The organism is Mesorhizobium sp. P2_A12, assembly GCF_056405075.1.
The window spans coordinates 281,068-337,360 of record NZ_JBFUCU010000005.1 but is presented as its reverse complement, the minus strand read 5'-3'; the positions used below and the strand labels follow the sequence as shown (position 1 = coordinate 337,360).

57 protein-coding genes and 1 pseudogene (2 of these 58 running past the window's edge) are annotated in these 56,293 nt (G+C 64.1%); 44 read left to right on the top strand and 14 right to left on the bottom strand.

The genetic code is table 11. The annotated features are described in order from the left end of the window. The 22 genes and pseudogenes from AC1DZU_RS15500 to AC1DZU_RS15395 all read left to right on the top strand — a co-directional run. Positions 1–1,126: the 3' portion of a flagellar basal body P-ring protein FlgI gene (locus AC1DZU_RS15500; RefSeq protein WP_477285995.1), read on the top strand. The gene continues 116 nt to the left of window position 1, outside the view; 1,126 of the gene's 1,242 nt are visible here — the last part of the coding sequence; the start codon falls outside the window, past its left edge; the stop codon is at positions 1,124–1,126. Between the two features lie 3 nt (positions 1,127–1,129). Next, entirely contained in the window at positions 1,130–1,714 is a 585-nt protein-coding gene (locus AC1DZU_RS15495) for a MotE family protein (RefSeq protein ID WP_477285993.1), read from the top strand. Continuing rightward, on the top strand, positions 1,711–2,418 hold the full coding sequence (flgH, locus tag AC1DZU_RS15490) for a flagellar basal body L-ring protein FlgH (protein WP_477285991.1): 708 nt from the start codon (positions 1,711–1,713) through the stop codon (positions 2,416–2,418). Before AC1DZU_RS15495 ends, flgH begins: the two co-directional genes overlap by 4 nt. A gap of 19 nt (positions 2,419–2,437) precedes the next feature. Continuing rightward, positions 2,438–2,932 carry a flagellar basal body-associated FliL family protein gene (locus AC1DZU_RS15485; RefSeq protein WP_477285989.1) on the top strand — a complete coding sequence of 165 codons (495 nt, stop codon included), beginning with the start codon at positions 2,438–2,440 and terminating at the stop codon, positions 2,930–2,932. After that, positions 2,929–3,660, top strand: coding sequence for a flagellar type III secretion system pore protein FliP (gene fliP, locus AC1DZU_RS15480; RefSeq protein WP_095084514.1), 732 nt, complete (start codon positions 2,929–2,931; stop codon positions 3,658–3,660). The genes AC1DZU_RS15485 and fliP overlap by 4 nt, the downstream gene beginning before the upstream one ends. 233 nt (positions 3,661–3,893) lie before the next feature. After that, the gene (locus tag AC1DZU_RS15475) at positions 3,894–4,895 is read left to right on the top strand and encodes a flagellin N-terminal helical domain-containing protein (protein WP_095084515.1); all 1,002 of its coding nucleotides are present in this window, start codon (positions 3,894–3,896) and stop codon (positions 4,893–4,895) included. Between the two features lie 278 nt (positions 4,896–5,173). Beyond that, positions 5,174–6,241 (top strand): flagellin N-terminal helical domain-containing protein, encoded by a 1,068-nt coding sequence (locus AC1DZU_RS15470; protein ID WP_477285986.1) that lies wholly within the window; start codon positions 5,174–5,176, stop codon positions 6,239–6,241. A 153-nt stretch (positions 6,242–6,394) separates the two neighbouring features. Next, positions 6,395–8,041, top strand: coding sequence for a flagellar basal-body MS-ring/collar protein FliF (gene fliF, locus AC1DZU_RS15465; RefSeq protein WP_477285984.1), 1,647 nt, complete (start codon positions 6,395–6,397; stop codon positions 8,039–8,041). Between the two features lie 4 nt (positions 8,042–8,045). Then, entirely contained in the window at positions 8,046–8,672 is a 627-nt protein-coding gene (locus AC1DZU_RS15460) for a hypothetical protein (protein ID WP_477285982.1), read from the top strand. After that, on the top strand, positions 8,669–10,054 hold the full coding sequence (locus AC1DZU_RS15455) for a MotB family protein (protein WP_477285980.1): 1,386 nt from the start codon (positions 8,669–8,671) through the stop codon (positions 10,052–10,054). Before AC1DZU_RS15460 ends, AC1DZU_RS15455 begins: the two co-directional genes overlap by 4 nt. Continuing rightward, positions 10,051–11,433: a chemotaxis protein MotC gene (locus AC1DZU_RS15450; protein ID WP_477285978.1), complete on the top strand. Its 1,383-nt coding sequence runs from the start codon at positions 10,051–10,053 to the stop codon at positions 11,431–11,433. Before AC1DZU_RS15455 ends, AC1DZU_RS15450 begins: the two co-directional genes overlap by 4 nt. A 146-nt stretch (positions 11,434–11,579) precedes the next feature. Continuing rightward, positions 11,580–12,854 (top strand): flagellar hook-length control protein FliK, encoded by a 1,275-nt coding sequence (fliK, locus tag AC1DZU_RS15445; RefSeq protein ID WP_477285976.1) that lies wholly within the window; start codon positions 11,580–11,582, stop codon positions 12,852–12,854. After that, a complete protein-coding gene (locus tag AC1DZU_RS15440) occupies positions 12,784–13,371 on the top strand; it encodes a transglycosylase SLT domain-containing protein (RefSeq protein WP_210334088.1) in 588 nt (195 codons plus the stop codon). Before fliK ends, AC1DZU_RS15440 begins: the two co-directional genes overlap by 71 nt. 221 nt (positions 13,372–13,592) lie before the next feature. Then, entirely contained in the window at positions 13,593–14,261 is a 669-nt protein-coding gene (locus AC1DZU_RS15435; RefSeq protein ID WP_111547800.1) for a response regulator transcription factor, read from the top strand. A gap of 100 nt (positions 14,262–14,361) precedes the next feature. Beyond that, on the top strand, positions 14,362–15,618 hold the full coding sequence (locus AC1DZU_RS15430) for a flagellar hook protein FlgE (RefSeq protein WP_457150812.1): 1,257 nt from the start codon (positions 14,362–14,364) through the stop codon (positions 15,616–15,618). 27 nt (positions 15,619–15,645) lie between these two features. Next, positions 15,646–17,100 carry a flagellar hook-associated protein FlgK gene (gene flgK / locus AC1DZU_RS15425; RefSeq protein WP_477285973.1) on the top strand — a complete coding sequence of 485 codons (1,455 nt, stop codon included), beginning with the start codon at positions 15,646–15,648 and terminating at the stop codon, positions 17,098–17,100. A gap of 3 nt (positions 17,101–17,103) precedes the next feature. Continuing rightward, a complete protein-coding gene (locus tag AC1DZU_RS15420; RefSeq protein ID WP_477285971.1) occupies positions 17,104–18,147 on the top strand; it encodes a flagellar hook-associated family protein in 1,044 nt (347 codons plus the stop codon). A 29-nt stretch (positions 18,148–18,176) separates the two neighbouring features. Beyond that, positions 18,177–18,413: pseudogene (gene flaF, locus AC1DZU_RS15415) on the top strand (flagellar biosynthesis regulator FlaF); the annotation flags it as partial. Then, complete coding sequence (gene flbT / locus AC1DZU_RS15410) at positions 18,410–18,853, top strand: flagellar biosynthesis repressor FlbT (RefSeq protein WP_477285969.1); 444 nt, start codon at positions 18,410–18,412, stop codon at positions 18,851–18,853. The pseudogene flaF and the gene flbT, both read left to right, overlap by 4 nt. Next, positions 18,853–19,260 (top strand): flagellar hook assembly protein FlgD, encoded by a 408-nt coding sequence (gene flgD, locus AC1DZU_RS15405; RefSeq protein WP_095084528.1) that lies wholly within the window; start codon positions 18,853–18,855, stop codon positions 19,258–19,260. The genes flbT and flgD overlap by 1 nt, the downstream gene beginning before the upstream one ends. A 22-nt stretch (positions 19,261–19,282) precedes the next feature. Next, entirely contained in the window at positions 19,283–19,549 is a 267-nt protein-coding gene (gene fliQ, locus AC1DZU_RS15400) for a flagellar biosynthesis protein FliQ (RefSeq protein ID WP_095084529.1), read from the top strand. Between the two features lie 211 nt (positions 19,550–19,760). After that, positions 19,761–21,404: an MFS transporter gene (locus AC1DZU_RS15395; protein WP_477285966.1), complete on the top strand. Its 1,644-nt coding sequence runs from the start codon at positions 19,761–19,763 to the stop codon at positions 21,402–21,404. Positions 21,405–21,430: 26 nt separating this feature from the next. Here AC1DZU_RS15395 and AC1DZU_RS15390 read toward each other — a convergent pair whose 3' ends face one another. Next, the gene (locus AC1DZU_RS15390) at positions 21,431–23,212 is read right to left on the bottom strand and encodes a chloride channel protein (RefSeq protein ID WP_477285964.1); all 1,782 of its coding nucleotides are present in this window, start codon (positions 23,210–23,212) and stop codon (positions 21,431–21,433) included. 176 nt (positions 23,213–23,388) lie between these two features. Next, entirely contained in the window at positions 23,389–23,688 is a 300-nt protein-coding gene (locus AC1DZU_RS15385) for a putative quinol monooxygenase (protein ID WP_477285963.1), read from the bottom strand. A gap of 121 nt (positions 23,689–23,809) precedes the next feature. Here AC1DZU_RS15385 and flhA point away from each other — a divergent pair, with 121 nt between their 5' ends. The 8 genes from flhA to AC1DZU_RS15345 all read left to right on the top strand — a co-directional run bounded on the left by flhA (position 23,810) and on the right by AC1DZU_RS15345 (position 30,092). After that, positions 23,810–25,897 (top strand): flagellar biosynthesis protein FlhA, encoded by a 2,088-nt coding sequence (flhA, locus tag AC1DZU_RS15380; protein WP_477285962.1) that lies wholly within the window; start codon positions 23,810–23,812, stop codon positions 25,895–25,897. Beyond that, positions 25,894–26,646 (top strand): flagellar biosynthetic protein FliR, encoded by a 753-nt coding sequence (gene fliR / locus AC1DZU_RS15375; protein ID WP_477285960.1) that lies wholly within the window; start codon positions 25,894–25,896, stop codon positions 26,644–26,646. Before flhA ends, fliR begins: the two co-directional genes overlap by 4 nt. A gap of 2 nt (positions 26,647–26,648) precedes the next feature. After that, positions 26,649–27,032, top strand: a complete 384-nt coding sequence (locus tag AC1DZU_RS15370) for a hypothetical protein (protein WP_477285958.1) — start codon at positions 26,649–26,651, stop codon at positions 27,030–27,032. 210 nt (positions 27,033–27,242) lie between these two features. Further along, the gene (locus tag AC1DZU_RS15365; protein WP_477285956.1) at positions 27,243–27,683 is read left to right on the top strand and encodes a hypothetical protein; all 441 of its coding nucleotides are present in this window, start codon (positions 27,243–27,245) and stop codon (positions 27,681–27,683) included. A gap of 220 nt (positions 27,684–27,903) precedes the next feature. Further along, positions 27,904–28,512, top strand: coding sequence for a rod-binding protein (locus AC1DZU_RS15360; protein WP_477285954.1), 609 nt, complete (start codon positions 27,904–27,906; stop codon positions 28,510–28,512). Positions 28,513–28,603: 91 nt separating this feature from the next. Then, positions 28,604–29,029, top strand: coding sequence for a hypothetical protein (locus AC1DZU_RS15355; protein WP_095084539.1), 426 nt, complete (start codon positions 28,604–28,606; stop codon positions 29,027–29,029). A 67-nt stretch (positions 29,030–29,096) separates the two neighbouring features. After that, on the top strand, positions 29,097–29,612 hold the full coding sequence (locus AC1DZU_RS15350) for a hypothetical protein (RefSeq protein WP_477285952.1): 516 nt from the start codon (positions 29,097–29,099) through the stop codon (positions 29,610–29,612). 195 nt (positions 29,613–29,807) lie between these two features. Next, positions 29,808–30,092, top strand: a complete 285-nt coding sequence (locus tag AC1DZU_RS15345; protein WP_095084978.1) for an SCP2 sterol-binding domain-containing protein — start codon at positions 29,808–29,810, stop codon at positions 30,090–30,092. Between the two features lie 89 nt (positions 30,093–30,181). On the opposite strand, the gene AC1DZU_RS15340 is transcribed toward AC1DZU_RS15345, so the two are convergent. Together AC1DZU_RS15340 and odc2 are read right to left on the bottom strand one after the other, a co-directional pair. Continuing rightward, positions 30,182–30,784, bottom strand: coding sequence for a GNAT family N-acetyltransferase (locus AC1DZU_RS15340; protein WP_477285949.1), 603 nt, complete (start codon positions 30,782–30,784; stop codon positions 30,182–30,184). A gap of 97 nt (positions 30,785–30,881) precedes the next feature. After that, complete coding sequence (odc2, locus tag AC1DZU_RS15335; RefSeq protein ID WP_477285947.1) at positions 30,882–32,015, bottom strand: ornithine/lysine decarboxylase; 1,134 nt, start codon at positions 32,013–32,015, stop codon at positions 30,882–30,884. A 540-nt stretch (positions 32,016–32,555) separates the two neighbouring features. Here odc2 and AC1DZU_RS15330 point away from each other — a divergent pair. The 4 genes from AC1DZU_RS15330 to AC1DZU_RS15315 all read left to right on the top strand — a co-directional run bounded on the left by AC1DZU_RS15330 (position 32,556) and on the right by AC1DZU_RS15315 (position 36,658). Then, complete coding sequence (locus AC1DZU_RS15330; RefSeq protein ID WP_477285945.1) at positions 32,556–33,752, top strand: amidase; 1,197 nt, start codon at positions 32,556–32,558, stop codon at positions 33,750–33,752. A 2-nt stretch (positions 33,753–33,754) separates the two neighbouring features. Then, a complete protein-coding gene (locus AC1DZU_RS15325; RefSeq protein WP_477285943.1) occupies positions 33,755–34,654 on the top strand; it encodes a LysR family transcriptional regulator in 900 nt (299 codons plus the stop codon). Positions 34,655–34,766: 112 nt separating this feature from the next. After that, entirely contained in the window at positions 34,767–35,435 is a 669-nt protein-coding gene (locus AC1DZU_RS15320) for a DUF1007 family protein (protein WP_477285941.1), read from the top strand. Next, the gene (locus tag AC1DZU_RS15315) at positions 35,432–36,658 is read left to right on the top strand and encodes a nickel/cobalt transporter (protein ID WP_477285940.1); all 1,227 of its coding nucleotides are present in this window, start codon (positions 35,432–35,434) and stop codon (positions 36,656–36,658) included. Before AC1DZU_RS15320 ends, AC1DZU_RS15315 begins: the two co-directional genes overlap by 4 nt. 25 nt (positions 36,659–36,683) lie before the next feature. On the opposite strand, the gene denD is transcribed toward AC1DZU_RS15315, so the two are convergent. The 4 genes from denD to AC1DZU_RS15295 form a co-directional block, all read right to left on the bottom strand. Continuing rightward, a complete protein-coding gene (denD, locus tag AC1DZU_RS15310) occupies positions 36,684–37,661 on the bottom strand; it encodes a D-erythronate dehydrogenase (RefSeq protein WP_477285938.1) in 978 nt (325 codons plus the stop codon). 11 nt (positions 37,662–37,672) lie between these two features. Beyond that, the gene (locus AC1DZU_RS15305; RefSeq protein ID WP_477285937.1) at positions 37,673–37,885 is read right to left on the bottom strand and encodes a hypothetical protein; all 213 of its coding nucleotides are present in this window, start codon (positions 37,883–37,885) and stop codon (positions 37,673–37,675) included. A gap of 83 nt (positions 37,886–37,968) precedes the next feature. After that, positions 37,969–38,949 (bottom strand): cation diffusion facilitator family transporter, encoded by a 981-nt coding sequence (locus tag AC1DZU_RS15300; protein WP_477285935.1) that lies wholly within the window; start codon positions 38,947–38,949, stop codon positions 37,969–37,971. 29 nt (positions 38,950–38,978) lie between these two features. After that, on the bottom strand, positions 38,979–39,665 hold the full coding sequence (locus AC1DZU_RS15295; RefSeq protein ID WP_095084980.1) for a GNAT family N-acetyltransferase: 687 nt from the start codon (positions 39,663–39,665) through the stop codon (positions 38,979–38,981). Between the two features lie 83 nt (positions 39,666–39,748). Here AC1DZU_RS15295 and AC1DZU_RS15290 point away from each other — a divergent pair, with 83 nt between their 5' ends. Both AC1DZU_RS15290 and AC1DZU_RS15285 read left to right on the top strand, forming a co-directional pair. Beyond that, entirely contained in the window at positions 39,749–40,933 is a 1,185-nt protein-coding gene (locus AC1DZU_RS15290) for a pyridoxal phosphate-dependent aminotransferase (protein WP_477285932.1), read from the top strand. A gap of 52 nt (positions 40,934–40,985) precedes the next feature. Further along, positions 40,986–41,360 (top strand): YciI family protein, encoded by a 375-nt coding sequence (locus AC1DZU_RS15285; RefSeq protein ID WP_477285930.1) that lies wholly within the window; start codon positions 40,986–40,988, stop codon positions 41,358–41,360. Positions 41,361–41,393: 33 nt separating this feature from the next. On the opposite strand, the gene AC1DZU_RS15280 is transcribed toward AC1DZU_RS15285, so the two are convergent. From AC1DZU_RS15280 to trhO, 3 genes are all read right to left on the bottom strand, one after another. Then, on the bottom strand, positions 41,394–42,149 hold the full coding sequence (locus tag AC1DZU_RS15280; RefSeq protein ID WP_095084551.1) for an SDR family oxidoreductase: 756 nt from the start codon (positions 42,147–42,149) through the stop codon (positions 41,394–41,396). Between the two features lie 316 nt (positions 42,150–42,465). Beyond that, positions 42,466–43,203 carry a tellurite resistance TerB family protein gene (locus AC1DZU_RS15275; protein WP_477285928.1) on the bottom strand — a complete coding sequence of 246 codons (738 nt, stop codon included), beginning with the start codon at positions 43,201–43,203 and terminating at the stop codon, positions 42,466–42,468. 129 nt (positions 43,204–43,332) lie between these two features. Beyond that, positions 43,333–44,262, bottom strand: a complete 930-nt coding sequence (gene trhO / locus AC1DZU_RS15270; protein WP_477285926.1) for an oxygen-dependent tRNA uridine(34) hydroxylase TrhO — start codon at positions 44,260–44,262, stop codon at positions 43,333–43,335. A 189-nt stretch (positions 44,263–44,451) separates the two neighbouring features. Here trhO and AC1DZU_RS15265 point away from each other — a divergent pair, with 189 nt between their 5' ends. Beyond that, on the top strand, positions 44,452–45,090 hold the full coding sequence (locus AC1DZU_RS15265; protein ID WP_477285924.1) for a 2-dehydro-3-deoxy-phosphogluconate aldolase: 639 nt from the start codon (positions 44,452–44,454) through the stop codon (positions 45,088–45,090). A gap of 72 nt (positions 45,091–45,162) precedes the next feature. Here the strand turns inward: AC1DZU_RS15265 and AC1DZU_RS15260 are convergent, their stop codons facing one another. The 3 genes from AC1DZU_RS15260 to AC1DZU_RS15250 form a co-directional block, all read right to left on the bottom strand. Beyond that, on the bottom strand, positions 45,163–45,357 hold the full coding sequence (locus tag AC1DZU_RS15260) for a hypothetical protein (protein WP_477285922.1): 195 nt from the start codon (positions 45,355–45,357) through the stop codon (positions 45,163–45,165). 179 nt (positions 45,358–45,536) lie between these two features. Next, positions 45,537–47,414 (bottom strand): peptidoglycan L,D-endopeptidase MepK, encoded by a 1,878-nt coding sequence (locus tag AC1DZU_RS15255; RefSeq protein WP_477285920.1) that lies wholly within the window; start codon positions 47,412–47,414, stop codon positions 45,537–45,539. A 493-nt stretch (positions 47,415–47,907) separates the two neighbouring features. Further along, positions 47,908–49,449, bottom strand: a complete 1,542-nt coding sequence (locus AC1DZU_RS15250) for a sigma-54-dependent transcriptional regulator (RefSeq protein WP_477285918.1) — start codon at positions 49,447–49,449, stop codon at positions 47,908–47,910. 178 nt (positions 49,450–49,627) lie between these two features. On the opposite strand from AC1DZU_RS15250, the gene AC1DZU_RS15245 reads away from it, so the two are divergent. From AC1DZU_RS15245 to AC1DZU_RS15215, 7 genes are all read left to right on the top strand, one after another. Next, positions 49,628–51,460, top strand: a complete 1,833-nt coding sequence (locus tag AC1DZU_RS15245; RefSeq protein ID WP_477286085.1) for a M3 family oligoendopeptidase — start codon at positions 49,628–49,630, stop codon at positions 51,458–51,460. A 375-nt stretch (positions 51,461–51,835) separates the two neighbouring features. Then, positions 51,836–52,594: a proton-conducting membrane transporter gene (locus AC1DZU_RS15240; protein WP_477285916.1), complete on the top strand. Its 759-nt coding sequence runs from the start codon at positions 51,836–51,838 to the stop codon at positions 52,592–52,594. A gap of 203 nt (positions 52,595–52,797) precedes the next feature. Next, complete coding sequence (locus AC1DZU_RS15235; RefSeq protein WP_477285914.1) at positions 52,798–53,943, top strand: aminodeoxychorismate synthase component I; 1,146 nt, start codon at positions 52,798–52,800, stop codon at positions 53,941–53,943. Further along, positions 53,892–54,554, top strand: coding sequence for an aminotransferase class IV family protein (locus AC1DZU_RS15230; RefSeq protein ID WP_477285912.1), 663 nt, complete (start codon positions 53,892–53,894; stop codon positions 54,552–54,554). The genes AC1DZU_RS15235 and AC1DZU_RS15230 overlap by 52 nt, the downstream gene beginning before the upstream one ends. A 13-nt stretch (positions 54,555–54,567) precedes the next feature. After that, the gene (locus AC1DZU_RS15225) at positions 54,568–54,855 is read left to right on the top strand and encodes a YciI family protein (protein WP_477285910.1); all 288 of its coding nucleotides are present in this window, start codon (positions 54,568–54,570) and stop codon (positions 54,853–54,855) included. Continuing rightward, entirely contained in the window at positions 54,852–55,790 is a 939-nt protein-coding gene (locus AC1DZU_RS15220; RefSeq protein ID WP_477285908.1) for a heme-dependent oxidative N-demethylase family protein, read from the top strand. Before AC1DZU_RS15225 ends, AC1DZU_RS15220 begins: the two co-directional genes overlap by 4 nt. A gap of 126 nt (positions 55,791–55,916) precedes the next feature. After that, on the top strand, positions 55,917–56,293 hold the 5' end (the start) of the coding sequence (locus AC1DZU_RS15215; protein WP_477285906.1) for a homospermidine synthase. 1,069 nt of this gene lie beyond the right edge of the window; the window shows 377 of its 1,446 coding nt (coding positions 1–377); its start codon is at positions 55,917–55,919; its stop codon lies off the right edge, out of view.

Genomic DNA, 56,293 nt, shown 5'->3' with positions numbered 1-56,293 from the left:
CGACGATCCCGAATACAATCCGGCCACCACCAGCCGCATGTTCAGGGTTTCGTCGGGGCCGAGTTCGCTGCCGCCGGGCCAGGTCGCCTCGCGCATCAAGGACATCGCCCAGCTGCAGAGTTCGCGCGACAACCAGCTGGTCGGCTACGGCCTGGTCATCGGGCTTGCCGGGTCGGGCGACAGCCTGCGCAACTCGCCGTTCACCGAACAATCGATCCGCGCCATGCTCGAAAATCTCGGCATCGCCACCGAAGGCGGCAGCGCACGCGCCAAGAATGTCGCCGCCGTCATCGTCACCGCCAACATGCCGCCCTACGTGCAGTCCGGCGCCCGCATCGACATCGACGTCTCTTCGATGGGCGACGCCACCTCGCTCGCCGGCGGCACGCTGATCATGACGCCTTTGAAGGCGGCGGACGGCGAGATCTATGCCGTCGGCCAGGGCTCGGTGATCGTTTCCGGCTTTACCGCCAAGGGACAGGCCGAGAAGCTGACGCAAGGCGTGCCGACGTCCGGCCGTGTGCCGAACGGGGCCATCGTCGAGCGCGCGGTCCAGGCCGAATTCGACGATCAGGCGACGCTGACCCTGCAGTTGCGCAATCCCGACTTTTCGACCGCCATTCGCATCGCCGACGCCATCAACGACTATACCAGCCAGCGCTTCGGCGCGCGGGTTGCGGCCGAGCGCGATGCCCGCACCGTGCAGATCAGACGGCCGAAGGGTGTTTCGGCGGCGCGCTTCTATGCCGAAATCGAAAACCTGGTGGTCGAATCCGACACCCCGGCCCGCGTCGTCATCGACGAGCGCACCGGTACCATCGTCATCGGCAACGACGTCAAGATCTCGCGGGTCGCCATAAGCCACGGCACGCTCACCGTGCGCATCACCGAAGCGCCGCGCATCGTCCAACCCGAGCCTTTCTCCAAGGGCGAGACGGCCGTCGAGCCTTTCACCGCCATCGAAGCCAGCCGGCCAGATGCCCGCGTCGCCGTGCTTGACGGGCCGGATCTCGAAACGCTCGTTTCCGGCCTCAACCGTCTCGGCGTCCAGCCGGACGGCATCATTGCCATTCTGCAGGGCATCAAGTCGGCCGGCGCCCTGCAGGCCGATCTGGTTCTGCAATAGGCGATGCCGATGAAGCGCTTCCTCTCACGCCATGAAAGACGCCCCGCCGCCGCAATCCTGTTCGCGGCCGCTGTTGTCGCCATGTCCTTTGTCGGCAGCACGGCGCGCGGCGAGGAAACGGTTCGCCAGGTCCTGCCGGGCGCGCCGGCCGCCGAGCCACCGCAGCAATTGACGCGGGAAAAGGCACCGGATCAAAGTGAGATCGAGCGCTTCTGCTCCAACATCGCCGACGCCGCCCGGGACCGCCGCTATGCCTTGCAGGCGGAAGAGATGAAGCAGCTGCAGGCCGGCATCGACCAGCGCATGAAGGCGCTGGAGGAGAAGCGGGCCGAATACGAGACCTGGCTGAAGCGGCGTGAGGTTTTCCTGGCCCGGGCCGAGGACGGCGTCGTCCAGATCTATGCCGGCATGAAGCCTGACGCCGCCGCCGAGCGGCTGGCCATCGTCAACGCCGACCTGGCGGCGGCCATATTGATGAAGCTCGATTCACGCAAGGCGAGCGTCATCCTCAACGAAATGGACCAGAAGGCGGCGGCAACGCTCACCGGCATCATGGCCAGCGCAGCCCGAAGGGTAGATCCGTCATGATCCGCAAGATGCTCGTCCTGTGCGCGGTCGCCGGGCTGTCCGGTTGCGGAACCAATCTGAAGGAGGTCGGTAAGGAGCCGGCTTTGTCCCCGGTCGGCTCCGGCATCGACGGCGGCAGCACCTCGTCCCTCTATCGCTATCCGCAAACGCCGCCCACGCCGGTCAAGAAATTCTCCTTGTGGGATGACCGCCAGAGCCGGCTGTTCACCGACCCGCGGGCGCTGTCGCAGGGCGACATCCTGACCGTCAAGATCAAGATCAACGACAGGGCCAACTTCAAGAACCAGAACGACAGGAGCCGCACCGCCAACCGCAAGCTCGGCTACGACCTCAGCGCGCAATGGGACAAGTGGAGCACCGCCGGCAAGGGCGCCGGCGCTCTCACCTCCACCACGGACACGACGGCCGACGGCGAGATCAAGCGCTCGGAAACGCTTGAACTCAATGTCGCGGCCATCGTCACCGATGTCCTGCCGAACGGCAATTTGATGATCACGGGGTCGCAGGAAGTGCGCGTCAACGCCGAGCTCAGGGTGTTGACCCTCGCCGGTATCGTGCGGCCGGCCGATATCGGCGCCGAGAACACCATCCCCTACGAACGCATCGCCGAAGCGCGCATCTCCTACGGCGGACGCGGCCGCATCACCGAGGTCCAGCAACCTGCCTACGGCCAGCAGATTCTCGACCAGGTCCTTCCGTTCTAGGATTGGGGAACACGGCACCGTGGCAAACGTCGAACAGGTCCAGCCGCGCAAGGGTCCCTCCTTTGCCATCCAGGCCGTCATGCTGCTGGTTGTGACCGCGGCCGCCATCGGCATGGGCTGGATGTCCGGCGGCTATCTCAAGGGCGTCGGGGCACCGTCGTCGGTGCCGGTCGCGCCTGAGAACGAAGGCAAGACCGCACAGCCCGCCGCTGCCGGTGAGCCAGGCGTGGGGCCGACGCTCGTCGTGCTCGCGCCGATCACCACCAACATCGCCTCGCCTGCCGATACCTGGATCAGAATGGAAGCGTCCGTCGTCTATGACGGGCCGCAGCCCCAGTCCATGACGGATGACATCCACCAGGACCTTCTGGCCCTGGTGCGCACCTTGAAGATGCATCAGATCGAGGGTGCCAGCGGTTACCAGCACCTGAAGGCCGATCTCGAGGAACGCGCCTCGATCCGCAGCCAGGGTCACGCCAAGCAGATTCTTATCAGGACATTGCTGCTCGAATGAGAAAGTTCCTTCTCGCCACGGCGATGATCGCCGCCGCCACCTCCGTCGCGGCGGCGCAGCAACTCGATCTCGGCGGCATCGGCAAGGCCGATGGCACCACCGTCGGCTACATCATCCAGATGTTCGGCCTGCTGACGGTGCTGTCGGTGGCGCCGGGCTTGCTGATCATGGTGACGAGCTTCACCCGTTTCGTCATCGCCTTCTCGATCCTGCGCGCCGGCATCGGCCTGCAGTCGACGCCCGCCAACCTCATTCTCATTTCACTGTCGCTGTTCATGACCTTCTATGTCATGGCGCCGACGTTCGATCAGGCCTGGAACACCGGCGTCAAGCCGCTGATGGACAACCAGATCACCCAGACCGTAGCCTTCGACAAGATTTCGGATCCATTCCGCACCTTCATGCTGCGAAATGTGCGCGACAAGGATTTCGACCTCTTCGCCGATCTCGCCCGCGAGCGTGGCCAGACCGTTTCGCGCGACACCGTCGACCTGCGCATCCTGGTGCCCGCCTTCATGATCTCGGAAATCCGGCGCGGCTTCGAGATCGGCTTTCTGATCGTGCTGCCATTCCTGGTCATCGACCTGATCGTCGCCACCATCACCATGGCGATGGGCATGATGATGCTGCCGCCGACGGTGGTGTCGCTGCCGTTCAAGATCCTGTTCTTCGTCCTGATCGACGGCTGGAATCTCCTTGTCGGCAGCCTGGTGCGCTCCTTCAACTGAGCGCTGGCAACCGATCCCTGGCGGCTGGGCGCCATCGCGGTTCTCCAGCGCAGAATTCAAGCAATATATTTTCGATTAACCGTCCGGTTTAGTCCTTTGGTAGGGACTAGCCCGCATATTCGCTCGCAGATGGCGGGTGATCGATTTCGAAGATCATTGGCATGATGCCGCACCGTCATACCGGGAGGCCCGGTATGTCAAAAAAACACCTGTAAAATCAAGGTACGAGTACCATGTCCAGCATCATGACGAACTCCGCCGCGTTGACGGCCCTGCAGAGCCTTAACGCCACCAGCAAATCCCTCCAGGACACCCAGGCCCGCATCTCGACCGGTTACCGCGTTTCGCAGGCCTCGGACAACGCCGCCTATTGGTCGATCGCCACCACGATGCGCTCCGACAACCAGGCAATGTCCACCGTTTCGGACGCACTCGGCCTCGGCGCTTCGAAGGTCGACACCGCCTACACCGGCATGAACAGCGCGATCTCCACCATCAACCAGATCAAGGCCAAGCTGTTGGCATCCTACGGCCAGACGGACGCCTCGAAGGAAAAGACCCAGGTCGAAATCGCCGCCCTTCAGGACCAGATGAAGTCCTTTGCCACCGGCGCCACCTTCTCAGGCACCAACATGCTGTCCGTAGACAGCGGCGCAACAGCCACGACGGCGGCCGATGTGAAGATCCTTTCGGCCTTCAACCGTGACGCCGCCGGTGCGTCTTCGATCTCGACGATCGACGTCAAGGTGGAAAACATCAAGCTCTATGAAGCTGGTACCACCGCGACACTCAACAAGGGCATCCTGGACTCGCAGCGCACGGGCTCCACCGGTGTGGCCACCCTCACGGCCGTTGCCGTGACCCTGGGCGCCGCCGCAACGGCCACCGACACCTACTCAGCCGCCAGCCTGAAGATCTTCGACACCGCAACGGGCAAAGCCGCGGGCGACGATCAAATCAAGCAGATGATGACCGTCATCGACTCCGCGCTCGCCGACATGACCAACGCCGCCACCACGCTCGGCGCCGCCAAGAGCAGTATCGACCTGCAGAAGACCTTCACCTCCGACCTGATGGACTCCATCGATCGCGGTGTCGGCCAGCTCGTCGATGCCGACATGAACAAGGAATCGACCCGTCTGCAGGCCCTGCAGGTCCAGCAGCAGCTCGGCGTCCAGGCGCTGTCGATCGCCAACGGTTCGTCGCAGTCGATCCTGTCGCTCTTCCGCGGCTAATCGCCTTCGCCTGATCACAGTTCGCACTAAAAATCGGGCCGCGCCAAAAGCGCGGCCCGATTTGCGTTTGCTCGACTTGCCTTTGCAAGCCTCGCACAATGCTCGTTCCTTAACTCTCAAAGGCCAGCTTTTAACAGGCTGTTAACCATGCCGCGCTAGTTATGGTTAACCAATAGCTTACGACCGTTGGCGAATCGGTCCGACCGGCACGATGCCACCCGTTGAACAGGCCTGTCCGGCATGTCTGAGCATGTCGGTTTTGAGAAGGAGCGACTTTCTTGGCGAGCATCATGACAAACGCTGCGGCGTTAACCGCACTTCAAAGCCTCAGCGCCACCAACAAGTCACTCGAACAGACGCAGGCTCGCATCTCGACGGGCTATCGGGTCTCGCAGGCCTCGGACAACGCCGCCTACTGGTCGATCGCCACCACGATGCGCTCGGACAACTCGGCCCTGTCGACGGTGCAGGATGCACTCGGCCTCGGCGCCTCGAAAGTCGACACCGCCTACACCGGCATGAACAATGTGCTGACCACGATCGGCCAGATCAAGACCAAGCTGCTTTCGACCGTCGGCCAGACGGATGCCGCTAAGGCAAAAACCCAGACCGAGATCAATGCGCTTCAGGCGCAGATGAAGTCCTTTGCCGATGCGGCGACCTTCTCAGGCTCGAATTTCCTTGCGGTGACCTCCAAGCAGACTGCCGCCCCCAATGACGGCGTCCAGGCCGACTCCCAGATCGTGTCCTCGTTCAATCGCTCCTCGTCGGGCGCCGTCTCGATCGGAACGATCGACATCGATGTCGAGGGCACCAAGCTTTTCGACTACGGCCTTGCCACCGAGGTCAAGAATCGCGGCACCCTCGATCGTCAGACCTCGATTTATGCCACGGGAGCCGCCCAGACCCTGTATGACAACGCCTATGCGACCGCGCTCGCCGGCGGAGCAACGGACATCGCGGCAAACACCGCTGGTCAGGCGGCGGCGGGAGCGGTCGTCCCCAAGGTCGACAACATCTCCGCCTACAACCTCGACATCACCGCGGTCGGCGTAACCGACGACATCATCACCCAGATGGTGACCCGGATCGACAAGGTCATGGCGCAGTTGACCGATTCCGCCACCATCCTCGGTTCGGCCAAGAGCAGCATCGACCTGCAGAAGACCTTCACCCAGAGCCTGATGGACTCCATCGACCGTGGTGTCGGCCAGCTCGTCGATGCCGACATGAACAAGGAATCGACCCGGCTCCAGGCGCTGCAGGTTCAGCAGCAACTCGGCATCCAGTCGCTGTCGATCGCCAACAGCGCTTCGCAGAGCATCCTGTCGTTGTTCAAGAACTAGTCGCGGGCGCCACCGGCGCCCTCGTTTCGCATCCCGCCCTCCTTTTCGCACTCCGATTGACGGGCCGCGCCGCAAGCGCGGCCCGATTTCATTTTCGCACAAGCTTCGAAGACTACTGTTCCGGCGGACAGTCATGCTGGGAGTCGTCGAACCGTGCCGGAACAGATCCAGAGCATCATCTCGAATCTTCGCGGCTTTGGCGTCAAGCGCCTTGCCATGCTGGCTGGCATCGCCGTTCTGGTGATGGGCGTCATCGGCATCGCCTCGGTCTATCTCAACCGTCCCGCCTACGACACGCTCTATGTCGGGCTCGACCGCGCCGACGTGAACCAGATCGGCCTCGTGCTGGGCGAAGCCGGCATCGGCTTCGATGTCGGCGCCGATGGAACCTCGGTGCTGGTGCCGGCCGGCACCACCGCGCAGGCGCGCATGCTGCTTGCCGAAAAGGGCCTGCCGACCAGCGCCAATGCCGGCTACGAACTGTTCGACAATGTCGGCTCGCTCGGCCTCACCTCCTTCATGCAGCAGATCACCCGCGTGCGCGCGCTGGAGGGCGAGATCGCCCGCACCATCCAGTCGATTTCCGGCATCAAGGCAGCGCGCGTCCACATCGTCATGTCCGAACGCGCCAATTTCCGCCGCGACGAACAGCAGCCTTCCGCCTCGGTGGTCATCCGCTACGCCGGTATCGATGCGGAGAAGAGCGCCATGTCGATCCGCCATCTCGTCGCCGCCGCTGTCCCCGGCCTGTCGGCCGACAAGGTGACGGTGCTCGATTCCAGCGGCAATCTGCTGGCTGCGGGCGACGATCCTTCCAACACCAGCGCCGCCCGCACGCTCGGCGTCGAGCAGACCGTCGAGGCGCAGATCGGTGACAACATCCGCCGTGCGCTGACCGCCTATCTCGGCCCCGACAACTTCCGCGCCAGCGTCAAGGCCGAGGTCAACACCGACACCCGCCAGACGGAGGAAACCATTTTCGACCCGAATTCACGCGTCGAGCGCTCGGTGCAGTCGGTGCGCGCCAACGAAAACAACAACCAGAAACAGGCCTCGACCCCGGCCAGCGTCGAGCAGAACCTGCCTGAGACCCAGTCAACCGCCACCGACGGTCCGCAATCCTCCTCGCAGAACGACCGCAAGGAAGAGATTACAAACTACGAGATCAATTCGAAGAAGATCGCCACCGTCTCCAACGGCTACACCGTCACCAAGATGTCGATTGCCGTCGTCGTTAACCAGCAGCGGCTGATGACCATCCTCGGCAAGGACGCCACGCCGGACCAGATTGCCAAGCGCGTCGCCGAAATCCAGAAGATGGTGACCTCGGCCACCGGCTTCGACGACAAGCGCGGCGACGTCATCGACGTCTCGGCGGTCGAGTTCATCGACGGGCTGGACGGCGAGCCGATCCCGCAGGCTGGGATGCTCGATTCCATCGGCCAGCATGCCGGCACGCTGATCAACGCCGGCGCCTTCATCGTCGTGGTGTTCCTGGTCGCCTTCTTCGGCCTGAGGCCGATGGCGGCGGCGCTGACGGCAAAGGCGACGCCGGCACTGGCCGGCCCCAGCTACGATGATGTCCAGCGCTCGCTGCCGACACCGGAAGCAACTGCAAACGCCGAAAGCGTTGCCGTCGGCGCCTTGCCCGGCGCGCGGCCCGGTCCGACACCGCTCGACGATCTTCGCCAGAAGATCAGGCCGGCGCCGCAGGAGCGGCTTGCCCGAATGGTCGACCTCAACGAGGAGCGCACCGCGCAGATCCTGCGCAAATGGGCCGCTCAGGAAGTCGCGGCGTAGAACCATGCCCTCGGTAGCCCTTTTCGACCTTCTGCCTGATTTCGGTACCCGCACACAACGTGCCGGCCAGCCCCGGGCCGCGGCCGAAACCGAACACAAACCCGAGGCGACGGCGCCACAAGCCGATATCGGCACGCTGATCGCGGAAGCGGTAGCCCAGGCCGAGGCGGCGCTCGAGGCACGCCTGTCGATTGCCCATGAGGCCGCGCTCGAAGCCGAACGCCAGGCCAATGCCGAGGAAGCAAGGCTATTTCTCGAAAACCTCGGCGACGATGTCGGCAAGGCGGTCTCGTTGCGCATCGATGCGATGGAGACGCGCGTGACCGGGTTGGTCGCGGCCACCGTCGCCCGCATGATCGGCGGCATCGTCAGCGACGACCTGCAGAAACGGTCGATCGAGGCGCTTGCTGGCGCCATGCGCGAGGCGGTCGGCGATGCCGAAGCCGTGCGCATCTCCGTGCGCGGCCCGCTTTCGCTGTTCGAATCCCTGAAGGCAGCGCTCGGGACCCGCGCCGCCAATCTCGACTTCACCGAGACACCAGGCTTCGATCTCACCGTCGCCATCGACGAGGCGGTGTTCGAGACGCGCATGGCCGAATGGGCGACCACCCTTTCAGAGGTCCTGGCATGAGCGTCGCCGATGCCGGACAGGTTCACCAGGAGATCATCATCGTGCGTCGTGGTCACGACGACCACGATGAGGGTCACCATGGCGGCGTCTGGAAGATCGCCTTCGCCGACTTCATGACGGCGATGATGTGCTTCTTCCTGGTCATGTGGCTGATCAATGCCGCCAACGAGCAGACCAAGGCAGCCGTCGCCAGCTATTTCAACCCGGTCAAGCTGGTCGACCGCAATTCGAGCCGCAAGGGTCTGGAGGATCTCGGTGACGGTCCACGCGCGATGGGGACGACGGCCGACAACCCGCAGAAGGCGACCAACAAGGCCGGCCAGGACGGCGATGGCTCCGCGGACCGCAAACAGGAGAAGCAGGAACTCCCGCAGGCGGAACACTCCGACGAGCATCTGTTCGCCGACCCCTACGCGGTGCTTTCGGAAATCGCCACCGATACCGGCGTCATGCAGAATGTCAGCCAGAAGGGCGATGGCGGCGCGCAGGCTGCCGGCCCGGCGACCGGCGCTTCCGGCGGCGCCTCCTATCGCGATCCGTTCGAGCCGGATTTCTGGTCGCAGCAGGTGGCGGCGCCCGGCGCTGAAGCCAGTGCCCAGCGTGCCAAAATCGAGGGCGATGCGGTCAAGCCCGGTGACAAGGTTGCCGAAACGCAAGTGCCCAAGGTCAAGGCCGTGCCACCCGTCGCGGCCGCACCGCTGGAACCGCCGGTGGAGGACGCGACCGGCAAGCAAGCCGCGAGCCCCGCCACGGCAATGGCCAAGGCCGGCGACACCAAGCCAACAGGCACGAAGCCAAGCGACGCGAAGCCGGGCGAGACCAAACCAGACGACACTAAAGCCGCGGACGCAGCCAAGGTCGAGGCCAAGGCGCAGGAGGCCGCCAAGCCCGACATTGGGGAGAAGGCGCCGACCGCCGCCGCCGTCAAGGCCGCGGCCGAGGTCAAGCGGCAGTTGGCCGATGCCTTCAAGCCCGGCGACAAGCTGCATGACGGCGTCTCGGTGGAAGCCACCGACAAGGGTGTCGTCATCTCGATCACCGACCAACTCGACTTCGGCATGTTCGAGGTCGGCTCCGCGCTGCCGCGCCGCGAACTGGTGCTGGCGATGGAAAAGATCGGCCGCATCGTCAACAGCCAGAAGGGCACCATCAGCATCAACGGCCATACCGACGCACGGCCATTCCGCAGCGACAGCTACGACAATTGGCGGCTGTCGACGGCGCGCGCGCATTCTGCCTACTACATGCTCGTGCGCGGTGGCGTCGATGAACGCCGCATCACCGAGGTCGCCGGCTTCGCCGACCGCCAGCCGAAGGACCCGGCGGATCCATTGGCGGCCGTCAACCGCCGCATCGAAATCCTGATGGCGACCGGCGGATGAGGCGGGCGGCCGTCACCAGCCGGTTGATTGGCCTGTTGCTGCTGGCCGGCGGATATCCGTCAGCCGGCTTCGCCCAGGACGCGCTCCAGCCATATCAGTTGGTGCGCTCGCTGCAGCTCATCCAGGACCGCATCGCCGCCGGCGATCATGCCGCCCTGCCGATGCAGGCCAAGCTGCTCGAGATGGTGGACACGCGCCTGCGCGCGGCGGACGCCGAGGATTTCAAGGATCCCAAGAACTTTCGCGCCCTGCTTGTCTACGGCATGAGCGGCGGCAACCCGGTGACTGTCGAGGCGGCCACGTCGCGCGCCACGACGGACCCACAAAGCCTTGCCGTGGCCAAAGGGATTATCGACTATCTCAATGGCCGGCCTGGCGAAGCGATCGAAGCGTTGAAGCCGATCGATCCGATGACGCTGCCTCCCGATCTCGGCGCTTTCCTTGCCTTGGTCAAAGGCTCGCTGCTTGCCGGCGATCAGCCGGCGGCGGCGCTCGGTTTGCTCGACGAGGCAAGATTGCTCAGCCCCGGCACGCTGGTCGAGGAAGCAGCACTGCGCCGTTCGGTCGGCATTGCGGGTGCGCAGGGTGACGCGGCGCGCTTCGCACTCGCGTCGACCCAGTATGTCGAGCGCTACCTCTATTCGCCCTATGCCAGCCAATTCGCGGACTCCTTCGTCTCCGGCGTCATCGCGCTGCATATGTCGATCAGCCAGGACAAGCTGGCCGACATCACCTCGATGATGGATCCCGAGCGCGAGAAGGTGATCTACCTGCGCATCGCTCGCCGTGCGGCAATCGACGGTCTGAACGACCTGTCGGCCTTCGCTTCGGCGCGGGCGGAGCAGGGTCGCGACGGCAACACCAACCAGGACGATCCGCGCGCCCTGCTTTACGCCAGTCTTTCCACCGTCACCTCGGGCACCATCGAAGACGTGCGCGCCAAGCTCGGCAAGATCAACCGCAGCAAGCTGTCGGACGGCGACCGTGCCTTGCTCGACGCCGCTCAGGCCATTGCCGGCGAAGTCGTTGCACCGCCCGCTCCCCTCCCCGAGGAAAAGCCAGTTCCTGTCGCGGCCGAGCAGCCGCCAGCGCCAGAAACCGTCGCGGCGCAAGGCGCCGACGCCAGCGGGCTGCCACCCGTGGAAGGCGCCGTCGCCGAGCAACCCGCTGTCGCTGCCGCCTCCGGCGGACCAGCAGCCAGTGCTCCGCAAACGCCGGCGGTTGCGGCTGCACCAGCCGATGCGGCGACGGTCGTGCAGGCGTCGGCGCCATCGCCCGTGGCCAGTCCCGAGCCCACCGACCCGACCGATGCCGCCATGACCAAAACACGTCGACAGCTCGACCTGATCGACCAGATGCTTGGAGCCGCCCCCAAATGACCACCAGCCTCGGCTCGGCCTTGCCGGGATTTGCCACCGCTCGCGCGACGCCGGAGCAACCGGCCGCGAACGTCAAGAAGGACAACGCTGGCTTTGGCAAGATCCTGCACGGCGAGGCCAGTGCTGCCCGCCCGGAACGGCGGCCGATGACCGAGGCGGGATCGCGCGAGCAGCGCTGGAGCAAGCTCGCCGCCGGTCTTGCCGGGCATGGCGGCAAGGCCGAGCCGACATCGGCCGACACCGGAAAGATCGTCTCGGCCAAGGTGCCGACCGCGAAAATCGGCAAGGACGATTTGGAAGCCAAGGACGATTTAGAAGCGAAGTCGCACAAGGATGATGCCGATGCCGAAGAGACGGCGCCGGACGCGGATGCCGTGCCGCTCCAGGACCATCTGCCGCTGCTGATCGCGTTTCATGACCTGCGCCATTTCTCGACATCGACCAAGGCAAGCGGGCGCGACACGGCCACTGGCGAGGGCCCAGCGGACCCGGCGCTCGACGGGCATGCTCCGCTCCCAAAGAGCTACCGGTCGAAGTCCACGGCCGGAAACGAAGTCCTTGAAACCAAGTCGAAGCCGGAGCAGGTGTCGATCATCGACGGGCCCTTGACCGAGCTTGACGGTCAGCCGCCGAGCGCTGCCGGAATTGCCTCCAGCGCGCCGAAACGCGATGCTGTCGTGGCGTCGCAGAAGCTGCCAGACGCCACAACCGCCGATGTGCCCGGCGTGCAATCGAAACACACCGCGCCGGCGATGAAAAGCATCGAGGATGTCCAGTCCTCGTTACGGCCCGAAGCCGGAAAACAATCCCTGTCCCCCACACGCATCGACGTCGTGTCGCAACAGAGCTTCCCGGCGCCACCACAAAGTCCCATCAGCCAGGCAGCCCTCAATGTGGTCAACGCCATAGCCGCCGATGGCGGCCCGCAAAAGGCCCTTCCAGCCTCATCCGCGGCCACTCAGCTGGGCAGCCCTGTTGCCGTTCCGACACATGTGTTGAAGATCGAACTTCACCCCGCCGAACTCGGCATGATGACGGCCAACCTTCGCCTCTCCGGAGAACAACTTTCGATTGAATTGAAGCCCGCAACACACGAAGCTTATCGTCGTTTGTCCGCCGACAGCGAGGCCATCGTCAAATCGCTGCGTGGGCTCGGTTTCGAGGTTGACAAGGTTACGATCCTGCAACCTTCGGTAGCGGTTCCTGCTGCAACCCGCACCGATGGAACCGCCCCCTTGCCGGCGGCGTCGGGCCGCGATCCGTCATCCTTCCAACCTGGAAACCCGGGCGGCGGCAATGGTGGAGCGGGTGGTCAGCAACCGGGTCAGCAATCCGCAGGAAACCGCAATGATGACGCGCAGGACTACGGCCGCGGCACTTCACCTTCTCGCGAGCGCGCTGGCGACGATATGTTTATCTAGCGCAGCAGGCGCTGCCGCTGCCGCCACCAACCCCTGCGAGCCCGAGATCCTGCGTGCCGCCGATCGATATGGCGTGCCCGCCGGCATCCTCTATGCCGTGGGCCTGACAGAAACCGGAAATAAGGGCAGCCTTCAGCCCAACGCCTTGAATATAGAGGGAAAAGCAGTCTTTCCGAGAAGCCGGACCGAGGCCCTTGCGGCCTTCGCCAATGCCCGGCGCGAAGGCAAGACGCTCATCGATCTGGGCTGCATGCAGATCAACCATCACTACCACGCGTCGCATTTCCGCAGCGTCGAGGACATGCTCGATCCGCGTCAGAACGTCGACTATGCGGCGCGCTTCCTGGCCAGTCTCCATGCCCGCCACGAGACCTGGTCGATGGCCGTCGCACGTTATCATGCCGGTCCCGACAACGATCCGGCGCAGAAGATCTATGTCTGTCGCGTCATTGCCAACATGGTCGCCACCGGCTTTGGGAAATGGACCGCGAACGCCCGCGGCTTCTGCAACCCGTAGGCGTACCTTCGGCTTCCAATACGCCGTTCGCGCAGTCCTTGGTTGTTGTTTTGACTTGGCCAGAACTTGCTGCCGAAAGCATATCTGGTTGCAGGCTAATGCAACCGGCGCGATTCCAGACTCCCAAGAAACTAGCTACAAGAAATGACGGTTGTGCAGGATTCTCGCCAGCGGATACCCCTTTTCTCACGGGGCAAATGATTTGATTCGGAGGCGGGCCGATGATTGTAATCGTTGACGAGCGCGAGCTCGTAACAGAGGGATACAATTCACTTTTCGACCGTGAGGGTGTCGCCTGCGCAGGCTTCGCGCCGGGCGAGTTCGGCGAGTGGGTAAGCTCGGCGGCCGACACCGACCTGAGGTCGGTCCGAGCCTTCCTCATCGGCGACTGCCGCGAAGGCTCGATCTCTCCCCGTCAGATCCGCGACCGCACCGGAGCACCGGTCATCGCCTTGAGCGAACAGCACTCGCTGGAAAACACGCTGCGGTTGTTCGAGAGCGGCGTCGACGACGTCATTCGCAAGCCCGTCCACATCCGCGAGATCCTCGCCCGCATCACCGCTATCCGCCGCCGCGCCCAGGAAGACGTCGCCTACACCGAGATCGGCGCCATGCGCATCTTCATGGATGGCCGCGACCCCGAGATCGACGGCCAGCCTTTGCCCTTGCCGCGCCGCGAGCGCCGCATCCTCGAATATCTGGCAAGCAATCGCGGCCGCCGCGTCACCAAGACCCAGGTTTTCAACGCCATCTACGGCATTTTCGACGAAGAGGTCGAGGAGAACGTGGTCGAAAGCCACATCAGCAAATTGCGCAAGAAGCTGCGCGAGAAGCTGGGCACCGACCCGATCGATTCCAAGCGCTTCCTTGGCTACCGGCTCGTCTTCTGATGCAGCCCCGCGCCAGCCTCGCGCAAGACAGGATGCGTAGCCTCGTAGCCAGTGGCATCCGCATTGGAGCCAGCGGCATCCACATTGGGGAGACGTTTCGATGAGCCTCTACGGAATGATGCGGACCGGCGTTTCCGGCATGAATGCACAGGCGAACCGGCTGTCCACCACGGCCGACAACATCGCCAATTCCGACACCACCGGCTACAAGCGGTCCTCTGCCGAATTTTCGTCGCTGGTCATGCCGAGCACCGGCGGTGCCTACAATTCCGGCGGCGTCACCACGACGATCCGGCAGGCGGTCAGCGATCCGGGCGTGCTTCAATACACGACGTCGGTCTCAGACCTTGCCGTCAACGGCGATGGTTTCTTCGTCGTTCAGGATCCGAGCGGAACACCGTTCCTGACCCGGGCCGGCGCCTTCGTTCCCGATGCTGAGGGCAGGCTGGTCAATGCGGCGGGCTTCCAGCTGATGGCCTACAGCTACGCCAACGGCGTGCCGGCAGCGACAGTGAACGGCTTCGAGGGACTGACCCCGGTGCTCATCTCCGACCAGGGGATGACGGCAACGCCGAGCACCCAGGGTACTTACAGCGGCAACCTGCCGGCAGGCGCGACGCCGGTCGCCGCCGGCAATCTGCCCACCACCAACGCGGCGGGTGCGCAGTACACGTCGAAATCCTCGATGGTCGCCTACGACAATCTCGGCAACAAGAAGCTGCTGGACGTCTATTTCACCAACACCGGCGCCGGCACTTGGCAGGTGGCGGTCTTCGATCAGTCGAAGGCCACCGCCGGGACGTCGTTCCCTTACACCGGCGGCGCATTGGGCTCGGCCAACCTGACCTTCGACACCACCACGGGCAAGCTCACCGGCGCCGTCAACAGCGTCAGCCTGACGGTGCCCAATGGCGCCGCCTTTTCGCTGGACCTGTCGGCCTTGACCCAGCTCGGCGCCGGCTTCACCGTCTCCGACGCCCAGGTCAACGGCAACGCACCGAGCACCATCGACAAGATCCAGATCAGCAAGGACGGCACCATCTCGGCGCAGTACAAGGACGGCTCCACCAAGGCGCTCTACAAGATTCCGCTGGCAGACGTGCAGAGCCCGGACCAGCTCAACGCGCTGCCCGGCAACGTCTACGCACAGGGCACCGAATCCGGCGCGGTCCGTATCGGCTTTGCCAATGAGGGCAAGGCCGGCTCCATCATCTCCGGCGCACTCGAGAATTCCAACGTCGACATCGCCGAAGAACTGACCAACATGATCGCGGCACAGCGCAGCTACACCGCCAATTCGAAAGTCTTCCAGACCGGTTCCGATCTGATGGACGTCCTTGTCAACCTGAAGAGATAGAACGGGCACCGCCCGTGAAAGACCCGCATGTCGTTGTCCACTGCACTGAGCATCGCCCAATCGGCGCTTATGAACACCGCGCGGCAGACCAGCGTCGTCTCGCGCAATGTCGCCGACGCCGACAATCCGGACTATTCGCGCCGCCAGGCCGTCGTCACAAGCACCGCGCCGGGCGCGCGTTCGGTTGATATCCGGCGCGCCGCCAACGACCTGCTGTTCCGCCAGAACCTCAGCGCGCTGTCGGCCTGGAGCGGCCAGAACGCGCTCTACAGCGGCATGGATCAGCTAGGGGTATCGGTCAATGGCGTCGACAATGCGTCCTCGCCCTCAACCGCGATCGGCAATTTGCAGCAGGCGCTGCAGCTCTATGCCACCTCGCCATCCAACCAGAATCTCGGCGCCAGCGTCGTCGACGCCGCCAAGCAGGTCGCGCGATCCCTGAACGAGGGCTCCACGGCGATCCAGGATTTCCGTACCCAGACCGACGGCCAGATCGCCACCGCGGTCGACGACCTCAACTCGCTGCTCAGCCAGTTCCAGGATGCCAACACCGCGGTCATTTCTGGAACCCGTTCCGGCACCGATGTCTCCGACGCGCTCGACCAGCGCGACGCGCTTTTGAAGAAGATCTCGGACTATATCCCGGTCTCGACCTTCACGCGCGGTGACAATGACATGGTCGTCACCACTGGCGACGGCACGACGCTGTTCGAAACCATTCCGCGCACGGTCAGCTTCGCGCCGTCGGCCGGCTACACCGCCGGTGCCGCCGGCAACGCGGTCTATATCGACAATGTGCCGATCTCGGCGGGAGCCGGCGGCAACACCACCGCCAGCGGCAAGCTCGCCGGCCTGCTGCAATTGCGCGACAGTGTCGCCTCGACCATGCAGAGCCAGCTCGACGAAACCGCGCGCGGCCTGATCACGGCTTTTGCCGAAACCGCGCCTCCGCTGCCCAATGCCGCCGGCCTGTTCACCTGGTCCGGTGCGCCGGCGGTGCCGGCAGCGGGCACGCTGGTTAACGGCCTTGCCGCATCGATCAGCGTCAACGCGGCGATGGACCCAAGCGCCGGCGGCAATCCGACGCTGCTGCGCGATGGCGGTGCCAATGGTGCCGCTTATGTCGCCAACACCGGCGGCGGCGCCTCCTATTCCGACCTTCTGGTTGCCTATGGCGACCGGCTCGACAAGCCGATGGCCTTCGACCCGGCCGCCGGGGTTTCGGCAACGTCCAGCGTTTCCGACTATGCGGCCAACTCGATCGGCTGGTTCGAGGGCGTGCGCCAGCAGGCGTCGACCGCCTCCGACGCCAAGGAAGCGCTGGCATCGCGCAGCGCCGAGGCGCTGTCCAACGCGACCGGCGTCAACGTCGACCAGGAAATGTCCCTGCTGCTCGACCTCGAACACACCTATCAGGCATCGGCCCGGATGATGAAAACCGTCGACGACATGATGACGGCCTTGCTCAACGCGGTGGGATAATCCATGACTTCAGTCTCGTCAGCCGCCATATCGAACGCCATGCGCTCCCAGCAGATGCGCATGCAGGCGGAGCTTGTCAAAGCCACGAAAGAGTCCTCGACCGGCAGGGTCGCCGATGTCGGCCTGGCTCTCGGAGCGCGCACCGCGCAGTCCGTCACCTTCTCGCGCGATCTCGACCGGCTCAACGTCATCATCGACTCCAACGGTCTGGTCGGCTCCCGCTTGTCCTCGACGCAGACCTCGCTCAGCCAGCTCTCGACCGCGGCGCAGTCCTTTCTGTCCGCCCTGACCACCGCGTCATCGAGCGATTCTTCCAACAGTCTCACCCAAGCCTCGGGCAAGGCGACCATCCAGCAGCTGACCTCGATCCTCAACACCAGCGTCAATGGCGAGTATCTGTTTGCCGGCACCAACACCGACGTCAAGCCGATCAACGACTTCACCGCCGCCGGCTCGCCAGCCAAGGCGGCCTTCGATGCCGCCTTCGTCGCCAATTTCGGCTTCACGCAGGATGACCCGGCGGCGGCCAATATCACCGCCACCCAGATGGACGACTTCATCACCAACGACGTCGTGCCGCAATTCATGGGCCCGGGCTGGCAAGGCAACTGGTCGAACGCCACCGACCAGCAGATCGTCAGCCGCATCGCCCTGAACGAAACCACGCCAACCTCGACCAGCGCCAACAGCGCTGGCATCCAGAAGCTCGCCATGGCGGCGGCCATGGTCTCCAGCCTGATGTCCAGCAACATCAGCCAGGCCGCGAAGAACAAGGTCGTCAGCCGCTCCACGGCACTGGTTGGCGAAGCGCTGAGCGGCATTGGTCAGATTCAGTCCGAGACCGGCATCGTCCAGAAGCGAGTTTCCGATGCGAACGACCGCATGAAAACGCAGGTCGACCTTTTCGAACGGCACATTCTCGATCTGGAAGGCGTCGATCCGGCCGAGGCCGCGACCCGGGTTGCCGATCTGACACAGCACATCGAAACGTCCTTTGCATTGACCGCGCGCCTGCAGCAGCTCAGCCTGTTGAATTACCTGACCTGACAACGCTTAACGGAACGGTAGAGCCCGCCGCCGGCCACGGCTCGATGGCGGCGGTCGAGGCGCTGCATTTCACCAACCGCGTCTGGACCGCCTTCGTCGAGGATCTCGGCTCCAGCGACAACGCGCTGCCCAAGGAACTGCGCGCCAACCTCATTTCCATCGGCCTGTGGCTGCTGCGCGAGGCAGAGGACATTCGCCAGGGCCGCACCAACAATTTCGAAGGGCTGATCGAGGTGTCCCAGATCATCAGGGACGGCATTCAATGACCAACACGCTGAAGATATCGCTGAAGCCGAACGAGAAGATCTACATCAACGGCGCCGTCATCCGCGTCGACCGCAAGGTCACCGTCGAATTGATGAACGATGTGCAGTTCCTGCTCGAAAACCATGTGATCCAGGCCGAAGACGCCTCGACGCCGCTCAAGCAGCTGTATTTCATCCTGCAGGTCATGCTGATGAACCCGGCCGGCGCGGCCGAGGCGCGCGACATGTTCCGGCGTTCGTTGCCGCTGCTGCTGGCAAGCTTCGAGGACGCCCAGATCTGCGCTGGACTGAAACAGATCGACCGCATGGTCGGCGAGGATCATATCTACGAGGCGCTGAAGGCCATCCGCGCGCTCTATCCGCTCGAACGCCGCGCGCTTGGCGACAATGACTATGTTCCGGGTGCCGCGCGCCCGTTGGCTGTGGGAGCACGATACTGATGAACGTGGACATGACGACGACGATACCGACTGGCGCCAACCAGGCCAGCCAGCAGACCTCGAAGACGGCTGTCGACTACCAGTCGTTCCTGAAGCTGCTGATTGCCGAGATGAAGAACCAGGATCCGACCAAGCCGATGGATTCGACGCAGTATGTCGCACAGCTCGCCACCTTCTCGCAGGTCGAGCAATCGGTGCAGACCAACACCAAGCTCGACCAGATCATGTCGTCCTCGGCGCTGTCGCAGGCCGATGCGCTGATCGGGCGCTCGATAACCTCGGCCGACGGCAAGACGACGGGCACGGTGGCGTCGGTGCGCCTCGCCAGCAGCGGCCTCATTGCGGTGCTGCAGAACGGCACCGAGGTCGCGGTCGGCCCGGGCGTCTCGATCAAGGCCGCGAGCTGACGCTTCCGGCAGGGCCAGTCCTATGAATGAGGCCGACGCTCTCGACATCGTCCAGTACGCGGTGTGGACGGTGCTCACCGCATCTGCCCCGGTGGTTCTGGTCGCCATGGCGGTCGGCATCGGCATCGCCCTCATCCAGGCGCTGACGCAGGTTCAGGAGATCACCTTGACCTTCGTGCCGAAGATCGTCGCCATCATGCTGGTGGTGGCGCTGACCGGCCCCTTCATCGGCAGCCAGATATCGGCCTTCACCAACGTCATCTTCGAGCGCATCCAGAACGGATTCTGAGCAAGTCGACGAAAGCCGCGCAGGTCCGTGCCGAACCATCGGGATCCTCGACCGGTGCGGAATGGAGACGTGGACCGCCTCTATCCCATTGTTGGACCATGACCTTTTTCGAAAGGTGTTCGCCCTTTCAACCGCCATGCCCTACTTTCGGCAAATGATCTGAGCAAACGGATCGTCTGACGAGCAGGCACGACATGGCAGGGACCCACCGATGATTGACGAAAAGCCGGAAAGCGAGAGCGTTTCGGCGCTGGCGCCCTTCCGGCACGGCATTTTCCGCGCCGTATGGGCCGCAAGTCTTGTCTCGAATTTCGGTGGCCTGATCCAGGGCGTCGGCGCCGCCTGGATGATGACCACGATCGCCACCTCGTCCTATCAGGTGGCCCTGGTCCAGGCTTCGACCACCTTGCCGATCATGCTGTTTGCGCTCGTTGCCGGCGCCATCGCCGACAGTTTCGACCGGCGTAAGGTGATGCTGGTCGCCCAGACCTTCATGCTGGTCGCCTCCGTGCTTTTGACCCTGTTCACTTATGCCGGCCTGATCACGCCGTGGACGCTGCTGGCCTTCACCTTCCTGATCGACAGCGGCACGGCGCTCAACAGCCCGTCCTGGCAGGCCTCCGTCGGCGACATCGTGCCCCGCAACAAGGTGCCGGCCGCCGTCGCGCTCAACTCGATGGGCTTCAACCTGACCCGCAGCGTCGGCCCGGCGATCGGCGGCATCATCGTCGCCGCCGCCGGCGCAGCGGCGGCCTTCGCGGCCAACGCAGTGAGCTATATCGGCCTGATCGTCGTGCTGGCGCGCTGGAAACCCGACCTGCCGGTCTCGACCTTGCCGCGCGAATCGCTGGGCGCCGCCATGGGCGCCGGCCTGCGCTATGTCGCCATGTCGCCCAACATCGGCAAGGTGCTGGTCAGGGGCGCCGCTTTCGGCTTCAGCGCCGGCGCGGTGCTGGCATTGCTGCCGCTGGTGGCGCGCGATGTCGTCAAGGGCGATGCCCTGACCTACGGCATCATGCTCGGCGCCTTCGGCATCGGCGCGGTCGGCGGCGCCTTGATCAGCGTCCGGCTGCGGCAGCTGCTGTCCAGCGAGACGATGGTGCGCTGCGCCTTCGCCGGCTTTGCCGCCTGCGCCTTCAATGCCGCCGTCAGCCATCATGCCTGGCAGACGTCGCTCGGCCTGCTTGTCGGCGGTGCCTGCTGGGTGATCGCCCTTTCGCATTTCAACGTCACCGTCCAGATGGCGACACCGCGCTGGGTGGTCGGCCGGGTGCTTTCGGTCTATCAGACCGCGACCTTCGGCGGCATCGCGCTAGGCAGCTGGATCTGGGGCGTCGTCGCCGATGCGCATGGCGCCGAAACCGCGCTGATCGCGGCCAGCATCGCCATGCTGGCCGGCGGCGCCATCGGCTTCTTGCTGCCGCTGCCGCAGCAGCAGGTGCTCAACCTCGATCCGCTCAACCGCTTCAAGGAGCCGCACCTTGCGCTCGACCTGAAGCCGCGCAGCGGTCCGATCGCCATCATGATCGAATACATCATCCGCGACGAGGACGTGCCGGAGTTCCTCGCCACCATGGCCGAACGCGGCCGCATCCGCCGCCGTGACGGCGCCCGCAACTGGACATTGGCACGCGACCTCGAAAATCCGGCGATCTGGATCGAGCATTATCATACGCCGACCTGGCTCGAATATGTGCGCCACAATGGACGCATCACCCACGCCGACGCCGTCATCGGTGAACGCCTGCGGGCGCTGCACAGCGGCGACGAACTGCCGCGCGTGCGCCGCATGATCGAGCGCCCGACGACCGCGGGCACGGCGCTCGTGATGGCCAAGGGACCGATCGAGCACTAACCGGGGCCACCTTTGGGCGACATGCACTAACCTTCGCCCGACAGGTCCCTGCGCGCCTTGTCGAGTTCCTCGGCATAGCGCCGCATCAGATGGCCTTCGGTCAACAGCCCCAGCACGATGCGGTCGCTGAAATCCTCGACCACGGCGAGCTCTTCAGCGCCGGCGCGCTGGAAGGTCTCGGCGGCGGACTGCACGTTCATGCTGGGCACCAGCACCGCGTCCTTGTATTTGGTGAGATCGCGCACCGCCACCTCGCCGTCGGAAGGATCGCTGTGCAGTTCGGCCACGATCAGCACGCCGACATAGTGTTCGCCCGGGTCGACGGCGATGACGCGCTGGGCCGAACCGAGCGGCACTTGCCTGCGGAAGGCCGCCAGCGTCGTCGAGGCATGGATGGTCTTGATGTCCTTTCGCATCATCGAGCCGACTGTGAGGCTGCGCATCCAGCCGACGTCGTGAGCGCTGCGGATGGTCTCGCCGCGCAGATGGAAGCGCCATGTCGAGAAGGAGTAACCGAAGGTCTCGCGCACCAGGATGGCCGACATGATCGAAGCCGCCAGCACGACGCCGGTAAGCGTCAGGTCGCGGGTCGATTCCAGCGCCAGGAAGGTCATCGTCAGCGGGCCGCCGACGACGCCGACGGCGAGCGACGTCATGCCGACGACGGCGGCAACAGCGGGATCGATGCCGGTGGCCGGCGAGACCAGCGCCATCACACCGGCAAACGCCTTGCCAAGCAGCGCACCGAGGAACAGCGAGGCGAAGAACAGCCCGCCGCGAAAGCCCGAGCCCAAGGAGATGGCCGAGGCCGCCAGTTTCAACACGAAGACGCTGGCCACCACGGCCAGCCCGTAGTTCATCGCGAATTCGCGATGCAGCGCGCCATGGCCGCTGGACAGGACTTGCGGCGTGACCAGCCCCAGCAGCCCGACGATGACGCCGCCGATGACGGGGCGCAGCGACGCATCGATCGACAGCCTGGCAAAACCGCGTTCGATCAGCGTCACCAGATGCATGATGGCGATCGAGGCCGCACCGCCGAGCAGGCCGAGCAGCAGGAACGGCACGTACTGGCTGGCGGTCAGCGCCGGCAGGCCCGAAAGCTCAAGCGGAAACGGCACCCCGCCAAACACTTCCGCCGTCAGCGAGGCCGAGATCGCCGCCGTCATGACAGGCGCGACATTGGCGACCGAGTAGATGCCGATGACCAGTTCGAAACCATAGAAGGCACCCGTCAGCGGCGCATCGAAGGCGGCGGCGATGGCGCCGGCGGCACCACAACCGACCAGGATGCGGACATCGTTGCGGCGCAGCCGGAAGATGCCCGCCAGCCGCGACGCGAGGCCCGACCCGACCTGCGTGTAGCCGGCTTCCAGCCCGACCGAGGCGCCGAAACCGCTAGAGATCATCGTCTGGCCGGCGATGATGAAGGTGTCGGTGAGCGACATGCGCCCGCCATAGAGCGCGTTGGCTTCGATCGGGTCGATCGGCGTGCGGAATTTGCGCAGTCTGAGCCAGATCACCGTCAGCCCAAGCAGGATGCCGCCGATCGCCGGTATCAGCGCGTGCATCGGGTTGGCGAGCGAGAACATGCCGGAAAGCCGGCCACCGGGTTGGACGCCGAACAACAGCCCGTGCAGGTCCTGCACGGTCTGGCTCATCGCCGTAACCAGGATCCCCGCCATCACCCCGACAACACCGGCCAGGATGACCACCGCGATGCCGCGCGCCTCGAGCAGCGGCATCGACCTGATCAGCACCGCGCGCAGCCGGCGGGCGTAGACTTCGCTGTGGTTTCTGGAAAGCACCGGGGCGGCTCGCCGATATCGGAAAAGGCAGTGGAAAGCCCGCCTGATACGCCCGGCGACACGGCATGGCAACCACATTGGCGACAGACAAGGCGCCATTGTGGCGTGGGGCGACCGGTCGCGGCCGCGGCTGGCTCCGTTGGAACGCGAACGGCTGCCGTCGGCTGGCGGACCGATCAGGTCGGCTTGGGATCGCCGGCCTCATAGAGCACGAGATTGCGCTCGCCGATGCCAAGTGCCGGCCAGCTCGCGCGCCAGTCCGCAAGGTGCGGCGAGCGGAAATGCGCATCGAGCGCCGTCCTGTCGCTCCAGACTTCCGTGACCCGGATGAGCCCGGCATCGAACACATCCTGCGCATAGGAATATTCGAGGCAACCGGGCTCGGCGCGGCTGGCTGAGACCATGCGCTCCATCTCGGGCTTCGCCTCCTCGAGCTTTTCCGGCGGCAAGCGGATGGTGCCGATGATCAGCAGCATGGGATTTCCTTTTGGAAGCAGCGGTCGAGAGCCCAGTAGCCAGTCTCCCACCCTCGCGCAAGCTTGGCCGGTTAGGCTCAAAAGGCTGCCGCGCGGGCAGGCTTGGCATTTTGGGGACGACATGGCGATCAGCGAAAGCATCCAGCAGGGCGCAGTGGCCAAGAACGGCCGCGACGTCTTCTTCGCCATCGGCATCGTCATCATCCTGGCCGTGCTGTTCCTGCCGATCCCGGCCTTTCTCATCGACATCGGCCTCGCCTTCTCGATCGCGCTTTCGGTGCTGATCCTGATGGTGGCGCTGTGGATCCAGCGACCGCTCGATTTCTCGTCGTTCCCGACGGTGCTGCTCATTGCCACCATGCTGCGGCTGTCGCTCAACATCGCCACCACACGCATGATCCTGTCGCACGGCAATGAGGGCACGCACGCGGCCGGCTATGTCATCGCCGGCTTCTCCAAGCTGGTGATGGCCAGCGACTTCGTCATCGGCCTCATCGTCTTCATGATCCTGATCGTGGTGAACTTCATCGTCATCACCAAGGGCGCCACCCGTATCGCCGAAGTCGGCGCCCGCTTCACCCTCGACGCCATCCCCGGCAAGCAGATGTCGATCGACGCCGATCTCTCCGCCGGCATGATCGACGACAAGACGGCGCAGCTGCGCCGCCGGGAGCTGGAAGAGGAATCCTCCTTCTTCGGGTCGATGGACGGCGCCTCGAAATTCGTCCGCGGCGACGCCATCGCCGGCCTCATCATCACCGCCATCAACATCGTCGGCGGCATCGCCATTGGCTATATCAGGCATGGGATGGGCATGGGCGAAGCCGCCGACGTGTTCATCAAGCTGTCGGTCGGCGACGGCCTCGTCACCCAGATCCCGGCGCTGATCGTCTCATTGGCCGCCGGCCTTTTGGTGTCCAAGGGCGGCACGCGCGGTTCGACCAACCAGGCGGTGTTCGGCCAGCTCGGCGCCCATCCGCGCGCTCTCTACGTGGCGGCATCGCTGCTGGTGCTGCTCGGCCTGATGCCCGGCCTGCCGCTGTTTCCGTTCTTTGCGCTGGCCGCCGGCATGGCCGGCCTCGGCTACATCATCCCGATGCGCCACAACCGCGCCGTCGCCGCCGCCGAAGCGATCAAGGACCAGGAGAAGGCGACCAAGGTCGAAGAGGAAAAGAACTCGGTCAAGGCGTCGCTCGCCACCGCCGAGATCGAACTGCTGATCGGCAAGCAGCTGTCGACGCGGCTGCTGGTGTCGCATCAGGAACTGGTTTTCCGCATGTCCAAGATGCGCAAGAAATTCGCCACGCAATACGGCTTCGTGGTGCCGGAAGTGCGGGTTGCCGATGATTTCGCCATCCCGCCGAAGAGCTACCAGATCAAGGTGCACGGCACCGTGGTGGCCGAATACCAGATGCGCGTCGGCGAGATCATGGTGCTGCTCGGCAATCGCGACATACCCGAAATACCGGGCGAGGAAATCCGCGAGCCGGCCTTCGGCATGCGCGCCTACTCCGTGGTCGAAACCTTCGCCGAAGATCTCAAGCGCGAGAACTACACCTTCGCCGACAACATGTCGGTGCTGCTCACCCATCTCTCCGAGGTCATCCGCAACAACCTGCCGCAGCTTCTGTCCTACAAGGACATGAAGGCGCTGCTCGAACGGCAGGACCAGGAATATCGCAAGCTCGCCGACGAGATCTGCACCACCCACATCTCCTATCCCGGCCTGCAGGCGGTGCTGAAGCTGCTGCTCGCCGAGCGGGTCTCGATCCGCAATCTGCATCTGATCATCGAGGCGATCGCCGAGATCGCGCCGCATGTGCGCCGCACCGAGCAGATCGTCGAACATGTCCGCATCCGCATGGCCCAGCAGATCTGCGGCGACCTATCCGAGGGCGGCGTGCTCAAGGTGCTGCGTCTTGGCAACCGCTGGGATCTCGCCTTCCACCAGAGCCTCAAGCGCGACGCCAAGGGCGAGGTGCGCGAGTTCGACATCGATCCGCGCCAGTTGGAAGAGTTCGGCCAGGACGCGACCAAGGCGATCAAGAAACATCTAGAGGCCGGCGAGCGTTTCGTACTGGTCACCGCGCCCGACGCCCGCCCCTATGTGCGCATGATCATCGAGCGGCTGTTCACCACGCTGCCGGTGCTCAGCCACGTCGAAATCGCGAAGGGCGTCGAGATCAGGGTGCTCGGAACCATATCGTGAGTGTGCTTTCGCAAGGCGTCGTCATCGCGGCGTTCCTCGCCTTCTGCCGCATCGGCGCCTGCTTCATGCTGATGCCCGGCCTGTCCAGCGCCCGCGTCCCGGTCCAGGTCAGGCTGTTCGTGGCGGTCGCCGCCACCGGCGGCCTGCTCGCCTTCCTGTGGGATCGCATCTTTCCCTTCGTCGATCCGCGCCCGCAAATCCTGGTGCCGATGATCATCTCGGAACTTCTGGTCGGCGGACTGATCGGCGCCATGACCAGGCTTTACATGGAAGCCCTGCGCTTCATGGGCTCGGCCATCGCCATGCTGATCGGCTATGGCGGCACCGGCGGACCGGCGATCGAGGAGCCGGAGCCGCAGGCAGCCCTTGCCGCCATCATCTCGTTCTCGGCGCTTTTGATGCTGTTCGTCTTCGATTTCGACCATGAGATCATACGCGCGCTGGTGACGTCCTACACCGTCGCGCCGGTCAACATCTTCTTCAACCCGCAGGCCGCGCTCGTCGATGTCACCGACACGGTATCGGACACGTTCTTCCTGGTCATCCGCCTCGGCAGCCCGTTTGTCGCCTACGCCATTCTCGTCAATCTGACGATCGGCTTCGTCAACAAGCTGACCCCGCAGATCCCGATCTATTTCATCTCGCAGCCCTTCATCATCGGCGGCGGCATGATCATCTTCTATTTCGCCGTCGGCACCATGCTGTCGCTGTTCGTCGCCGGCTTTGTCGACCTGACATTGGCGAGATAGCCATGAGCGCGCGCAGGGATCGCCTGAAGAAATTGGTCAAGGTGCAGGAACAGCTGAAGGCGCTGCACGAAACCCGTCACGCCACCTTCCTTGCCGCGGCCAGCGCGGCAGAGGCCGAAGCCAGGGATCTGGTCGGGCATTTCGACCAGGCCGGTTCCCTCTCCGGCCTGTTTCCCGATCTTTACCATCGCCGCATTGCCAGCGCCGTCGGGCGCCAGGAGGCGAGCCTCGAAAGTGCCAGGCAGGAGGCCAGCCTCATCGCAGCGGCAACCGCGCGCACCAACATGGTCGAGCGCGCCTACAAAGACGTGCGCAACCGCGACGAGCGCGAACGCTCCGACCGCGAGCGCCTCGACCTGATCGCGCAAAAGAGAAACAACGAATAGCGGCGCGGGCGATCCGGAGTCAGCCAGCGTTGGTCGCACTAGCCCGGTCACCGAGTATTATTTTCGTCGTCCGCTTCGCTTCGTAGCGGCCATCTCGCAACCGGATTTCAGTTCGCGTGCTTGGAACAAATGACGGGCCAGACTGTTCATTGATACGACGCTGACGTGCCCGGCAGGCTGGGTAAGCGGCGATTTCAAGGAGTTCTCGTCATGAAGATTTCGTCCACATTTCGTTCAGTCGCGTTTGCCGCGATCGCCACTGCGGGTGTAGGCCTTGCCAGCGCCGCGCATGCCGACAGCGGCACGATCCGCTTCTCCGTCTACAAGGCTGCCTTCTTTGTGGGTGGCTCTGGTGGCGAAGGCACGCTGACATTCCATGGCCGCCGCTATCCCGTCTCTGTCGGCGGCATCTCGGGCGGCCTCGCTTTCGGGGTTTCCAAGACCTACTTCCAAGGTACCGTTCGCCACATTCACCGCGTCCGGGATGTAACGGGGGTCTATGGGGCGGCGGGCGGTGGCGGTGCGCTCGGCAAAGGGGCCCAGGTGATCGTCATGACCAACGACAAGGGCGCACAACTCGAGCTCACCGGCAAGCAGGTAGGCATGCAGGTCAATGCCGATCTCAGCGGTATGGCCATTACGGTGAAGTAGTGCGTCGCTCCGTTCGGCGCCCCTGCGGTCGGTCCACTACGCTGCATACAACGGTAGGCTTTCTAGCCATGCCATTTAGGAAGCCGACGTTCCGCTTTCGGCAAAAAACGCGACGTCCGAATGGTGGCTTGGCGATGTCCGCAGTTGGCGGCGGGACCAACACACATGCCTGCGTTCCGCCCCTCCCCGCCGCGCAAGCCTGCCACAAGCTTGTTGAGGCATGGTCTGGCTAAGGAAAACCGATAAAAGGCGGACTTTCTTGGCGATTTCTCCACCCAGCGACATCGTTATGGATGTGGCCCGAGCCGTCGACCCGACGGACATCGAGGCCGCTCGTGCCGCGCTGACCAAGCGCTCGGGCGGTGCTGCCGGGACGTTTTCGGTCGACACCGCGGCTTCGGCCGATGCCGGCTCGATCCTGTCGCGCGCCACCGCCGACAAGGCCGCGACCACCGATCCGGCCAAGAAGTTCAAGAAGTTCGAGGCCATGGTGCTGCAGACCTTCATCCAGAACATGCTGCCCAAGGACACCGAAGGCGTCTACGGCAAGGGCCTCGCCGGCGACATGTGGAAATCGCAGCTTGCCGAGCGGGTGGCCGACGTGATGGCCGAGCGCGGCGGCATCGGCATCGCCAAGTCGATGCTTGCCGACCACTATCTCGAAGGCAAGCGCGTCGTGCCGGTCGGTCCGGTTTCGGGCGGGCCGGAAAAGACCGAGATCGATCAACAGAACAGCCTGTCGACCTCGCTGGTCCACGAATTGCAACGCAAGGCGGCCCGTTCGATCACCGGTGACGACACCGCCATCAAGACAGACATCAAGATCTAGGGAATGCCCCCCGAAACCGGGAACCGGTTTTGGGAGCCAAAATACTGAGATAGTGCGTATCCGAGTTCAATCTAACCAGACCGGGATTCTCATGGCCGACTTTTCGGAATTCACCGCCAACCTGCCAGCACGCACGACCGCGTCGGAAGCGCCGATCCCGTTCGCGCGCCCTGGCAACCTCGCCGCCATCATCGGCCGCATCGAGGAAGTGGTCGAGGAAGAGACGGCCGGCATCCGCAACGCCACCAACTATGATCTCAAGGCATCGAACGCCCGCAAGAGCCGCTATCTCTACGAGCTGACGCGCGCCATGCGGGGCGGCAGCGAAGCCGAATTCCTCGAACAGCACCGCGAAGGCCTGACCCGGCTGCGCCAGAAGCTGGCCAAGAACGAGGCGGCCATCCTGGCTCACCTCAGCGCGGTCAACGAGGTCGCCAGCCTGCTGCGGCACGCCATCCAGCGCGCGGAAACCGACGGCACCTATTCCGCCGGCGAGTTCGGCTGGATGAAGGCATGATGTCGAACACAATGCCCAGGCAGAAAGATAGTGCCGCTTTCCCATCGCCAGGAAATGACAAGGCCTGATGTTCAAGGTCATCGCCATCGCCGTCTGGATCTGCGCCGCCACGCTCGGCGCCGTGTTCTATTCGTTCCAGGCAGCCGGCGAGCGTGGTGTCGGCGAGACACCGAAGCCGATGCTGGGTGGCCTGGACTACGTCAAGACCGACATCATTTCGGTACCGCTGATCCGCGATTCCCAGATCGGCGGCTATTTCCTGACCAAGCTTGTCTACACGGTCGAGCCCGAGCAAATAAAGAAGCTGTCCATTCCGGCGGAAGCGCTCATCACCGACCAGGTCTATACCTACCTCTATTCCAATCCGCAGATCGACTTCACCAATAAGGCGACGATCGACCTCGATGCCTTCCGCGCCGCGATCCGCGATACCGTCAACACCCGTGTCGGCGCCACTTTGGTGCATGAGGTTCTGATCGATCAGGTCAATTTCCTGAGCAAGGACGAAATCCGCGACAACTGGCTGCGCCGCAAGAAAAGCGAGACAGCGGCGGAAATGACCAAGGCATTCAAGGAACATTGAGCTGCCCGGCTCGCCGCTGCGCCTAAGCCACGGTCACACCGGGGATGTCATCCGCTGCGGCGATAGGAACCAGCCACCGGAATCCGCGTTGACGTAAACGTCAACCCAAAGCTATATGCGACCGTGATCGCGAAAGCGCGGCATGGAGCTTCGAGCGCCGCTGCGCGACAGATGCAACCAGACAAGGAGAACAGCGTGAGCGTTCAGGAGATTGCAGAGAAGATCAAATCGCGCGTGGCGAGCAGCGGATTCGATCGTTCGGTGAAATTCGACACCGGCGCCGACGGCGTCATCGTCATCGATGGCACAACCATTTCAACCACTGACGGACCCGCCGATTGCACCATCAAGCTCTCGCTCGACGATCTGGATTCGCTGATATCGGGCGACCTGAACCCAACCATGGCGTTCATGACCGGCAAGATAAAGGTCGAAGGCGACATGACCGTCGCCATGGCGCTCAGCCAGCTGATCGGCTGACCGCTTGTGAGCCGCACAAAACGCGCCCGATGGGCGGCGTTTTTGTTTTGAGCCGAAGCCGGGTGGCCGCTTCGGGCAGCCCTTGCAGCTCAGGCCGCCGACGTCAGCTGCTGCGCCTTCAGCTTGCGTCCCGCCGCCTTCAGCGTGCCGTGTACGCCGTCAAGCGCGCCGTCGACCAGTTCCAGCGCCAAAAGGCGATGCCGCTCATAGGGGCCGGGCATGGCGAGCGAACCGGTCCTGGCGGCCGAAAACCCGAAGCGTCCGTAATAGGGCGCGTCGCCGACCAGCAGGATCGCTGCATGGCCAAGCCGCAGCGCTTCGGCAATGGCATGACGCATCAGCGCCGAGCCGATTCCGGCACTCTTGAGCGACGGTTCGACGGCGAGCGGACCAAGCAACAGCGCTGCCGGACCGCCCTCGCCCAGCCTGACATCCCACAGCCGCACGGTGCCGGCGACGGCGCCCGACGCATCACGGGCGACGAAGGCCAGGCCTTCCGAGGGCCGGCGGCCGCGCCGCAGCTTCTCCGAGGACTTCTTCCTGCGCATCGGGCCCATGGCGTCGTCGAGCAGCGCTTCGCGCGCTGCAACGTCGGCTGAGGTTTCGGCGACGATGGCAATGGCGCGGGCACTCTCCCCCACAAGGGGGGAGATCGGCCAGGCGCCCTCATCGATGAAATTTGCAATGTCCATTTCCGCAATCCCTAGCGAGCGGAGATCTGTTCCACAGGCGAGCCCCGGTGGACGCCAGACGCCCACCTGGGATGATCTGAGCGGCTCTTGCGAACCGTCAGATCACGTAGGATCGGAGAGGCTCGAAGCCGTTGAAGGCGACCGCCGAGTAGGTGGTCGTGTAGGCGCCGGTGCCTTCGATCAGCACCTCGTCGCCGATGGTCAGCGACAGGGGCAGCGGATAAGGCGTCTTCTCGTACATCACGTCGGCCGAATCGCAGGTCGGGCCGGCGAGAACGCAAGGCGCGGTCTCTGTGCCGTCATGCGCGGTGACGATCGGGTAGCGGATCGCCTCGTCCATCGTCTCGGCCAGACCGCCGAACTTGCCGATGTCGAGGAACACCCAGCGCACATTGTCGTTGGCGGCCTTCTTCGAGATCAGCACGACTTCCGACTTGATGACGCCGGCATTGCCGACCATGCCGCGGCCCGGCTCGATGATGGTTTCCGGAATGGCATTGCCGAAATGCTTGCGCAGCGCCGAGAAGATCGCCTGGCCATAGGCCTTGGCCGCCGGCACGTCACGCAGGTAGCGCGTCGGAAAGCCGCCGCCCATATTGACCATCTTGAGCACGATGCCTTCGTCGGCGAGCGTCGCAAACACGGTCTTGGCATCGGCCAGCGCACGGTCCCAGGCGGTCAGGTCGGTCTGCTGCGAGCCAACATGGAACGACACCCCATAGGCGTCGAGGCCGAGCCCCTTGGCATGGCGCAGCACATCGACCGCCATCGCCGGCACGCAGCCGAACTTGCGCGACAGCGGCCACTCGGCGCCCTCGCCATCGGTCAGCACGCGGCAGAACACGCGCGCGCCGGGAGCGACGCGGGCGATCTTTTCGACCTCTTCGACGCAGTCGACCGCGAACAGGCGGATGCCGAGCTGGTAGGCGCGTGCGATGTCACGCTCCTTCTTGATGGTGTTGCCGAAGGAGATGCGGTCCGCCGGCGCACCGGCGTCCATCGCCATCTCGACTTCGGCAACGGAAGCGGTGTCGAAGGACGAGCCCATCGCAGCAAGGAGGCGCAGGATTTCCGGCGCCGGATTTGCTTTCACCGCATAGTAGATCTTGGAATCGGGCAGCGCCTTCTCAAAGGCGCGGAAATTGTCGCGCACGACATCGAGGTCGACGACGAGGCAGGGGCCGGTCGGACGTCGGGTGGCGAGGAAGTCAAGGATACGCTGGGTAGCCATCGGGGTCTCTCCATCAGCGCCTTTCGGCGCGCAATAAGGCTGCGGGACGCGGGCTGTCGGCCTCGCGAACACGCGGTGGACAAAGGCGGGACGGAAATCCATGGAACCAGCCGGTGGAGACCCCGGAACCATGAAACGCCGTCTCGCGGCGGTGAACCTTGGCCTTGCCCGGCCTCGGTTCGCTTTGTCTGCCTTGGCTTGGATGGGAGACCCGTCCGCACTGCCGGCAATGAAGGTGTGCCTCTTCAGTAACCCCGGTCTTTGGACAACCGGCAGAACACCAGAAAGGCCCGCACCGTCGTTGCTTCAAGGTGTCCTCGGTCTGGCGGTTGGCCGCTAAACCGACTGGAGGGGTTGGCTCCAGTTACCTTACCGATTTCCCTCACCATTCGAGGATCGGCGGACACCCACAGGCACGTGCGACTTTGGGCAAGCGCGATATAAGAGCGTACGCTTTCACAATCAATAAAAATCGCATCCAAGGTTGTAAAATTTCTGGCATCGAACAATGCTGGTGCAATCGTATCCGGATATCGAACGATGCCAGGCACCCACGGCCCCCTCAACGCCTTCCTCGACGTTCGCCAGATGCCGGTGGCACATGCCGAGTTCGGACCGCTGGCCGGCCTGCGGCTGGCCGTCAAGGACATCTACGACGTCGCCGGCTACCGCACCGGTTGCGGCAATTTGCAGAAATTCGCCGAAAGCGACGCCGCCTCGAGCACCGCGCCGGCCGTGCAGATGATTCTCGATGCCGGTGCGCGCTTCGTGGGCAAGACCCAGACCGACGAGCTCGCCTTCGCGCTGTTCGGTCAGAATGCGCATTTTTCGTTTCCGGTGAACCCAGCAGCGCCCCATCGCGTCACCGGCGGCTCGTCATCGGGGTCGGCTGCGGCTGTGGCGGGCAGGCTGGCCGATATCGCCACCGGCTCCGATACCGGCGGTTCGATCCGCGCGCCGGCCAGCTTTTGCGGGTTGATTGGACTGCGCACCACGCATGGCCGCATTTCGCTCGACGGCGCGATGAAGCTGGCGCCAAGCTTCGACACGTTCGGTTGGTTCGCCGACGACATCGAGACCTACGAGACCGTAGGCAAGCTGCTGCTTGGCCGCGACACGCACCAGCAAGCGTTGGAACGCCCGCTGGCGCTGGAATGGCTGGATGGACTGGTCGCCCACCCGGCGCTTGCCGAATATGCCGGGATGAAGGCGCTGGCGAGCGAGGTTTTCGGCACGCCTGCGACCCCGGCGTCGCCCTTCGCCTCGTCTCCGGATGAACTCTACTGGTGCTTTCGCCGGCTCCAAGCCAAGGAGGCCTGGGCGGTGCATGGCGCATGGATCACCAGTGGCGAGCGCGACCTCGGCCCCGGCGTCGATGAACGTTTCGGATTTGGCCGCGCCGTCGACGCTCCGACAGCACAGGCCGAGACGGTGCGCCGGCTGACCTTCAGCGCCGAACTGAACGCCTTGCTCGGCAAGGACGGCTTCCTTGTCCTGCCGACGGTGCCTGGCCCGGCGCCCTACGTGGACAGCACGCCGGAGCAGTTCCAGGCCTATCGCGAGCAGGCGCTGCGGCTTCTGTGCCTGGCCGGCCTGTCGGGTTTTCCGCAAATCACCTTGCCCATCGGCTCGGTCGCCGGCGCCCCGTTCGGCCTGTCGCTGCTTGGCCCTTCCGGCAGCGACATTGCCCTGATACGGCTCGGCCGGAAACTTCTCGACGCCGCACGAAAGGCCTGACCATGGACACACTGACCCGCATGCGTGCCTTCATCGATGTGGTCGAGGCCGAGGGCTTTTCGGCGGCGGCGCGCAAGATCGGCCGTTCCAAGGCATTGCTGTCGAAATATGTGCGCGAGCTGGAGGACGAGCTCGGCGCGCTGCTGCTCAACCGCACCACCAGGCAGTTCTCGATGACCGAGGCCGGCCACACCTATTACCGGCGCGCCTCCGAGATCGTGCGCGAGGTCGACAGCCTGGCCGACGCGGTGCGCGAATCCTCAGGCGACGTGCGCGGCCGCATCAAGCTGTCGGCGCCGCGCACCTTCGCCGATGCGCCGATCGGCCAGTCGCTGATCGACTTCGCCAAGCAATATCCCGACATCGTGCTCGACATCCAACTCGACGACCGTTTCGTCGACCTTGTCGAGGAAGGCTTCGATCTCGCGGTGCGCATCTCGCGGCTGGAGAACTCGTCGCTGATCGCCAGGCGGCTGGCGCCGTTTTCGATAAGGCTGTGCGCCTCTCCCGAACTGATCGCCAAGCACGGCATGCCGACCCGGCCGCAGGATCTCGGCCGCATGCCCTGCATCGTCGACACCAATGGCCGTGGACTGAACAACTGGCCGTTCAAGGGCGAGAATGGCGATCCGGTGAGCGTCGCGGTGTCGGGTCCGATCGAGGTCAACAGCCCGATGACGGCGCGGGCCGCGGCCCTGGCGGGGCTCGGATTTTCCGTCCTGCCGGATTTCATCGCCGCGCCCGATCTCGAAAGCGGGCGGCTGGTGACGGTGCTCGATGACCGCATCCTGTCGGGCGGCGGCATTTTTGCCGTCTACCCGCACCGGCGCTATCTGCCGGCCAAGGTCCGCGTTTTCGTCGACTTTTTGGTCCAGTGGTTCAAGTCGCGTGAGGCTGCCTGACCGCTTCGAGCCGCTGCCCGCTTTTTGGGCGACACCCACCAGCGGTCCCAATTTCGCCCCCTTTCTGGTAACTCTCGACATCTCTCCGAGGCCGATGGAATCGCGACCGAGAATGCACCTGAAACGGCACGCAATCATGCTGGCTTCGGCCTTGGCGGCGACCTTTGCCGCCACCGGACCGGCTTATGTGCATCCCCATGTCTTCGCCGAGGCTCGCCTCGACGTGATCCTCTCCGCGGATCACCAAAGTGTGAAGGCGCTGCGCCATCTCTGGCGCTTCGACGATCTGTTTTCCTCGACGGTGATGATGGAGTTCGACAAGAACTCCGACCTGAAGCTCGACGACAAGGAGCTGAAGGAAGTTGCCGACACCGTCCACGCCTCGCTGGCCGAGTTCAACTACTTCCAGCTCGTCACCGTCGACGGCAAGGACGTGGCGATGACGCCACCGCCGCATCTGATGGCCAATTTCGACAATGACCAGCTGATCATCCTGTTCGAGTCCGAGCCGAAGGAGCCGATCAAGCTCAACGGCAAGATCGACATCGGCGTCTACGATCCGACCTTCTACACGGCGATCGATTTCACCGAGGACCGCAACATCACGGTTGAAGGCCTCCCGTCGAATTGCACCAGCAAGGTTATCCGTCCCGATCCGGACGAGGCGATCGCCGAAAACCAGAAGACCCTGACCGATGCCTTCTTCAACGATCCGACGGGCACCGACATGAGCAAGATCTTCGCCACCAAGCTCGAACTGAACTGTCAGCCAGAAGGATGAAGCCGGTGACGAAACCGTCCCTGCGTTTGGCATTCGGCCTGTTGGCCATCACCTTTGTCATGATGCATTTCGCCAATTCCGCCCATGCCCAGAGTTCGCTCGGCATCGGCGTCAATGACGGCATGGCGCCCACCACCGGCCCCTTCGCCCACATCCTGATGTGGATCAATCTGAGGCAGCAGGAATTCTACCGCGCGCTGGCGACGGCGATGAAGGCGATGCGCCAGGACGGCAGCAAGCTGTGGGTGCTCATCGGCCTGTCCTTCGCCTACGGCATTTTCCATGCCGCCGGCCCCGGTCACGGCAAGGCGGTGATCTCGTCCTACATGGTGGCCAATGAAGTGGCGCTGCGGCGCGGCATCCTGTTGTCCTTCGTCTCGGCACTGCTGCAGGGCCTGACCGCGGTCGCGGTGATGGCGGTCGCATATTTCGTCCTTCGCGGCACCACCGTCTCGATGACCGATGCGGCCTGGTTCATGGAAATCATGAGCTTTGTTTTCGTCACCCTGTTCGGTGCCTGGCTGCTGTGGCGCAAGCTCGGCCCGTCCGTCCTGCGCCTGTTTGGGCGAGGCCCCGCCTACAGCCTGTCGGCGGCTCACGCCGGTCATTCCCATGCGGGTCATTCGCACGCCGGCCATTCGCATGCCGGCCACTCGCATGGTGGTCATTCGCATGCAGTGCATTCGCATGCTGACCATGACCATTCGGCGCATGCCCATTCGCACGCCCTGCACGTGCATGACGATCACGACCATGCGCATTCGCACGATCATCACGAGCACGGTGCGCATGATCATGGCGCACACGACCATGCTCATCACGATCATGCGGCCGGCGAGGTCTGCGACACCTGCGGCCATTCGCATGCGCCCGATCCGGCGCTGCTGTCGGGCGACCGCTTCGACTGGCGCACCGCGTGGTCGGCGGTGGCGGCGGTTGGTATCCGCCCCTGCTCAGGGGCGCTGATCGTGCTGAGCTTCGCACTTCTCAACGGGCTCTGGCTCGGCGGCCTGCTGTCGGTACTTGCGATGTCGCTGGGAACCGCCATCACCGTCTCGGCCCTGGCGACGCTAGCGGTGACCGCCAAGAACTGGGCGGTGTATTTCGCCGGCGACGGCCGCATGGGCAACCGCATCCACTCGATCGTCGAGATCGGTGGCGCGGCGTTTGTCTTCCTGTTCGGACTGCTGCTGTTGTCGGCGAGCCTGGCGACGGGCGGATGATCTTGCGGTTGGCGACGCTCCTAATCTAACCCGCGATCTTGCCGTCCAGTTCATCCTCGATATGCGCGCGGATGATCTCGTCAAAACTCTTTTCGGCGCTGAAGCCAAGCTCTCTTGACCGCCGCGCCTCGAACCGCGTCGGCCAGCCCTTGACGATCGCCCAGATCGTCTCGTCCGGCTCCTCGCGGATCAGCTTCACCGCCTTGGCACCGGCGATGCGTTCCAGCGCCTCGATCTGCTCGCCGACGGTGACGGCGACGCCCGGCATCGTCAAATTGCGGCGCGGCCCGACAGCGTTGCCGTCGATCTCCGCCGCATGGATCAGGAAATTGACCGCCGAGCGGGGACTGGCGTGGGTGTGCACGACCGAGCGCGGCACCGGAAGGATCGCCTCATGGCCGCTCAACGGTTCACGGATGATGCCGGAGAAGAAGCTGGATGCCGCCTTGTTCGGCTTGCCTGGCCGCACGCAGATTGTTGGCAGCCGGATGCCGATGCCGTCGAAGAAGCCGCGCCTGGAATAGTCGGCGAGCAGCGCTTCGCTCATCTGCTTTTGGGTGCCGTAGGAGGTCAGCGGTGTCGGATGGAATTCATCCGGGATGACATCCGGAAACGGCGCGCCGAACACCGCGATCGACGAGGTGAAGACGATGCGCGGCGCAAAGCCCGCCAGGCGGATGGCATCGAACAGCGCTCGCGTGCCGTCGAGATTGACGCGGTAGCCGAGGTCGAAATTCGCCTCCGCTTCACCCGACACGATGCCGGCGAGGTGGAAGACGACATCGGGGCGTGATGCGACAAGGCTTTCTGCGGCGCCCGCCTCGGCGAGATCGCCGGTGTGGATGGAGACGTTGACCCCTTCCATGGCCGGCGCCTGCGGCGGCACGATGTCGTGCAGGTCGAGTGCTGCGATCTTGCGGCCGCGCAGCGTACCGTCCTTGGCCAGCCGGACGATGAGTTTGCGGCCGACCATGCCTGCGGCGCCAGTGATCAGAATACGCATGTCGAAATCCCTTACTTACCCTGGTTTCTGCGCTGGTTGCGGGCCCGCAGCCAGAACACCGAGAAAAACGCCAGCACGAAGACGATGCCAAAGGCGCCGGCCAGCACGGTCGAGAAACTGCCAAGTGCCAGCATCACGGTCGGCAGATAGAAGGCGGCGATACCGAACAGAAGCATGATCCACGCAGCCGCGATGGCCGCATTCCTGGTGTCGCGGTCCATCATGCTGCACCCGGGCAGCGGGTCTTCATCAGGCTGGTTGTCAAGGCTTTGGGACTCCTGGGGCAGGACCAATCGATACCAATCGATCAGGCCTGGTGATGATGGTCGTGATGCGCGGCCGCACCATGCTCGTGATCATGATCGTGGTCGTCGCCATCGTCGGCGCACTGTCCGAATTCCGGTTCAACGGTGGCATGGCTGATGCCGTGCTCGCTGGCAAGCCGCTTCTTGATGGTGCTCACCGCCTGATAGGCATCGACGCCTTCGGTAAGGCAGGCATGCAGCGTCGCCATATTGCTCGTGCCGTCGAGCGACCAGACATGCATGTGGTGCACTTCACGCACCCCCAGGACCGTCGCCTCGATATCCCTGGCGATCAGGTCGCGGTCGAGGCTCGGCGGCACGCCCTCGAGCAGGACATGGGCGGCGGCGCGCATCAGCGACCATGCCGTTGACAGGATCAGCAGCGAGACCAGGACCGACAGGATCGGGTCGATCGGAGTCCAGCCGGTCGCCAGGATCACCAGCGCCGCTACGATCGCCGCCGCCGAGCCGAGCAGGTCGCCGAGCACATGCAGGATAGCGCCGCGCATGTTCAGGCTTTCGCGGTCGCCGCCATGCAGCACGAAGAAGCAACCGATATTGACCAGCAGGCCGAGCACCGCCACGACAAGCATCGGTCCGCCGAGCACCGGTGTCGGCGCCAGCAGGCGCCCCCACGCCTCGTAGACGATCCACAGCGCGATGACGAAGATGGCGATGCCGTTGGTGTAGGCCACCAGCGTCTTGACCCGGCCGAAGCCATAGGTGAGACGGCCGGTCGCCGGCCGGCCGGCAAGATGAAATGCATACCAGGCAAGGCCGAGCGCGATCGCATCGGCGAGCATGTGGCCGGCATCCGCCAACAGCGCCAGCGATCCGGTAAGAAGGCCGCCGAGCGCTTCGGCGACCATGAAGCCGCCGGTCAGGCAGGCTGCGATCAGGACACGTTTCTTGTCGGTCGAGCCATGCACATGGCCGGCGCCGTGATCGTGTCCGCTATGATCGTCGGAATGGGTATGTGCCAATGGCAACTCCCTTGCGCGCCGAATTCAGTTCACGCGCCGAACTCCGCGCGAAAATCCTCAAGCCGTCGCTTCTGCTGGCCGTCGCCATCGAAATTGGCCGGGTCGAGCCACGCTTCATAGGCTTGGCGTAGAGCCGGCCACTCCTTGTCGATGATCGAATACCATGCCGTATCGCGGTTTTCACCCTTGACGATGAGATGCTGGCGGAAAATGCCCTCGAACTTGAAGCCGAACCGTTCGGCCGCCCGCTTCGATGGCTCGTTGCGGTTGTTGCACTTCCATTCGTAGCGACGATAGCCGAGCTCGTCGAAGATGTATTTCATGAACAGGAACTGCGCTTCGGTCGCTCCCGGCTTGCGCGAGATGAGCGGTCCCCAATAGATGTTGCCGATCTCGATGACGCCGTAGGCGGGATCGATGCGCATCAGCGTCTGGCGTCCGGCGACCTTGCCGCTGGCCTTGTCGATGACGGTGAAGAACAGCGGATCTTCGCTGGCCTCCACCTTGTCCAGCCATGGCTGGAAGGCGGCACGTGTCTCCGGCGGATAATCGGGCAGCCAGGCGAAGCGGCCATCGACGTCTGACACGGAGGACGCCTCATACAGGCCGTCGCCATGCTTTGCAGCGCTGAGCGGTTCGAGCCGCACGGTCCGGCCGTCGATCGCCTTGCGCTCGGGTCGCGGACGCGGTTGCCAATCTTTGAGGTTTTCCGACACCGAATGCTCCAATCCGTTTGACTTTTGCCGGCCAAGGCTCACAAAAACGCACGCCAACAGTAAGAACCACACGGACGGGAAAAATGCTCCACACGATTTCGGCCTTCGACCGTCTGGGCGAGGAAAACGCCTTCGCCGTGCTCGCGCGGGCGACAGCACTTGCGACCCAAGGCCGCGACATCGTCAATCTCGGCATTGGCCAGCCCGACTTCAAGACGCCGCAGCACATCGTCGAGGCGGCGATCAAGGCGCTGCGTGACGGCCACCACGGCTACACGCCGGCCAATGGCCTGCTGGCGACGCGCGAAGCGGTGGTGCGGCGCACGCTGACCACCACCGGCGTCGAGGTATCGCCTGAAACGGTGATGATCCTGCCCGGCGGCAAGCCGACCATGTTCGCCGCGATCCTGATGTTCGGCGAGCCTGGCGCCGAGATCCTCTATCCCGATCCCGGCTTTCCTATCTACCGCTCGATGATCGAATTCACCGGCGCGGCACCGATCCCGGTGCCGATGCGCGAGGAGAACGGCTTTGCCTTCTCCGCCGACGAGACGCTGGCGCTGATCACCTCGAAGACCAGGCTCTTGATCCTCAACTCGCCAGCCAATCCAACCGGCGGTGTCACGCCGCGCGTCGAGATCGAGAAACTGGTCAAGGGGCTGGAGAAGCACCCCGACGTCGCCATCCTCTCCGACGAGATCTACGACGTCATGACCTATGACGGCGAGACGCATTGCTCGCTGCTTGGCTTTCCAGAGATCCGCGACCGGCTGATCGTCCTCAACGGCTGGTCGAAGACCTGGGCGATGACCGGCTGGCGCATGGGCTGGTCGATCTGGCCGAACGGCGACAAGGGCGCCCATCTCTACGACAAGGTGCGCAAGCTGGCGGTCAATTGCTGGTCCTGCGTCAACGCGCCGAGCCAGTTCGCCGGCATTGCCGCCATCGACGGCCCGCAGGACGATGTCGACAAGATGATGCGCGCCTTCGACCGTCGCCGGAAGGTCGTGGTCGAGGGGCTGAATGGGTTGCCCAACGTCTCCTGCATCACGCCCAAGGGTGCCTTCTATGCCTTCCCCAACGTGTCGAAGACCGGCTGGAAGGCAAAAAAGCTCGCCTCGGCGCTGCTCGACGAGGCCGGCGTGGCGCTGATCGGCGGTCCCGATTTCGGCATTCTCGGCGAGGGCTACATCAGGCTCTCCTACGCCAACTCCGAGGAGAACATCTTGCGGGCGCTGGAGCGGATTGGAACGTTCCTGGCGAAGTGAGGTTCAGCCCGCGCTGTCTATGGATATTCACGACCGGAGAAAGTGACATCGGATGTTCTACGCAATCCTCGCCTATCACGTGGAAGATGCGATCAAGGCGTTGACGCCGCGGGAAGATGCGGCGCTGATGGCCGACCTGCTGAAGATCAATACCCGGCTTCATGAGGAAGGCACGCTAGGACCGTCCGCGCGTCTGGGAGCGACGCAGGATGCCTTCACCCTGCGCGGCCCGGGTGACGGCGTGGTAATCGACGGCCCTTTCGCCGAGACCAAGGAACAATTGCTCGGCCTGTATGTCGTCGACTGCACCACGCGGGACGAGGCCATCGCGATCGCCCGCGACCTTCGCCGTGTCAATGCGACCGCCGTCTACGAGATCAGGCCCATTCTGCTTTTCAAGCCCGGCGCGCCGCTTGCGGGCAAATGAGCCAGCGGCGGAGGCCCTACCAGCGTCCGCTGCTCACCCACGCCCGACGAACGGCATCTTGGTGGCCATCACCGTCATGAACAGCACATTGGCGTCGAGCGGCAGGCTGGCCATGTGGACGACGGCGTCGGCGACGCGCTGGACGTCCATCACCGCTTCGGCGGCGATCGAGCCGTTGGCCTGCGGCACGCCGACCGTCATCGGCTGCGCCATGTCGGTCAGCGCGTTGCCGATATCGATCTGGCCGCAGGCGATGTCATAGGGCCGGCCGTCGAGCGCCAGCGTCTTGGTCAGTCCAGTGATGGCATGCTTGGTCGCCGTGTAGGGCACCGAGCCCGGACGCGGCGCGTAGGCCGACACCGAGCCGTTGTTGATGATGCGGCCACCCATCGGACGCTGCTTGCGCATGGCGCCGAAGGCGGCGCGGGCGCACAGGAACGAACCGGTGAGATTGACGCCGACGATATCGTTCCACACCTCGACCGGGATCTCGTCGATCGGCGTTGATTTGTAGCCCATGCCGGCATTGTTGAACAGCAGGTCGACGCGGCCGAAGGCCTCTGCCACCGTCTCGAACAGATCATCGACCTCGCCGGCCTTGCTGATGTCGCAGGCAACCGCCAATGCCTTGGCCTCGGTCGGCCCGGCCTCGGCGACGGCGGCATCCAGCACGGATTTGCGGCGTCCGCAGAACACCGTGTTCCAGCCGGCCTTGAGCAGCGCCGTGGCGACGCTCTTGCCGATGCCCGTGCCGGCGCCGGTGACGATGGCGGTTCTTTGCTCGGTCATGGCTGTTGTCCTCAAGCGGCGCTGCGTGTGCACGACTGATTTTCGGGGTTTGTCCTCAAGAGAGAAGGCATCGCAAATGACGGCTGCGATGGCAAGCGGCACGACCTGAGCTCGATCTCGAAAAATGGAATCGGGTTTTCGGAAAGGACCTGCTCAAACGAACAGGCAGGGCCCGACAAAAAGGGCGGTCATTGGCGACCGCCCTGATCTGAACCGGGCTTGGGAGGAGGAAAAAACCGGTCCGACTGTGTAGAATCATGCGCTTCCTGAGTTAATGGAGGGTTAATCCCGGAAAGGCGATCTGTGCCGATTTGGGCTACCAGCGCGGATTGGGCGAAGTCCCTGCCTTGGCCGGCACCTTGGCTGCCGAAACCGTCGCCTCGACGTGATCGACCAGCGCATCCGGCAGGCCAAGCCGGCCGGCAAGCAGATCGAGATAGCCGCGCTCGGCGCGGGTGTCGGGATCGATGGTAAGGCGCGACGCGGTGTAGAGTTCGAGCTTCTGCGCATCGGTCTTGGCGCCGGCTACCAGCATGTCGAGGTCAAGCGGGCTCTCCAGCTCCTTCATCAGGAATTTCTCAGCATCGGAGCCTATGCCGGCTAGGCTGAGCTTGCCGGCGATCTTCTGGCGTTCGTCGTCGTCGATATGACCGTCGGCCTTGGCCGCCGAGATCATCGCCCGAACCAGGGTCAGCGTGAATTCGTCCTCGCCTTGCGGCGCCTGCGATGGGTGGAAAGCGGTGTCCTTGGGCGGCGGCAGCAATTCCGGTTCGCCGGTCGCGGGCGCTTCCGCCGGCGCGTTGCCGGCCTTGTAGTTCTGGTAGGCCTTGTAGGCGAGGCCGCCGATCGCGGCCAGTCCGCCAAGCTTCACGGCGGCGCCTGTCACCTCGCGGCCGGCACCGGTCCCGAGCAGCACGGCAGCGAGCGCGCCAGCGGCCAGCGGGTTGTCCTTGGCCATCTGCACGGCCTGGCCCGCCTTGTCACGGACGGTGCCGCTGGTGCCAGGAATTTGCGAGCCGAGCAGATCGTCGAGAAGCTTCTTGGGATCGAACATTCAATGCCTCCAGGATTTGCCCGGCCGAACGGGCAGGTTTCGAACGCCGAAGAGGTAGGCCCCGCACTTTGACATTACAATGACGGATCCTTCGGGACAGATCCTGGCGGCGAGTGGCCGAAGCTCGGATCAAGATCCGATATGCCGGCCCTTGCCCCGTACTTGCGCAAGTTCGACCTGGCGCTGACGCTCGGCGTAACGCTGGCGGTCCTCGTCGGAACGCGCATCGAAACAATGCGGACATGATACGCCGGTGGCAAACTTCGGTGACGTCAGGTCGCCCGGCGTCAGCGGATGGCGGCAGGCGCGGCAGAGTTCGGCGTCGCCCTCGGCAAGGCCGTGCGACACCGAAACGCGTTCGTCGAACACGAAGCACTCGCCTTGCCACAGGCTCTGTTCGGCCGGAACCTCCTCCAGGTATTTGAGGATGCCGCCCTTGAGGTGGAAGACATCCTCGAAACCGAGCGACTTGACGTAGGCCGTCGCCTTTTCGCAGCGTATGCCGCCGGTGCAGAACATCGCCACCTTGCGGCCCTCGAGTTCCGCCCTGTTTGCTTCCACCCAGGCCGGGAACTCGCGAAAGCTTGCCGTTGCCGGATCGACTGCACCCTTGAACGTGCCGATCGACACCTCATAGGCGTTGCGCGTGTCGATGACGATTGTATCGGGCTCGGATATCAGCGCGTTCCAGTCACCCGGCGCGACATAGGTGCCCGCACTCGTCGCCGGGTCGATATCGCCGACACCCATGGTGACGATCTCGCGCTTCAACCGCACCTTCATGCGGTGGAACGGGGTTTCTGCTGCGCTGCTGTATTTGACCTCGAGGCCGGCGAGCCCGTCGATGGCTTCGAGATAATCGATCAGTTCGGCGATCGCCGCCTCGCTGCCGGCGACGGTGCCGTTGATGCCCTCATGCGCTATAAGCAAGGTACCCTTGATGCCGCGCCCGCAACAAAAAGCGGCGAGCGGCGCGCGCAATTCGTCGAAGGCGTCGAGCCGGGCAAACCGGTAGAGCGCGGCGACACGGATGGGGTCTGTGGGCGTGGACAATGTCATTGCCAAGCCAACTAGACGCTCATGGCAGCCAATTCAAGGCGCACCGGCTTCATCAGCCCGTCATCGTTTTGATGGCAATGGCCGGTATCGTCGCCCCACGGCGCGTGACATCGCGACACGCTTCGTTTCATGGACAGAAAAACACCCGTCTGCTAATCGGTTGAATTGTCGCACGATACGGAGAGACAGATGCCCAGCAAGACCGAAAAACTCCTGTCGCTCCTCAACGGCCAGCCGGTCATCCCGGTGCTGAAGATCGCCAATGTCGATGATGCCGTGCCTCTGGCCCGCGCTCTGGCGCGTGGCGGCCTGCCGGCGATCGAGATCACGCTCAGGACCGCCGATGCACTGGAAGCGATCCGGCGGGTCGCGGCTGAAGTCGAGGACGCCATCGTCGGCGCCGGCACCATTCTCGATGCGCGTCAATTCGAAGAGGCGGCGGCAGCGGGCTCGCGCTTCATCGTCAGCCCCGGCATCACCCGCGAGCTTCTGGCGGCAGCGGCCGACAGCGACGTTCCGCTGCTGCCCGGCGCAATCACGCCTGGCGAGATCATGGCCGCTCGGGAAGCCGGCCTGCATTTCCTCAAATTCTTCCCGGCCGAGCAGTCGGGCGGCATCGCATCGCTGAAGGCCTTCGCCTCGCCGCTCGCCGATGTGAAATTCTGTCCGACCGGCGGCATCACCGGCAAGAACGCGGCCGAGTATCTTAGCCTGCCCAACGTCGTCTGCGTCGGCGGCTCCTGGGTGGCCCCGGACGACATGGTCAAGGCCGGTAAGTGGGACGAGATCGAGGCTCTCGCACGCGCAGCGAGCAAGCTGGCAAAATAGGGCTTTCGGCGCGGCATGAAAAAACCGGCCGACTTGCGTCGACCGGGTTCTGCCGATTGAGTTTCGTGCCGATCAGTTGCAGACCCTGATCTTTTCCACGACCTTGCGGTGGTGAGCCCAATGCGTGACCACCTTGGTCCGGCAGTGCTTCCTCATCATGTGCATATGGTCGTGAGTCTTGACGACAACGGTCGCTGCCTGCGTGGGAGCGATGGCCGCTGAAGCAGTTGCCAAAGCAATGACCGATGCCAGTAGAATGTTCTTCATGGATATCCCCGGGTTTGAACGAACAGGGGAGAAACCCTTGAAGGACTGAGCAAGTTCCAAGCTCACGGCAATGTCAGACCGGCGTGATCGGGCCGATGGCCAGGGAACGACCGCGCCCGGCTACGCAACAAAAAAGCCGCGCGGGTTACCCGACGCGGCTTTGTCGATTGACTGGTCGCTTACTTGGTCTGGAAGCGGGCGACCGACAGGAACTTGACTGCGTTGCCGGTGAAGCGGTTGGCATCGGCCATCTGGTCGCCCGACTGGAAGCCAGCCGTGTAGACCTCGCTCGGCGGCGTATGCACGATGCTGTAGGCGTAACCCGGTGCTGTCGTGGCGCTTGAAACGGTGGCGACATGTTCGCCGCTGGTCAGCGCCCAGCGGGCGGCCTGCGGCGCGGCGGCAACCACCATGGCCTTGGGACCAGGCTTCAAGTCGCGGGCGGTGGCTCTCGATTCCTTGCGGGTCGTCTTGACGCCAGCGCCGATCGCGGCGGCCGGATCGGTGCCGGCCGGGCGGGCAACGACAGCCTCACGCGGCGATGCGGCATCGGCGCCCGACGGATCGTTGAAGGCCGAACGCGCCTCGGACAAGGACACGGAAGCGACCTGGTACGCGTCGGCCGCAGCACCGGCCCGGGCATTGGCCTCGTCGAGCACGGCCTTCACCTCGTCCGGCCTGGCTATGTCGGGCCGCGCGCTGGGCAGCGCCGAGAGGGCGTCGGTCGCGGCGCTGCCGCGCTCAGCCGTATCCGCCAGTGCCATCAGCACGTCCTTGCTGGGCGGCGGCGCCAGAGCGGCCGGCAGCGAATTGTCGGGGCGCCATGTCGGCAACGGTACGTTGTTGACGGCGACCTGTGCGGGGGCCGGGGCCGGAGCGGCCGACGGATCGGCCATGCCGAAAGGCACGTTCGCCGGCGCATGTGCTGTCGCCACGGCCTGCTCGGTGGTGGTTGCCGCATCCGAGGTCGCTGTCGCGTCCGCGGTCGCTGTCGCATCCGCCATGGCGAAAGGAACGTTCTCAGGCGACTGGGCACCGACATCGGCCTTCGGCCGCGGTGCAAAATCAGGCAGCGGAATGCTGCGGGCAGGTAGCGCCGCGATGATCGTCTCCGGCGTATCCTTTTCCGGCTCCGGAGCCTGCTCCTCGGCCACCTGCGGAATCTCCGCGCGCTTGGCATTCTCCGGCGCCACGATGGCGATGCCCGGGAGGTTGCTGGTCTTGGCTGTCGCGGCCGGCTGCAGGGTTCTAGCCTTTGGCGGAGGTGCCGCCGAAGCGGTCTCGACATCGGCACTGTCGTCGGCCTCGTCGTCGCCGCCGCCGCCAAAGAAAGCCGACAGGAACCCACCTGATTTCTTGCTGCTGCCGCCGGCGCTGGCCAGTTCGATAGCAGGCGCGCCCGCACCCTTGCGCGCCTTGTAGGAGGCGAGCGCCTGCTCAAAGCCGGGCAGCGGCCTGCCGTCGCTCGGCACATGCAGCGTCTTGCCATTGGGGAACAGGCTGACCAGTTCCTGGCGGCTGATGCCGGGCCAGTGACGCACATTGCCGACATCCATATGGACGAACGGCGAACCGGATGTCGGATAGTAGCCGACGCCGCCCCCCTGCATCTTGAGGCCGATGTTGCGCAGCTTCTTCAGCGGCACGCCGGGAATGTAGAAATCCATCGCCTTGCCGAGCATGTGCTGGCTCTTCTCGGCGACGCCCCTGCTGCGGCTGCGCAGCATCGAGTTCGTCGACGGCGAGCGATAGCCGCAGACGACCTGGATGTAGTCCGTGGCACCGCTTTCCCGATAGGCTTCCCAGACCAGATCCAGCAGGCGCGGATCCATCTTGGTCGGCTCGTTGCGGCGCCAGTCGCGCAGGATGATGTTGATCTTCCTCAGGCCCTCCGGAACGTAGCGGCCATTGCGCTTGTAGACGATCTCGGCCTTCTCGTGCGTATGGAGGTGATAGAGCTTCAGCGAACGTGTTTCGGCGCTGGCGCCAGTTGCAGCCGCGGCAACAAAACCAAATGCGACAATCAACGCCGCCAGCCATTTCGGCCAGACGCTCACGTGATGGTGCCGCCCGTTTGTGTGTCGTTCGATTCTGTTCAAATCAAAAGGCCCTGCAGGCTGCCGTTTGTCCCCGGATTTGTCCAAACGGATGTGTCGTTATCACATCCGAATATCGATCCTAATGGTTAATCATCGCTTATTGAAGCCAAAATGCGGTAACACCGTGGCGATATCCCGTCAAAAATTGTTCACCGGTTTTCTTGGTAAACCGCTGGTTTAGATCATGTTTCTGCCTTTGCTCGAAACACGATCTGTTACCGTCAGCCTTAATGCGTGAACAGGCCTGTCCATAGGCCCGCCACATTCCCGCCAAAACCCGATATAGGGCGGATTCTGGCATTGCAAGCTGGCTCCGGCCTTGCGTCCGAAGCATGAATCCCGAACCGAAGCTCGGCAAAGCGATGGTGGAAACTGGTTTTCGGGAGAGATTATGCGCTCCAGGGTGTGTCGAGATTTAGGTCAGGCTGGCATCACCTAATTCTCAACACACCTAGGAAGCGAGCCGGTCGACGCGGCCGGTCTCCGGGTCGATGCCGTACTCCTTGAGCTTCCGGTAAAGCGTCGAGCGGCCGATGCCGAGGCGGCGGGCGACTTCGCTCATCTGGCCGTTATAATGGTCGATGGCGAGCTTGATCATCTCGAGTTCGACATCAGCCAGCGCGCGCACATTGCCGCGTTCGTCGAGCGCCCGCAACGTGCCGAAGCGAGGCTGCAGCCTGGCCAGCGGATCAGGCTCGATCGCCAGGACAGCCTCGCCTGACGAGACTTCCTCCTCGCCCGGCTCCGTGTCCAGCGGCAAGGACGCGGACGGCGAAACGCCATCGGCGTCGAGGTTGACGGTGCCTTCCACCTGCGCCCGGATCTGCGGGAAGTCCTCCGTGGTCAGCACATCGCCTTCGCAAAGCACCGAGGCCCGGAAGACGGCATTCTCGAGCTGCCGGATGTTTCCCGGCCAGTCATAGGCCTGCAGTACGGCAAGCGCCGCGGCTGAAATGCCTTGCAGGCGATGACGCGGGTCGGCCGGCGCCACCTTCTCCATGAAATGCGTGACCAGATAGGGGATGTCGTCGCGGCGGTCACGCAGCGGCGGCACGAAGATCGGGTAGACGTTCAGCCGATAGAACAGATCCTCGCGGAACTTGCCGTCCTTGACCCGCTGCAGGAGGTTGCGGTGCGTCGCCGAAATCAGCCTGATGTCGACCCTGACGGTCGAGCGTCCGCCGACCGGGTCGACCTCGCCATCCTGCACGGCGCGCAGCAGCTTGACTTGCACGTCGAGCGGCAGGTCCCCGATCTCGTCGAGAAACAGCGTTCCTGAATGCGCCTCGACGAACTTGCCGGTGTGCTTCTCGGTGGCGCCGGTGAACGAGCCCTTCTCATGGCCGAACAGGATCGATTCGACCAGATTGTCGGGAATGGCGCCGCAATTGACGGTAACGAAGGGTTTCGAGCGGCGGTCGCCGCTGCCCTGGATGGCGCGCGCCACCAGTTCCTTGCCGACGCCGGACTCGCCCTCGATCAGGATCGGGATGTTGGATGCCGCCGCCTTCTGGCCGAGGCGGATCACCCTGTCCATGGCCGGGCTGTGCGTGACCATGTCCTTGAAGGTCAAAAGCCCGCCACGCCGGCGCGACGTACGCTTGACCTCGCCCTCGACCGCCTCGACCTTGAGCGCATTGGCGATCGACGCCTGCAGCCTGTCGGGAGAGGCCGGCTTGACGACAAAATCGAAGGCGCCGTGACGCATTGCCGAAACCACGGTCTCGATGCCGCCCTGGGCGGTCTGCACGATCGTCGGGACATTTATGTCGCGCTCGCGCATCGCCTTCAGCACGCCGATGCCGTCGAGACCGGGCATGACCAGATCAAGGATGACCACCGAAACCTCGCGGGCGCCGGGCCCGTCGAGGACATCGAGCGCGGCCGCGCCGCCATCGACGACGGTTGCCGCGTGGCCGAAGCGCGTCACAGCTGCTTCGAGCAGCCGGCGCTGCACGGGATCGTCATCGACTATGAGTATGGAACCTGTCATGACTGGTACGACTATGCCCGCCCGAGGAATTTTGCCCTGTGGACCATCTTGGCACAGGGTTCTAAATAAGGTTTCAAAAAACCCGGTGAATGAATTCCTTAGGATTTGACCGGCTTCTCTTTTCCCCTTTGAACCTCGGCCACGGAAGGTATCGGCGATGCACATGGTTTCTGGGCACATGGTTTCTGCTCGGCGGCTAACGGCGCCAGCCTCCGGTCAGGGTGCGGCCGAGCTTGGCGACCTGCCGGAGTGGAACCTTGCCGATCTCTATGCCGGCATGGAGGCACCGGAACTGAAGCGCGACATCGCCAAGGCCGCAGCCGACGCGATCAGCTTCGAGACCCGCTGGAAGGGTACGCTGGCCGCCGAGGCCGAGCGTGGCAGCGCCGGCAGGCTGGGCGAGGCGCTTGTCGCCTACGAGGCCCTGGAGGAACTGATTGGCCGCATCGTCTCCTATGCCGGGCTGGTCTATGCCGGAAACACCGCCGACCCGCAGCGCGCCAAGCTCTATGGCGACATCCAGGAGAAGATGACCGACGCCAGCGCGCACCTTCTGTTCTTCGCGCTCGAACTCAACCTGATCGATGACGGCGCGATCGAAGGCGCGCTTGCTGGCGATCCCGCGTTCGGCCACTACCGGCCCTGGGTTCTCGATCTGCGCAAGGACAAGCCCTACCAGCTCGAAGACCGCGTCGAGCAGCTTTTCCATGAGAAATCGATCACCGGACGCGGTGCCTGGAACCGGTTGTTCGATGAGACGATGACCGACCTTCGCTTCGATATAGATGGCGAGGAATTGACGCTTGAGCCGGCGCTGAACCGCTTGCAGGATGCCGACGGCGACGTCCGCCGGCAGGCGTCCGAGGCGCTGGCAGCGACCTTCCGCAAGAATCTGCGCACCTTCACGCTGATCACCAACACGCTGACCAAGGACAAGGAGATTTCCGACCGCTGGCGCGGCTTCGAGGACATCGCCGATTCACGCCACCTCGCCAACCGCGTCGAGCGCGGTGTGGTCGACGCCCTGGCAGCCGCCGTTCGCGACGCCTATCCGCGCCTGTCGCACCGCTATTACCAGATGAAGGCGCGCTGGCTGGGCATGGAGGTGATGAACCACTGGGACCGCAACGCACCGTTGCCGGATACGCCGCAGGCGATCATCGGCTGGGACGAGGCCAGGAACACCGTGCTCTCCGCCTATCAGCGCTTTTCGCCCGACATGGCGGAAATCGCGCGCACCTTCTTCGACCGCAACTGGATCGACGCGCCGGTGCGTCCGGGCAAGTCGCCCGGCGCCTTCGCGCATCCGACCGTGCCGTCGGCGCATCCCTATGTCCTGCTCAACTACATGGGCAAGCCGCGCGATGTGATGACGCTGGCGCATGAGCTTGGCCACGGCGTGCATCAGGTGCTGGCCAGCGGCCAGGGCGCGCTGATGGCCTCGACGCCGCTGACGCTGGCCGAGACGGCATCCGTCTTTGGCGAGATGCTGACCTTCCGCTCGCTGCTCGACCAGACCACCGACAGGCGCGAGCGCAAGGCCATGCTCGCCCAGAAGGTCGAGGACATGATCAACACTGTCGTGCGCCAGATCGCCTTCTACGAATTCGAGCGCAAGGTGCATGCCGAGCGCAGGAATGGCGAACTGACCTCCGACAGGCTCGGCCAGTTCTGGCTGGAAGTGCAGGCCGAAAGCCTCGGGCCGGCGATCAAGTTGCGCGAAGGCTACGAGGTGTTCTGGACCTACATCCCGCACTTCATCCATTCGCCCTTCTACGTCTATGCCTATGCTTTCGGCGACTGCCTGGTGAATTCGCTTTACGCGGTCTACCAGAATGCCGAGCGCGGCTTCCAGGACAAGTATTTCGAAATGCTGCGCGCCGGCGGCACGAAGCATCATTCCGAACTCCTGGCGCCCTTCGGCCTTGATGCCACCGATCCCGCCTTCTGGCAGATTGGGCTTGGCGTCATCAGCGGCCTGATCGACGAGCTGGAAACACTCGACGCTTGAACGCGCCCGTAGGTCTCATCTGCTCACAAAACAGTCTAGCCGGGATGCATATTGGGACCGCTTATTCTTGGCCCAAATATCCGTTCTTGAAGTACTCTCTATGGAAGTTTTCCGATAGCTTTCCACAAGCCCTATGATAGCCTTCCTTCCAAGCTCAGCCGGAGCGCATGGGGATCGGCGAGGGAAAGTCTCAGCCGGCCGCGGCGCCTTGGCGAACGCGACAACGGCCGTTGGCCATGGCAGGCAAAGCCGATCGCCGACAGCTCCAACCGAAGCCGGCTGTTCTGCGAACCGCGGAACCACCATCGACTAGTCCTTTCGCCGAAGGTCATGAACCCATGCCACGGCAGACGGATCTGATTGGAGAGTGAGACAATGGGCACTTTTTTCTACATGCTCCTGGCGTTCCTGGTAGGCGTGTTGGTGGGCTGGTTCCTCTGGGGACGCCTGCGCGGTGAACTCGACAGCTTGCGCGGCGACCTCGACCGCACGCGCAGCGAGCGCGACAGGCTGCGCGCCGACAACGACCGCTTGACCGGTGAGCTCGATGCATGCGGCAAGACCCGCACCGACCTTGAGCGCCGGTTGCGCGAAGCGCAGGCAGCGCCAGCTGCAGGAACTGGCGCGGCAAAGGCCGCGAGCCCGGCGCCGGCTGCCCTGATGTCGACGCCAGCCGCGGCCAAATCGGTGCCGGCGGCGGCCAAACCGGCGCCAAAGAAGCCGGCGGCGGCCAAGGCAGCGCCCGGCGCTGCCAAGTCCAGCGCACCGAAGTCCGACGCATCCAAAGCCAGCGCCCCAAAGCCAAGTGCCGCGCCAAAAGCGGCAGCGCCGGCGAAAGCCACGGCGGCCCAGCCAGCAGCAGCCAAGCCAGCAGCGGGCAAGCCCGACAATCTGCGCCGGCTGATCGGCATCGGCCCGGCCAACGAGAAGCTGCTCAAGGCACAAGGCGTCACCAGCTTCGCTCAGATCGCCGCCTGGACAGCCGCCGATATCAAGCGGATCGAGGATGTCATGAACTTCGACGGCCGCATCGCCCGCGAACGCTGGATCGAACAGGCCAAGCTGCTTGCCGCCGGTAACGAGACGGAATTCGCCAAGCAGTTTCCGACTGCGGGAACCGCCAGCAACACCTGATCGGCGAAAGCAGGATTATGACAAACGGCGGTGCCCAAGGCGCCGCCGTTTGTTCTTGGCCGCAATATCGACCCGGAGCTTGACCCAGGAGGTCGGCCCAGGAGGTCGGCTTTGAGGGGCAGCGTGCCGTTCCCTCGATTGCGCGCGGGCGGCCCCCCATATAGAGCGGTCGACGGCTTCATTGAGCGCAGCATCCGAGTCCCATGTCCCTGCCCGCCGCAATTTTCCGCAACGACGAAAGCGCGCGCCAGCTCGTCTTCGACCGGCCGGCCGACATCATCGTGGCGCATGAGGCAGAGGACTTCCTGCCGGCGCTGGCGGCGGCGCAGGCGGCGCATGACGCCGGCAGATGGTTGGCCGGCTATTTTTCCTATGAAGCGGGTTATCTGCTCGAACCGAAGCTTGTTCCCTTGCTGCCGAAAGGGCGCCGCGCTCCACTCGTGTGCCTTGGGGTGTTCGACGCGCCGGTCGAAGAGGCGGTGCCGCCCCGCAACGCAGCGGCGACCAATGGCCCGATCTTCGACGCGCGGGCGACATGGTCGCTCGAGGATTACGAGAAGCGGTTCTCGCGGCTGCACCAGCACATCAGGCAAGGCGACTGCTACCAGGGCAACCTGACCTTTCCAATTCATGCGCAATGGTCCGGCGACCCGTTGGCCGCCTTCGATGCGCTGACCGAACGCCAGCCGGTGAAATATGGCGCGCTGGTCGCGCTCGGTGATCCTATCGTGCTGTCGCGCTCGCCCGAACTGTTCTTCGAGATCGACGCCGCAGGCATGATCGAGACGCATCCGATGAAGGGCACGGCACCGCGCGGCGCCACCAAGGCCGAGGACGAGCGGCAGAAGATCTTCCTGCGCAACGACGAGAAGAACCAGGCCGAGAACCGGATGATCGTCGATCTCCTGCGCAACGATATCTCGCTTATCAGCGAAGTCGGCACGCTGGACGTGCCGGCGCTGTTCCGCATCGAGACCTATCCGACAGTCCACCAGATGGTGAGCGACGTCAGGGCAAAACTGCTGCCGGGTCTCAGCATCCGCCAGGTGTTCGCTGCACTGTTCCCGTGCGGCTCGATCACCGGCGCGCCAAAAATCCGTGCCATGGAAATCCTGCACGATCTGGAAGGCACGCCGCGCGACGCCTATTGTGGCGCCATCGGCTGGATCGCACCCGGCGGCACGATGCGCTTTTCCGTGGCGATCCGCACCATCTCGCTCTTTTCCGGCGGCGAGGCCGTCTACAATGTCGGCGGCGGCGTCGTCTTCGATTCGACGGCTGAGGAGGAGTATCAGGAGTGTCTGCTGAAAGCGCGCTTCGCGACGGGAACACCGCCGACTTCCAGCTGATCGAGACCATGCGTTGGGAACCCGGCTCGGGCTTCCTGCGCTTCGATCGTCATCTTGCGCGCCTCTATGGCTCGGCAGCGGAACTCGGTTTTGCCTGCGACCCGCAAAGGATCGGCGACGTGCTGGGCAATGCGGTCAGCGGATCCGGCATCGCGTTGCGCACGCGCCTGGCCTTGTCGCGCGACGGCGAAGCGACCGCCTCGGCACAGCTCTATGAACCGCTGGCCGCCGACAAGGTCTGGGTGCTGCGGCTGGCGCGGACAAGGCTCGATTCGCACGACACGCTGCTGCGCCACAAGACCAGCCGGCGCCAGCTGTACAGCCGTGCCCGCGCCGAATATCTCATCACCCAGGCCGACGAGGTGCTTCTGGCCAATGAGCGCGGCGAGATCTGCGAAGGCACCATTACCAACGTCTTCGCCGATCTTGGCGATGGCATGCTGGCGACGCCGCGGCTCGACTGCGGGTTGCTGCCTGGCGTACTGCGCGCCGAGCTTCTGGATGAAGGCGGTGCCCGCGAAGCGTTCTACAGCTACGGCGATCTGCAGTCGGCCAAGGCGCTCTTTGTCGGCAATTCGCTGCGCGGCTTGATTCCCGCAAAGCTGGCGTGACCGGGAGAATGCTATGTTCGTCGTTTCGCTGAACTACAAGGTGCCGCTGACCGAGATCGACCGCTTGCAGGCGGCCCATATCGAATGGCTGAAGGCCTGCTATGCGGACGGCATCTTCGTCGCCTCCGGCCCAAAGAAACCGAGAACCGGCGGCATCATCATCGCGCAATGCCCGCGCGAAGTGCTCGACGCCAGGCTGGCAGCGGATCCCTTCGCCATGGCCAACGCAGCCGACTACGAGGTCACCGAATTCCTGGCGAGGATGACCACCGCCGTCCTGGACGATTTCAGGGAAGCATGAGCTTGGCCGAGGCGCTGCCCACCCATACGCCTTATGACGGCTCGTCGAAACTCTTCAGCATCGGGCTGAAGCCGCTCGATCCGGCAGACTGGATCGAGGTCGACGACCATCTGCTGCCGTATCTGGCCGAGAAGCGCCGGCTCTATGCCGAAATCCCCGAGCGGGTTTTCGTCGAGGAGGACGGCACGCGGGACGCCCAGCGGGAAGTGCTCGACTTGCTCGGCGCGTATCTGCCGGGGCGATTTCCGCGCACCCATCGCCGCACCGATGCGGGCATCGAGGTGATGGGCGCCGTGAACCGCCCCGCCCTGCCTTCCGGTCTCGACGGCGCACCGCTCGTCGCCGCCTCGCTGTTGGTCCAGGAAGACCTGATCCTGATGCGCCGCAACGACAGCGGCTGGCGGCTTGTCGCCGGCTCTTTGTGCTTCCCCTCATCCTGGTCGCTGCTCGAAAAATTCGGCAAGCCGTTGCAGCAAATCCACGAGCCCGTACCGGGCTTCGGTCCGGGCACGCGGCCGGCCGAGCTGATCAACCGCATGTTCGACGGCCTTCAGGGCCAGGCGGTCGAGCGCTTCAACTGGTCGATCCAGGCCGACAATGCGCTCTATCATCCGCTGTCCAATGTCGAGCGCATCGACCGCGCCACCAGCCGGCCGACACGCTTCCCCGATGGTGACGTCAGGGCGCACGCCTTTATCCGCGTCGAGCGTCAGACGTTGCGCAAGCTGCCGTCCTCGCGCGACATCCTGTTCACCATCCGCATCCACCTCGACCCGCTCGCCGTGTTGGAGCGGCACCCGGACCGGGCGACGCTCGCAGTCTCTTTCGCCGCCCAGCTCGAAGGGCTCGATCTCGCCCAGCTCGACTACAAGGGCCTGACTTCTGACCGCGACCGGCTGATTGCCGTCCTTAACCACATGGCCAATGACGCGTAGCCCCGGTTGGCGCTTTTCGCTGGTTTGTGACAATGATCTGTGATGTAGCGCATGGCCGCCGGGCAAGAATGCCCGGTTTTGCATGTGTTTTCCCAGTTTCCTGGGTTTTGAGGAGTGCTCGATAAAATGGCGAATGAAAACTGGCCCGTTTACGGTGAGATCACCGGCCCTGTCGTGATGATCGGCTTCGGCTCGATCGGACGGGGGACGCTGCCGCTCATCGAACGCCATTTCACGTTCAACAAGTCGCGCATGACGGTCCTCGACCCACGCGACACCGACCGCAAGCTGCTCGACGAGCGCGGCATCGCCTTCGTCCAGGAAGCGGTGACCGAGAAGAACTACAAGAAGCTTTTGACGCCGCTTCTGACCAATGGCGGCGGCCAGGGCTTTTGCATCAACCTGTCGGTCGATACCGGCTCGGTGGATCTGATGCGCCTCTGCCGCAAGCTCGGCGTGCTCTACATCGACACCGTCGTCGAGCCTTGGCTCGGCTTCTACTT

Excerpts from the sequence above, each read along its gene's own strand:
- AC1DZU_RS15350 (WP_477285952.1), top strand. The coding sequence starts at position 29,097 with ATGTTCAAGGTCATCGCCATCGCCGTCTGGATCTGCGCCGCCACGCTC.
- AC1DZU_RS15475 (WP_095084515.1), top strand. The coding sequence starts at position 3,894 with ATGTCCAGCATCATGACGAACTCCGCCGCGTTGACGGCCCTGCAGAGC.
- flbT (WP_477285969.1), top strand. The coding sequence starts at position 18,410 with ATGACCAACACGCTGAAGATATCGCTGAAGCCGAACGAGAAGATCTAC.
- AC1DZU_RS15370 (WP_477285958.1), top strand. The coding sequence starts at position 26,649 with ATGAGCGCGCGCAGGGATCGCCTGAAGAAATTGGTCAAGGTGCAGGAA.
- AC1DZU_RS15315 (WP_477285940.1), top strand. The coding sequence starts at position 35,432 with ATGAAGCCGGTGACGAAACCGTCCCTGCGTTTGGCATTCGGCCTGTTG.
- AC1DZU_RS15240 (WP_477285916.1), top strand. The coding sequence starts at position 51,836 with ATGGGCACTTTTTTCTACATGCTCCTGGCGTTCCTGGTAGGCGTGTTG.
- odc2 (WP_477285947.1), bottom strand. The coding sequence starts at position 32,015 with ATGGCTACCCAGCGTATCCTTGACTTCCTCGCCACCCGACGTCCGACC.
- AC1DZU_RS15320 (WP_477285941.1), top strand. The coding sequence starts at position 34,767 with ATGCACCTGAAACGGCACGCAATCATGCTGGCTTCGGCCTTGGCGGCG.
- AC1DZU_RS15365 (WP_477285956.1), top strand. The coding sequence starts at position 27,243 with ATGAAGATTTCGTCCACATTTCGTTCAGTCGCGTTTGCCGCGATCGCC.
- AC1DZU_RS15440 (WP_210334088.1), top strand. The coding sequence starts at position 12,784 with ATGACGCGCAGGACTACGGCCGCGGCACTTCACCTTCTCGCGAGCGCG.
- AC1DZU_RS15290 (WP_477285932.1), top strand. The coding sequence starts at position 39,749 with ATGCTCCACACGATTTCGGCCTTCGACCGTCTGGGCGAGGAAAACGCC.
- AC1DZU_RS15395 (WP_477285966.1), top strand. The coding sequence starts at position 19,761 with ATGATTGACGAAAAGCCGGAAAGCGAGAGCGTTTCGGCGCTGGCGCCC.
- AC1DZU_RS15275 (WP_477285928.1), bottom strand. The coding sequence starts at position 43,203 with ATGTTCGATCCCAAGAAGCTTCTCGACGATCTGCTCGGCTCGCAAATT.
- AC1DZU_RS15305 (WP_477285937.1), bottom strand. The coding sequence starts at position 37,885 with ATGATGGACCGCGACACCAGGAATGCGGCCATCGCGGCTGCGTGGATC.
- AC1DZU_RS15245 (WP_477286085.1), top strand. The coding sequence starts at position 49,628 with ATGGTTTCTGCTCGGCGGCTAACGGCGCCAGCCTCCGGTCAGGGTGCG.
- flhA (WP_477285962.1), top strand. The coding sequence starts at position 23,810 with ATGGCGATCAGCGAAAGCATCCAGCAGGGCGCAGTGGCCAAGAACGGC.
- AC1DZU_RS15235 (WP_477285914.1), top strand. The coding sequence starts at position 52,798 with ATGTCCCTGCCCGCCGCAATTTTCCGCAACGACGAAAGCGCGCGCCAG.
- fliK (WP_477285976.1), top strand. The coding sequence starts at position 11,580 with ATGACCGAGGCGGGATCGCGCGAGCAGCGCTGGAGCAAGCTCGCCGCC.
- AC1DZU_RS15285 (WP_477285930.1), top strand. The coding sequence starts at position 40,986 with ATGTTCTACGCAATCCTCGCCTATCACGTGGAAGATGCGATCAAGGCG.
- AC1DZU_RS15330 (WP_477285945.1), top strand. The coding sequence starts at position 32,556 with ATGCCAGGCACCCACGGCCCCCTCAACGCCTTCCTCGACGTTCGCCAG.
- fliP (WP_095084514.1), top strand. The coding sequence starts at position 2,929 with ATGAGAAAGTTCCTTCTCGCCACGGCGATGATCGCCGCCGCCACCTCC.
- AC1DZU_RS15460 (WP_477285982.1), top strand. The coding sequence starts at position 8,046 with ATGCCCTCGGTAGCCCTTTTCGACCTTCTGCCTGATTTCGGTACCCGC.
- AC1DZU_RS15325 (WP_477285943.1), top strand. The coding sequence starts at position 33,755 with ATGGACACACTGACCCGCATGCGTGCCTTCATCGATGTGGTCGAGGCC.
- AC1DZU_RS15280 (WP_095084551.1), bottom strand. The coding sequence starts at position 42,149 with ATGACCGAGCAAAGAACCGCCATCGTCACCGGCGCCGGCACGGGCATC.
- flgH (WP_477285991.1), top strand. The coding sequence starts at position 1,711 with ATGATCCGCAAGATGCTCGTCCTGTGCGCGGTCGCCGGGCTGTCCGGT.
- fliQ (WP_095084529.1), top strand. The coding sequence starts at position 19,283 with ATGAATGAGGCCGACGCTCTCGACATCGTCCAGTACGCGGTGTGGACG.
- flgD (WP_095084528.1), top strand. The coding sequence starts at position 18,853 with ATGAACGTGGACATGACGACGACGATACCGACTGGCGCCAACCAGGCC.
- AC1DZU_RS15420 (WP_477285971.1), top strand. The coding sequence starts at position 17,104 with ATGACTTCAGTCTCGTCAGCCGCCATATCGAACGCCATGCGCTCCCAG.
- AC1DZU_RS15355 (WP_095084539.1), top strand. The coding sequence starts at position 28,604 with ATGGCCGACTTTTCGGAATTCACCGCCAACCTGCCAGCACGCACGACC.
- AC1DZU_RS15455 (WP_477285980.1), top strand. The coding sequence starts at position 8,669 with ATGAGCGTCGCCGATGCCGGACAGGTTCACCAGGAGATCATCATCGTG.
- AC1DZU_RS15450 (WP_477285978.1), top strand. The coding sequence starts at position 10,051 with ATGAGGCGGGCGGCCGTCACCAGCCGGTTGATTGGCCTGTTGCTGCTG.
- AC1DZU_RS15340 (WP_477285949.1), bottom strand. The coding sequence starts at position 30,784 with ATGGACATTGCAAATTTCATCGATGAGGGCGCCTGGCCGATCTCCCCC.
- AC1DZU_RS15225 (WP_477285910.1), top strand. The coding sequence starts at position 54,568 with ATGTTCGTCGTTTCGCTGAACTACAAGGTGCCGCTGACCGAGATCGAC.
- AC1DZU_RS15265 (WP_477285924.1), top strand. The coding sequence starts at position 44,452 with ATGCCCAGCAAGACCGAAAAACTCCTGTCGCTCCTCAACGGCCAGCCG.
- AC1DZU_RS15435 (WP_111547800.1), top strand. The coding sequence starts at position 13,593 with ATGATTGTAATCGTTGACGAGCGCGAGCTCGTAACAGAGGGATACAAT.
- AC1DZU_RS15430 (WP_457150812.1), top strand. The coding sequence starts at position 14,362 with ATGAGCCTCTACGGAATGATGCGGACCGGCGTTTCCGGCATGAATGCA.
- AC1DZU_RS15360 (WP_477285954.1), top strand. The coding sequence starts at position 27,904 with ATGGTCTGGCTAAGGAAAACCGATAAAAGGCGGACTTTCTTGGCGATT.
- AC1DZU_RS15495 (WP_477285993.1), top strand. The coding sequence starts at position 1,130 with ATGCCGATGAAGCGCTTCCTCTCACGCCATGAAAGACGCCCCGCCGCC.
- AC1DZU_RS15250 (WP_477285918.1), bottom strand. The coding sequence starts at position 49,449 with ATGACAGGTTCCATACTCATAGTCGATGACGATCCCGTGCAGCGCCGG.
- denD (WP_477285938.1), bottom strand. The coding sequence starts at position 37,661 with ATGCGTATTCTGATCACTGGCGCCGCAGGCATGGTCGGCCGCAAACTC.
- trhO (WP_477285926.1), bottom strand. The coding sequence starts at position 44,262 with ATGACATTGTCCACGCCCACAGACCCCATCCGTGTCGCCGCGCTCTAC.
- AC1DZU_RS15220 (WP_477285908.1), top strand. The coding sequence starts at position 54,852 with ATGAGCTTGGCCGAGGCGCTGCCCACCCATACGCCTTATGACGGCTCG.
- AC1DZU_RS15260 (WP_477285922.1), bottom strand. The coding sequence starts at position 45,357 with ATGAAGAACATTCTACTGGCATCGGTCATTGCTTTGGCAACTGCTTCA.
- AC1DZU_RS15385 (WP_477285963.1), bottom strand. The coding sequence starts at position 23,688 with ATGCTGCTGATCATCGGCACCATCCGCTTGCCGCCGGAAAAGCTCGAG.
- flgK (WP_477285973.1), top strand. The coding sequence starts at position 15,646 with ATGTCGTTGTCCACTGCACTGAGCATCGCCCAATCGGCGCTTATGAAC.